General features: G+C 73.4%; 47 protein-coding genes, 1 pseudogene and 1 riboswitch (1 of these 49 only partly in view). Of the genes and pseudogenes, 15 read left to right on the plus strand and 33 right to left on the minus strand.

Annotated elements, in window-relative coordinates; genetic code table 11:
• The 3 genes in view from I8D64_RS01170 to I8D64_RS01180 are tightly spaced (at most 54 nt apart) and all read right to left on the minus strand, a layout consistent with a single transcriptional unit that may run on beyond the window.
• Positions 1-928, minus strand: the start of a protein-coding gene (locus I8D64_RS01170) for an error-prone DNA polymerase (RefSeq protein ID WP_200500684.1). The gene continues 2,729 nt to the left of window position 1, outside the view; only the first 928 of its 3,657 coding nucleotides appear in the window; the start codon lies at positions 926-928; the stop codon falls past the left edge of the window.
• A gap of 54 nt (positions 929-982) precedes the next feature.
• The gene (locus I8D64_RS01175) at positions 983-2,824 is read right to left on the minus strand and encodes a DNA polymerase Y family protein (RefSeq protein ID WP_246482628.1); all 1,842 of its coding nucleotides are present in this window, start codon (positions 2,822-2,824) and stop codon (positions 983-985) included.
• A complete protein-coding gene (locus I8D64_RS01180) occupies positions 2,821-3,831 on the minus strand; it encodes a hypothetical protein (RefSeq protein ID WP_200501286.1) in 1,011 nt (336 codons plus the stop codon). Before I8D64_RS01180 ends, I8D64_RS01175 begins: the two co-directional genes overlap by 4 nt.
• A 270-nt stretch (positions 3,832-4,101) precedes the next feature.
• On the opposite strand from I8D64_RS01180, the gene I8D64_RS01185 reads away from it, so the two are divergent.
• The 4 genes from I8D64_RS01185 to I8D64_RS01200 all read left to right on the plus strand — a co-directional run bounded on the left by I8D64_RS01185 (position 4,102) and on the right by I8D64_RS01200 (position 8,696).
• On the plus strand, positions 4,102-5,922 hold the full coding sequence (locus I8D64_RS01185; protein ID WP_200500685.1) for an HNH endonuclease: 1,821 nt from the start codon (positions 4,102-4,104) through the stop codon (positions 5,920-5,922).
• A gap of 115 nt (positions 5,923-6,037) precedes the next feature.
• A complete protein-coding gene (locus tag I8D64_RS01190) occupies positions 6,038-7,069 on the plus strand; it encodes an NAD(P)-dependent alcohol dehydrogenase (RefSeq protein WP_200500686.1) in 1,032 nt (343 codons plus the stop codon).
• 110 nt (positions 7,070-7,179) lie between these two features.
• Positions 7,180-7,845 carry a hypothetical protein gene (locus I8D64_RS01195; protein WP_200500687.1) on the plus strand — a complete coding sequence of 222 codons (666 nt, stop codon included), beginning with the start codon at positions 7,180-7,182 and terminating at the stop codon, positions 7,843-7,845.
• 68 nt (positions 7,846-7,913) lie between these two features.
• Complete coding sequence (locus tag I8D64_RS01200; protein WP_200500688.1) at positions 7,914-8,696, plus strand: class I SAM-dependent methyltransferase; 783 nt, start codon at positions 7,914-7,916, stop codon at positions 8,694-8,696.
• A gap of 24 nt (positions 8,697-8,720) precedes the next feature.
• Here I8D64_RS01200 and I8D64_RS01205 read toward each other — a convergent pair whose 3' ends face one another.
• The gene (locus I8D64_RS01205; protein ID WP_200500689.1) at positions 8,721-9,623 is read right to left on the minus strand and encodes a TrmH family RNA methyltransferase; all 903 of its coding nucleotides are present in this window, start codon (positions 9,621-9,623) and stop codon (positions 8,721-8,723) included.
• Position 9,624: 1 nt separating this feature from the next.
• On the minus strand, positions 9,625-10,416 hold the full coding sequence (locus tag I8D64_RS01210; protein WP_200500690.1) for an ABC transporter ATP-binding protein: 792 nt from the start codon (positions 10,414-10,416) through the stop codon (positions 9,625-9,627).
• 194 nt (positions 10,417-10,610) lie between these two features.
• Here I8D64_RS01210 and I8D64_RS01215 point away from each other — a divergent pair, with 194 nt between their 5' ends.
• Genes I8D64_RS01215 through I8D64_RS01225 form a run of 3 tightly spaced genes read left to right on the plus strand, consistent with a single transcriptional unit; the run spans position 10,611 to position 14,384 of the window.
• A complete protein-coding gene (locus I8D64_RS01215) occupies positions 10,611-12,005 on the plus strand; it encodes a cation:dicarboxylate symporter family transporter (protein WP_200500691.1) in 1,395 nt (464 codons plus the stop codon).
• A 43-nt stretch (positions 12,006-12,048) separates the two neighbouring features.
• The gene (locus I8D64_RS01220; protein WP_200500692.1) at positions 12,049-13,581 is read left to right on the plus strand and encodes an RNB domain-containing ribonuclease; all 1,533 of its coding nucleotides are present in this window, start codon (positions 12,049-12,051) and stop codon (positions 13,579-13,581) included.
• Complete coding sequence (locus I8D64_RS01225) at positions 13,578-14,384, plus strand: hypothetical protein (RefSeq protein ID WP_200500693.1); 807 nt, start codon at positions 13,578-13,580, stop codon at positions 14,382-14,384. The genes I8D64_RS01220 and I8D64_RS01225 overlap by 4 nt, the downstream gene beginning before the upstream one ends.
• 43 nt (positions 14,385-14,427) lie before the next feature.
• On the opposite strand, the gene glgA is transcribed toward I8D64_RS01225, so the two are convergent.
• A complete protein-coding gene (gene glgA / locus I8D64_RS01230) occupies positions 14,428-15,630 on the minus strand; it encodes a glycogen synthase (protein ID WP_200500694.1) in 1,203 nt (400 codons plus the stop codon).
• Between the two features lie 146 nt (positions 15,631-15,776).
• On the opposite strand from glgA, the gene glgC reads away from it, so the two are divergent.
• Complete coding sequence (gene glgC / locus I8D64_RS01235) at positions 15,777-17,015, plus strand: glucose-1-phosphate adenylyltransferase (RefSeq protein WP_200500695.1); 1,239 nt, start codon at positions 15,777-15,779, stop codon at positions 17,013-17,015.
• Between the two features lie 81 nt (positions 17,016-17,096).
• Positions 17,097-17,813, plus strand: a complete 717-nt coding sequence (gene serB, locus I8D64_RS01240) for a phosphoserine phosphatase SerB (protein WP_425490256.1) — start codon at positions 17,097-17,099, stop codon at positions 17,811-17,813.
• Between the two features lie 25 nt (positions 17,814-17,838).
• On the opposite strand, the gene I8D64_RS01245 is transcribed toward serB, so the two are convergent.
• On the minus strand, positions 17,839-18,360 hold the full coding sequence (locus tag I8D64_RS01245) for a SixA phosphatase family protein (RefSeq protein ID WP_200500696.1): 522 nt from the start codon (positions 18,358-18,360) through the stop codon (positions 17,839-17,841).
• Positions 18,361-18,439: 79 nt separating this feature from the next.
• The gene (locus tag I8D64_RS01250) at positions 18,440-19,165 is read right to left on the minus strand and encodes a beta-ketoacyl-ACP reductase (RefSeq protein ID WP_200500697.1); all 726 of its coding nucleotides are present in this window, start codon (positions 19,163-19,165) and stop codon (positions 18,440-18,442) included.
• Positions 19,166-19,320: 155 nt separating this feature from the next.
• Here I8D64_RS01250 and I8D64_RS01255 point away from each other — a divergent pair, with 155 nt between their 5' ends.
• The 5 genes from I8D64_RS01255 (at position 19,321) to I8D64_RS01275 (ending at position 23,677) form a co-directional block, all read left to right on the plus strand.
• Positions 19,321-20,976 (plus strand): hypothetical protein, encoded by a 1,656-nt coding sequence (locus tag I8D64_RS01255; protein WP_200500698.1) that lies wholly within the window; start codon positions 19,321-19,323, stop codon positions 20,974-20,976.
• 119 nt (positions 20,977-21,095) lie between these two features.
• Positions 21,096-21,494: a hypothetical protein gene (locus tag I8D64_RS01260; protein WP_246482629.1), complete on the plus strand. Its 399-nt coding sequence runs from the start codon at positions 21,096-21,098 to the stop codon at positions 21,492-21,494.
• Positions 21,491-22,423, plus strand: a complete 933-nt coding sequence (locus I8D64_RS01265; protein ID WP_200500700.1) for an SURF1 family cytochrome oxidase biogenesis protein — start codon at positions 21,491-21,493, stop codon at positions 22,421-22,423. Before I8D64_RS01260 ends, I8D64_RS01265 begins: the two co-directional genes overlap by 4 nt.
• Entirely contained in the window at positions 22,395-23,216 is an 822-nt protein-coding gene (locus I8D64_RS01270) for a glycerophosphodiester phosphodiesterase family protein (protein WP_200500701.1), read from the plus strand. Before I8D64_RS01265 ends, I8D64_RS01270 begins: the two co-directional genes overlap by 29 nt.
• A 110-nt stretch (positions 23,217-23,326) precedes the next feature.
• The gene (locus I8D64_RS01275) at positions 23,327-23,677 is read left to right on the plus strand and encodes an RNA polymerase-binding protein RbpA (protein WP_200500702.1); all 351 of its coding nucleotides are present in this window, start codon (positions 23,327-23,329) and stop codon (positions 23,675-23,677) included.
• Between the two features lie 117 nt (positions 23,678-23,794).
• Here the strand turns inward: I8D64_RS01275 and I8D64_RS01280 are convergent, their stop codons facing one another.
• The 9 genes from I8D64_RS01280 to I8D64_RS01320 all read right to left on the minus strand — a co-directional run bounded on the left by I8D64_RS01280 (position 23,795) and on the right by I8D64_RS01320 (position 35,214).
• Entirely contained in the window at positions 23,795-24,424 is a 630-nt protein-coding gene (locus I8D64_RS01280; RefSeq protein ID WP_200500703.1) for an FxsA family protein, read from the minus strand.
• 4 nt (positions 24,425-24,428) lie between these two features.
• A complete protein-coding gene (locus I8D64_RS01285) occupies positions 24,429-25,214 on the minus strand; it encodes a polyprenol monophosphomannose synthase (RefSeq protein ID WP_200500704.1) in 786 nt (261 codons plus the stop codon).
• Positions 25,211-26,875, minus strand: coding sequence for an apolipoprotein N-acyltransferase (gene lnt / locus I8D64_RS01290; protein WP_200500705.1), 1,665 nt, complete (start codon positions 26,873-26,875; stop codon positions 25,211-25,213). Before lnt ends, I8D64_RS01285 begins: the two co-directional genes overlap by 4 nt.
• A complete protein-coding gene (locus I8D64_RS01295) occupies positions 26,875-27,642 on the minus strand; it encodes a hypothetical protein (RefSeq protein ID WP_200500706.1) in 768 nt (255 codons plus the stop codon). The genes lnt and I8D64_RS01295 overlap by 1 nt, the downstream gene beginning before the upstream one ends.
• 49 nt (positions 27,643-27,691) lie before the next feature.
• Positions 27,692-30,655: a DEAD/DEAH box helicase gene (locus I8D64_RS01300; RefSeq protein WP_200500707.1), complete on the minus strand. Its 2,964-nt coding sequence runs from the start codon at positions 30,653-30,655 to the stop codon at positions 27,692-27,694.
• Positions 30,655-31,605 carry a diacylglycerol kinase family protein gene (locus tag I8D64_RS01305; protein WP_200500708.1) on the minus strand — a complete coding sequence of 317 codons (951 nt, stop codon included), beginning with the start codon at positions 31,603-31,605 and terminating at the stop codon, positions 30,655-30,657. The genes I8D64_RS01300 and I8D64_RS01305 overlap by 1 nt, the downstream gene beginning before the upstream one ends.
• Positions 31,602-32,543: a twin-arginine translocase subunit TatC gene (gene tatC / locus I8D64_RS01310; RefSeq protein WP_343068382.1), complete on the minus strand. Its 942-nt coding sequence runs from the start codon at positions 32,541-32,543 to the stop codon at positions 31,602-31,604. The genes I8D64_RS01305 and tatC overlap by 4 nt, the downstream gene beginning before the upstream one ends.
• Positions 32,544-32,662: 119 nt before the next feature.
• Positions 32,663-33,019 (minus strand): Sec-independent protein translocase subunit TatA, encoded by a 357-nt coding sequence (gene tatA / locus I8D64_RS01315; protein ID WP_200500709.1) that lies wholly within the window; start codon positions 33,017-33,019, stop codon positions 32,663-32,665.
• 134 nt (positions 33,020-33,153) lie between these two features.
• Entirely contained in the window at positions 33,154-35,214 is a 2,061-nt protein-coding gene (locus tag I8D64_RS01320) for a WYL domain-containing transcriptional regulator (protein WP_343068383.1), read from the minus strand.
• A 37-nt stretch (positions 35,215-35,251) separates the two neighbouring features.
• Here I8D64_RS01320 and I8D64_RS01325 point away from each other — a divergent pair, with 37 nt between their 5' ends.
• Positions 35,252-36,433, plus strand: coding sequence for a DUF3866 family protein (locus I8D64_RS01325; RefSeq protein WP_200500710.1), 1,182 nt, complete (start codon positions 35,252-35,254; stop codon positions 36,431-36,433).
• Between the two features lie 49 nt (positions 36,434-36,482).
• Here the strand turns inward: I8D64_RS01325 and I8D64_RS01330 are convergent, their stop codons facing one another.
• The 16 genes and pseudogenes from I8D64_RS01330 to I8D64_RS17090 form a co-directional block, all read right to left on the minus strand.
• Complete coding sequence (locus I8D64_RS01330; protein ID WP_200500711.1) at positions 36,483-36,941, minus strand: PH domain-containing protein; 459 nt, start codon at positions 36,939-36,941, stop codon at positions 36,483-36,485.
• Positions 36,942-36,945: 4 nt separating this feature from the next.
• Positions 36,946-37,803 carry an ATP phosphoribosyltransferase gene (gene hisG / locus I8D64_RS01335; protein ID WP_200500712.1) on the minus strand — a complete coding sequence of 286 codons (858 nt, stop codon included), beginning with the start codon at positions 37,801-37,803 and terminating at the stop codon, positions 36,946-36,948.
• Between the two features lie 71 nt (positions 37,804-37,874).
• On the minus strand, positions 37,875-38,138 hold the full coding sequence (locus tag I8D64_RS01340) for a phosphoribosyl-ATP diphosphatase (RefSeq protein ID WP_152352942.1): 264 nt from the start codon (positions 38,136-38,138) through the stop codon (positions 37,875-37,877).
• An 80-nt stretch (positions 38,139-38,218) separates the two neighbouring features.
• On the minus strand, positions 38,219-38,926 hold the full coding sequence (gene pnuC, locus I8D64_RS01345) for a nicotinamide riboside transporter PnuC (RefSeq protein WP_200500713.1): 708 nt from the start codon (positions 38,924-38,926) through the stop codon (positions 38,219-38,221).
• A 90-nt stretch (positions 38,927-39,016) separates the two neighbouring features.
• Positions 39,017-39,145, minus strand: a riboswitch (FMN riboswitch).
• 121 nt (positions 39,146-39,266) lie between these two features.
• Positions 39,267-39,944, minus strand: a complete 678-nt coding sequence (gene rpe, locus I8D64_RS01350) for a ribulose-phosphate 3-epimerase (RefSeq protein ID WP_343068384.1) — start codon at positions 39,942-39,944, stop codon at positions 39,267-39,269.
• 57 nt (positions 39,945-40,001) lie between these two features.
• Complete coding sequence (locus tag I8D64_RS01355; RefSeq protein WP_200500714.1) at positions 40,002-41,636, minus strand: RsmB/NOP family class I SAM-dependent RNA methyltransferase; 1,635 nt, start codon at positions 41,634-41,636, stop codon at positions 40,002-40,004.
• Positions 41,633-42,637, minus strand: coding sequence for a methionyl-tRNA formyltransferase (fmt, locus tag I8D64_RS01360; RefSeq protein WP_200500715.1), 1,005 nt, complete (start codon positions 42,635-42,637; stop codon positions 41,633-41,635). Before fmt ends, I8D64_RS01355 begins: the two co-directional genes overlap by 4 nt.
• Before the next feature lie 25 nt (positions 42,638-42,662).
• On the minus strand, positions 42,663-44,813 hold the full coding sequence (locus I8D64_RS01365) for a primosomal protein N' family DNA-binding protein (protein ID WP_343068385.1): 2,151 nt from the start codon (positions 44,811-44,813) through the stop codon (positions 42,663-42,665).
• A 7-nt stretch (positions 44,814-44,820) separates the two neighbouring features.
• Positions 44,821-45,201 (minus strand): FKBP-type peptidyl-prolyl cis-trans isomerase, encoded by a 381-nt coding sequence (locus I8D64_RS01370; protein WP_200500716.1) that lies wholly within the window; start codon positions 45,199-45,201, stop codon positions 44,821-44,823.
• 82 nt (positions 45,202-45,283) lie between these two features.
• Positions 45,284-46,246: an FKBP-type peptidyl-prolyl cis-trans isomerase gene (locus tag I8D64_RS01375; protein ID WP_200500717.1), complete on the minus strand. Its 963-nt coding sequence runs from the start codon at positions 46,244-46,246 to the stop codon at positions 45,284-45,286.
• 126 nt (positions 46,247-46,372) lie between these two features.
• Positions 46,373-47,758 (minus strand): Pup--protein ligase, encoded by a 1,386-nt coding sequence (gene pafA / locus I8D64_RS01380; RefSeq protein WP_200500718.1) that lies wholly within the window; start codon positions 47,756-47,758, stop codon positions 46,373-46,375.
• A 4-nt stretch (positions 47,759-47,762) separates the two neighbouring features.
• Positions 47,763-47,951 carry a ubiquitin-like protein Pup gene (locus tag I8D64_RS01385; RefSeq protein ID WP_200500719.1) on the minus strand — a complete coding sequence of 63 codons (189 nt, stop codon included), beginning with the start codon at positions 47,949-47,951 and terminating at the stop codon, positions 47,763-47,765.
• Entirely contained in the window at positions 47,948-49,696 is a 1,749-nt protein-coding gene (gene dop, locus I8D64_RS01390) for a depupylase/deamidase Dop (RefSeq protein WP_200500720.1), read from the minus strand. Before dop ends, I8D64_RS01385 begins: the two co-directional genes overlap by 4 nt.
• A complete protein-coding gene (arc, locus tag I8D64_RS01395) occupies positions 49,689-51,281 on the minus strand; it encodes a proteasome ATPase (RefSeq protein ID WP_200500721.1) in 1,593 nt (530 codons plus the stop codon). The genes dop and arc overlap by 8 nt, the downstream gene beginning before the upstream one ends.
• A gap of 2 nt (positions 51,282-51,283) precedes the next feature.
• Positions 51,284-52,390, minus strand: a complete 1,107-nt coding sequence (locus I8D64_RS17085) for a tRNA (adenine-N1)-methyltransferase (protein WP_228358424.1) — start codon at positions 52,388-52,390, stop codon at positions 51,284-51,286.
• Between the two features lie 651 nt (positions 52,391-53,041).
• Positions 53,042-53,143 (minus strand): annotated as a pseudogene (locus I8D64_RS17090) (hypothetical protein); the annotation flags it as partial.
• Positions 53,144-53,405 lie beyond the last annotated feature (262 nt).

Raw genomic sequence — 53,405 nt, forward strand, 5'->3', positions numbered from 1 at the left:
CGTGGACGTCCACGAGGCGCGTGTCCGCAGGGCGGGCGCAGTGCGCGTTCGTGGTCGCCACGAGCGGCAGGGTGAGCTCGTCCAGACCGGTCTCCTCGCGCACGAGGCGCGCCCCCTGGGCGAGGGCGTCGTGGATCTCGTCGTCGAGCTCGTCCCCGCCGACCATGAGCTCGACGGCGACGTTCCCGTGCCCGTACAGCTCGAGCAGCCGGGCGATCTCGCACTGCGCCGCGCAGGCCGCGCCCTCGCGATCTCCGTCGGCCACGAGCGGGCGCACCGCCCGCAGCACCGCCCCCTTGCGGCAGCCGGTGAGCACGAGCCAGTGCCCCTCGCGGGCGATCCGGGAGAGCTCGGCGAGGCGGTAGCGGGGCGTGGCCTTCTTCCTGCTGTCGAGGTGGGCGCGCGCGATCGCGGCCGACAGCGCGCGGTACCCCTGCTCGTCGCGCACCAGGACCAGCAGGTGCTCGCCCTCGGGGTCGGGGACGCCGGTGCGCTCGGGCGAGAGCACGGGGGTGCTGCTCGCGCGCTCGCTGCCGGGCTCGCTGCCCAGGGTCAGCTCGGCGCCGAGCACGGTCGCGAGCCCCGCCTCGCGCGCGGCGCGCGAGAAGCGGACCGCGCCGGGCAGCCCGTCGTGGTCGACGAGGGCGAGCGCGCGCAGCCCGAGCCGCGCGGCCTCGGCGACCATGTCCTCGGGGCTCGAGGCGCCGTCGAGGAAGCTGAAGTGCGAGTGCGCGTGCAGCTCGGCATAGGCGATGTCGGTGCGGGGGCCGCCATCGGTCGAGGGGGCCGATGGGCCGGGCTCCCCCTCCCCCGGCTCCCCCGCCGGCGCATGCTGCGGCGGAAGCGCGCGCTCGGACGGCACGGGGCGGTCCGAGAGCAGCGCCTCGAGGTCGTTCCAGGAGGGCGGCCCCAGGAACCAGCGGCTCATCGGGACTCCTCCGCCATCGATCCCCTCGTCATGGATCTCCTCGTCATGGATCCCCTAGTCATGGATCCCCTCCACGGTCCAGGCGCCCTCGCGGCTGAGCAACACGAGGGCGCGCCCGGGCTCGATGACGACGGCGAGGCGGGCGGCGCGTCGACCGTCGGGCCGCCACCAGCGCTCGTCGAGGACCGTGGGCGCCCCGTGGGCGAGCACGCGGTGGGCCCTGCCCGCGGCGACGCCGTGGCTCACGAGCGCCTCGATCCCGTCGGCCCCCGCGCTCCCCGCCCGCGGCACCTCGAGGACCGCGGGCGGGGCGCTCAGCAGGGCGCGGGCGGTGACCACGACCTCCGCGCCCTCCGCGTCCCGCAGCACCACGAGCGGCGGGGTGCGCAGCACGACCGACGGCAGCGGGCGCGGCAACGACCCCGGCCACGGCCCGGGCCGCGCCGTCGGCCGCTCGCTGCGCCAGGGCACCAGCGCCACCTGCTCGGCGAGCAGACGGCCCCCGACCTCGACGGGGACGAGCACCGCCTCCTCCCCCGCGAGGCCCTGGGCGCGGGCGAAGGCGCGGCCGGCCCGCTGCGCGGCCTCCCCCGCGCTCCCCCACAGCGCCGGCGCGCCCTCGCCCGCGGGGAGCAGCTGCACGGGCTGGAGGGCGAGCCGCGTGATCTGCCCGGTCTGCTCTCCGCGCAGCCGCGCCCGGGTGATCCAGCCGTCGCACTGCCAGCGGATGCGGTCCACGACGTCGGCCGGGGACAGGGCGCCGTCGTGGCGCCAGGTGCGCTCCATCTCCTCGCCCGAGGCGGTGAGCGCGAGGATCCGCAGACGCGTGCAGATCAGTCCGCGCGCGACGAGCATGCCGTGCAGCTCCTCGGCCATCGGCCGGGCCGCGAAGGCCGCCTGGTCCACGCGCACGAGCGGCGGGTCCAGGGTGCGCGCGACCTCGAGGGGCTGCGTGGGATGGTGCGCCTGGGGCGGAGTGGGCTCGCCCCCGCGCGCGAGCAGGTGCAGCTGGGCGACATCGGGCCCGAAACGTGCGGCGACCGAGGTCGCGGGAAGGTCCGCGAAGTCCCCGAGAGTGCGGATGCCCAGGCGCTCGAGCAGGTCGATGACCTCGGCGAGGTCCACGCGGCGGGTGCGGTCGGCGTCTGCCGCGGGCTGGTCGCGGTGTCCCCATCCGGGGCCGACGGGCGCGTCGCGCAGGGCGGAGATCGCGTGCGGGCCCAGGTAGTCCCGGCTGCGACCGGGGCGCACGATCCTGCCCGAGCGCGCGGCCAGGAGCGCGGCGAAGGGGCCGTCGGCGATGCCGACGACGGCGTCCCAGCCGGTGAGCTCGGCGACCGCGTCGACGATCGCCTCGGCGAGGGCATCCTCCCCGCCGCGGTGGCGGGCGGGTCCGCGTGCGGACATCAGCAGCACCCCCGGGCGCAGCACGTCCACACCCGCGGCGACGGTGTCCACGGCGGCCGCGACCAGCTCGAACAGGGCGCTCTCGTGCTCGACGTCGGCCTCGACCACGACGGCCTCGGGACACGCGGCCTGCGCGGCGCGGCGGCGCATCCCGATCCCGACGCCCACCGCGAGGGCGGCGGCATCGGCATGGGAGACCCGGTGGCGGTCCATGACCACGACGGGAGCCGACGCCTCCTCCGCCGGGGCCCCGGCCGCGGCCCCGGCCCCGCTCCCCGCCCTGGCGACCTTCTCCCGGGCGAGCTTCTCGCGCGCGGCGAGGAGCGGCCAGGCGGGGACGACGACGGCCGCGATGCGCGTCGCGGGCGGGGCGTCGGCGTGATCCTCCCCGCCGGCCTGGTCCTCCCCGTCGACCTGCTCCTTCTCGTCGACCTGAGCCTTCTCACCCGTGGGCATGACCCCGGGCAGCAGGAGCTCGTTCCCGCTCATCCCGCCCTCCGGATCACGCGCAGCGGGGCGGGAGCGGCCTGGTCGGGCACGGCGACCTCGGCGAGGAGGCCGTGCACCTCGGGCAGCACCACGTCCACGGCGCGGCCCTCGGGGATCCCGCGTCCGGCGGCGCTCACCCTCAGGGTGCGCCGGCGCAGACGGCCGGTGCCCCGTCCCAGCCCCTCCCACGACTCCGCCTCGGCGCGCAGGTGCAGGTCAGCGCGGGCGACGGGGGCGGCGGCGAGGACCAGGGTGTCGTGCGCCCGTGCGCGATCGGTCAGGCTGCGCCAGAGGGAGGCCGTCAACCGCAGTCGCGGGCCGAGCACGAGCACGCCGACCCCGTCCACGAGCGCGGACAGCAGCTGCGGCAGCTGCGGCATCTCCTCGACGGCGGTGGCCGGGGCGATCGCGAGGCGCTCGAGATCGAGCCCGGCGTCGCGCGCGGCGCGCAGGCCGAGGTCCGGCATGCCCGCGAGCGCGCACCAGCCGTCCTCCCCCGCCGCCGCGGCGGCCATCGCGAGCATCAGGGAGACCGAGCAGGAGCCGTCGACCGCGACCGTGCTCCCCGCGCGCAGGGATCCGTAGGGAGCGAGCGGGGCGAGCGGCGGGGGCAGGGGCACACGGCTGTGCTCGTCGGCTGCCCGGACCCGCGCGGTTCCCGCGCCCGCATCGGGCGCAGGTGTCCGACGGGACGGTCCCCCGGGGCCGGCGGAGCCGACGATCCCCGTCGGCCCGCCGAGGCCGACCGGAGCGTCGGGACTGGTCGGTCCGCCGAGCCGCGCGGGCTCGCCGGGACCCGTTGTCCTGACGGCGGAGAACGCGGTGCGGTCGATTCTCCCGCCATGGCGCGCGGTGGTGCGCTCGGCGGCGCCGAGCGCGGCGCGAGCGCGGGCGAGCCGCTCCTCCTGAGTGCCTCGTCCCGCCGTCCGCGGCGGCGTCCTCTCCTCGTGCGGCGCCGATGCCTTCCCCTGCGTCGGCGCCTCGTGCATCTGCAGATGCGTGCTCATGCTCCACCTCCTCCTGTTCGGCCGTCACCCGGGATCGAACACGCGTTCGAATTCTACGCCCGCCCCGATGCATCGGGGCGGGCCCGACGGTCGTGCGGACCTCGCACTGCGGGGTCGCCGAGGAGTCTTGATCACCGGACCGACATCTGAGCTGGAGCGATCTTCCTATCCAGTGATGCATATCACACTAGAACGTGCGTTCGAGCACTGGTGCTCGGGCGAGCGATGGTGTTGCATAGAGGTATGGACATTTCGGGCACGATGCGGTGCATGCCGATGAGGGACGGTGGGGACGACCCCCGCCGCATCCCTGGTCGCGCACGTCAGCTCGTGCTGCGCGATGCGCCCGCAGGAACGGAGCGCGTGTGCGAGATGGTCGCGGTCGATGCGGCACCCGGGAACGGGCTGGAGGTCCTCGACATCGCCCACGCGCTGGGAGACCTCGCGAAGGATCCGGGCGGCCCCTTCGGCGCCGCGGACGCCGATCTCACCGCCTTCGAGCTCTCCGACACCCTCGCCGCCTTCGAGCAGCTGCGCTCGGCCCTCGGCGCGCTCGAGATCCGGGTGACCACAGCCCTCGACGAGCATCTGCGCGAGGAGGACTCGGCGCAGGGCGTCCCCGAGCGCGATCACGGACGCCGCGTCGCCGGCGAGATCCGGATGGCCTCCCGGGTCTCCCCCGCCATCGCCTCGGCGCGGCTGCACTCCGGCAAGCGGCTCATGCGGGACATGCCGCGCATGTTCGAGGCCCTGGCCGACGGGCGCATCGGACTCGATGCCGCCCATGCGATCGGGCGCAGCAGCGGTCCGCTCCAGCCGGAGCAGCGGCGAGAGGTCGATCGGATCATCGCCTCGCGCGAGCCTGATCTCGACGGCGCCTCGCCCGCTCAGTGGGGCCGGGAGGTCTCGGCCCTCGCCCAACACCTCGATCCCCGCGGCGAGGACGGACGACATGTGCGGGCGCGCATGCAGCGCGGCGTGAGTGTCACGCCGGGGGCGCACGGCATGGGGCACGTCCACGCGCACCTCTCCGCGCTCGACTGCGCGGCGATCCAGCGCAAGCTGACCATCGAGGCGCAATCGCTCACGGCTCAAGGGGATGCACGCGCGCACGCGCAGATCATGGCGGACCTCTTCTCCGACACCCTGCTGGGGCGCGATGAGCAGATGGACCCCGTGCACCTGGAGGTCGGCGTCGTCATCACGGAGCGCACTCTGATCGCACCGGTCCACGGCGACCCGGCGATGATCGAGGGCTACGGAGTGGTGCCGCCGCGGGCCGTGCGCGACGAGATCGTCCAGCGACTCCCCCACCCCGAGCACGAGGCCGCGCACGACGCTCCCGCAGACAACGCTCCCGCAGAGAACGACCCCGTGCAGGACGTGCCCGTCACGGCCGGCGCGATGCCCGAAGAGGGCCGGACGCTCACCGACGACGACCTGCTCCCGCCGCAGGAGCCCGCGGAGACCACCGCGGCGGGGCCCCTCGACGAGGAGTCCCGGCTGACGCTCCGGCGTCTGTTCACCCATCCCGCTTCCGGCGAGCTGATCGCCATGGAATCGCGCGCCCGCGCGTTCCCCGCCAGGCTCGGGTACCTCGTCCGGCTCCGGGACTTCCGCTGCGCGGGGCCCTACTGCGCATCCTCGATCCGCCAGATCGACCACATCCAGCCCCACGCGCAGGGCGGCGCGACCAGCGCCGACGACGGACAGGGTCTGTGCGCCCACTGCAACAGCACCAAGGAGCTCCTCGGGACGGCCGAGCGGATCGGTGAGGAGACGGAGCCGCACCGCGTGCACTGGAGATCGAAGCTCGGACGCACCGCGACCGTGTCCCCGAGCCCCCTGGCAGGGCTCCCGCCGGGCGGCCCGCCCGTCGAGGCCGCTCCATCCGGCATGACCCCTTCGGGCACGCCACCATCGGCCAAGCCCGCGACAGCCAAGACCACACCCGCGGACGATGCGTCCGACGGGGAACCGGCCCTGCTCCCGCCGATCCACCGGATCGAGGACCTGCGCTGGGAGCGCGACCGCCGACGCGCCGCGGGGATCCGTGACGAGGAGCGGCGGCCCGGCACACGCAGTGCGTGAGCAGCCCGCGCACGAACGCGTTCCCGCAGCGCCCGGATCCATCGCGCGAACCTCCCTGTCCCCGTGCCCGCCCGCCCCGTAACCTGGCTTGAGCCATTCCGAGGAGGAGCGAGACATGCGTGCACTGGTGCTGCAGGAGAAGGGCCGGATGGGGATCGAGGACGTCCCCTCCCCCGGCGCCCCGGGGCCCGGGGAGGTCCGGATCGCGATGCACACGGTCGGGATCTGCGCCTCCGACGTCCACTACTGGACCGAAGGCCGCATCGGTCCCTTCGTCGTCGAGGCGCCGATGATCCTCGGGCACGAGGGCGCGGGCACCGTGGTCGAGATCGGCGAGGGCGTCACCGGCCTGTCCGTCGGCGATCGCGTCGCGATGGAGCCGGGCGTCCCCGATCCCGCCTCGCGGGCGACCCTCGAGGGCCGCTACAACGTCGACCCGGCCGTGCGCTTCTGGGCGACCCCGCCGATCGACGGCTGCCTCGCCGAGGAGGTCGTCCACCCCGCCGCCTTCACCTACCGCCTGCCCGACGCCCTGAGCTTCGCCGAGGGCGCGCTCATCGAGCCCTTCGCCGTCGGCATGTTCGCCGCGACGAAGGCGCAGATCAGCCCCGGGGACGTCGTCGCCGTGATCGGCAGCGGGACGATCGGCATCATGACCGCACTGGCCGCGCGCGCCGGCGGGGCGAGCCGGGTGTACATCAGCGACGTGCAGAGCGCGAAGCTCGGACTGCTCGACGGACTCACGGGCATCATCCCGGTCGACGCCACCCAGGAAGACCTCGGCGAGCGGGTGCGCGCGGAGACCTCGGGATGGGGCCCGCAGGTCGTGATCGAGGCCTCGGGCGCCGCTCCCGCGTACAAGGGGCTGTGGACGGTCCCCGCGCCGGGCGGACGCGTGGTGCTCGTCGGCATGCCCGTCGAGCCCGTGGCCTTCGACGTCGCCACGGCGCAGAGCCGCGGGATCTCCATCGAGACGATCTTCCGCTACGCCAACATCCATCAGAAGGCCATCGATCTCGCCGCGAGCGATGCCGTGGACCTGGGCCGCTTCGTCACCGAGACGTTCGCGTTCGAGGACTCGGAGAAGGCCTTCGAGCGCTTCCTCGAGGGTCGGCCGACGGACGTGAAGCTGCAGATCGCCTTCTGACCGGAATCGCTCCCTGACCGGAATCGCTCTGACCAGCGCTGATCCTTGTGGAGGAACGGCGGTGTGGATGATCGAAGAGGGCGCAGGGAGCGCGGGGCCATGCTTGCCGCATGCTCTATCGACTCGGATTCTGGCTCGGACCGACACCCTCTGATCCCATCGACGCCTGCGCCGCCCTCAACCAGCACATCTTCGCCGCGGATCATGCCTGGGGCGAGACGGGCACGGCGGTGCCGCCGGTGCCGCGGATCGCCGCCTTCGTGCAGGAGGCGCTGCGGCGATATCCCCTCGACGAGGGCGACGAGGACCCGGACGTCGACGGCGAGGACGGCGCGCAGGGCATCCCCATCTGGAAGTACACCGACGTCGAGGCGTGCGCCGCAGGTCAGGCATTCCATGCGAACCTCACCGGACTGGGCGCCGAGATCGCCCGGGACGACCTCGCGGAGCTCGCCGCATCGCTCGACATCAACGCCTTCGACCTCGTCCAGCACAGGATCCTCCCCGACCGCCGTCCCGGCGCCGCGCCCGGGGAGCAGCATCCGCATCCGGACGTGCTGCCCCCGTTCCTCGCCCGGGAGGAGCGCGACGACGTCGCGACGGGCGGACCTCTCAGGATGGGGACCGGAGGAGAGACGCGAGACTTCCTCGCCCTCGAGCGCGCCGCCTACTCCCCCGGCGCTCGTGTGTGCGACGGACCCGAGCGCGCGCAGGAGGCGCTCGGGCTGCACGGCGTCGTGATCCCCCAGCGCGCCGCGGCGCGGCCGCTGTTCTGAACCGGCAGCTCACCCGACCGTCGTCGAAACGCCTGGACAGCGCGCTCGACGAGTGCTTGCCTCGCTCCATGGACACGAGCGAACCCGCGGGCACCCACGACCTCACGGGCACCTACGAGGAGACCCGGCGCGCCTGGGACGCCGCCTCCCGCAAGCACGTGCGCGAGTACGGGAGCCTGCTCGCCGAGGCGCGCACCGCACGCCTGCTTCCGTGTGAGGAGCGTCTGCTCGCAGGACTCGTCGAGCGCGCCGAGGTGATCCACCCGCAGAGCGGGCACGGCATCGACGATCACGCGCTGCTGCGACTCGGGGCCGCCTCGGTGCTGGGCGTGGACTACTCGCCGACCGCGGTGGCGGCGGCGCAGCGCCGTGCCGACGAGTTGGGCGCCGCTGCGCAATACATTGTGGCGGAGCTCCCGGACACGGGCCTCGATCCGGCATCCGCCGACCTCGTCTACACGGGCAAGGGAGCACTGATCTGGAACGAGGACCTCGACGCCTGGGCGGCGGAGATGCACCGGCTGCTGCGGCCCGGCGGTCGCCTGTTCGTCCACGAGGCGCACCCGCTCGTGCCGCTGTGGACGTGGGACGCCGACGAGCCTCGCGTGCGGGCGGACCGCGGCTACTTCGCGTCCCGCCACGTCAACGACACCTTCCCCGCTCGCGGGGCCACCGAGCACCAGCGCACGCTCGCCGGGACCGTGATGGCGATCGTGCGGGCGGGCTTCGTCCTCGAGCAGCTCGAGGAGCATCCCGAGCCGTTCTGGCGGCCCGACGACGCGGAGCCCGCGGCGGCCTGGGACGGTCGCCTCCCCAACAGCTTCAGCCTGCTCGCGCGCCGCGGGATCTGAGAAGCGGGTGCCGACCGGACGGACTCAGCCTGCCCGCACCGCCGCCCGTCGCTGCCAGAACACCACGGCGCTCGCGGCGGCGACGTTGAGGGAGTCGACCGCGCCGCTCATGGGGATGACCACGTGCTCGTCGACCGCCTTCAGGGTGGACGGCTCGAGGCCGTGGCCCTCGGCGCCGAGGACCAGCGCGACCTTGCGGCCGGCCCCCAGGTCCACCTCGTCGAGCGCCGTGGCCTGCTCGGTGAGGGCCAGGGCGAGCACGTCGAAGCCGGCGTCGTGCAGCAGGTCCACGCCGTCGTGCGCGGTGTCCTCGCCCGGAGGATGCGGCGCGTGCGGCCAGGCGCCGAGCCGCGTCCACGGCACCTGGAAGACGGTGCCCATCGAGACGCGGAGGGAGCGGCGGTACAGCGGGTCAGCGCAGCGCGGGGTGACGAGCACGGCGTCGACGTCGAGCGCGGCGGCCGAGCGGAACATGGCGCCCACGTTCGTGTGGTCCACGATGTTCTCGAGCACCGCGACCGTGCGCGCCGTGCGCAGCAGGTCGGCGGCGGAGGGCAGGACGGGCCGCTGCATGGCCGCGAGCGCTCCCCGGTGCAGATGGAATCCCGTGAGCGACTCGAGCAGGGACTCCTCGCCCACGAACACGGGCACCTCGGGGAAGCGCGTGAACAGCGGTGCGAACTGCTCCACCCAGCGGGAGGACATGAGGAAGGAGCGCGGGACGCAGCCGGCGTCCATCGCCCGCTCGATCACATGGAAGCTCTCCGCCATGAACAGCCCGCGCTCGACCTCCATGCTCGCGCGCAGCCGCACGTCGGTCATGCGCAGGTAGTCGTCGAGCCGCGGGTCCTCGAGCGTCGTGATCGGGACGATCTGCGGGCCGGGGGCCTCGATGGTCCCGGGGCCCTCCGGTGCCGGTGCTCCCATCTCAGTCCAGCTGCACGGAACGGGCGCTGAAGCGCTCGCCGTGGCGCTCGACCACCAGCGGCAGCCCGAAGGTGCGCGTGAGGTTCTGCGAGGTGAGGGTCTCGTCGATCGGCCCGGCGGCGACGGCCTTCCCGTCGCGCAGCAGCAGGGCGTGCGTGTACCCCGGCGGGATCTCCTCGACGTGGTGGGTGACCAGCACGGTCACCGGCGTCGCAGGATCCTTCGCGAGGCGCGCGAGGTTCCGCACGAGCTCCTCGCGGCCGCCCAGGTCCAGCCCCGAGGCGGGCTCGTCCAGGAGCAGCAGCTCGGGGTCGGTCATGAGGGCGCGCGCGGAGAGCACGCGCTTGCGCTCCCCGGTGGAGAGGGTGCCGAAGGCGCGGCCCTCGAGATCCAGGACGCCGAAGGCGTCGAGCAGGGTGCGCGCGCGGTCGAGGTCGAGGTCCTCGTACTCCTCGCGCCAGCGGCCGACGACCCCGTAGCCGGCGGTCACCACCACGTCGAGCACCTTCTCGTGCCCGGGGACGGTGTCGGCGAGCTCCTGGCTCGCGAGGCCGATGAGGGGGCGCAGCTCGAAGACGTCGATCCGGCCCAGGCGCTCGGCGAGCAGCTCGACCGTGCCGGACGTGGGGTGCATGCGGGAGGCGAGCAGGCGGATCATCGTCGACTTGCCGGCACCGTTGGGGCCCAGCACCACCCAGCGCTCGCCCTCCCCGATGCTGACGGTGAGCCCGTCCAGCAGGTTCCTCCCGCCACGGCGGACGACGACATCGGTGAGTGCAGCAGCCTCGGACATGGCTCAGAGCCTATCGGCTCCGGCACCGTCTCCCGTGCAGCGACCCGACCCTGCCGTCGGCCCGATCGCCTTCCCGATCTCCGGGGAAGCCGCTCGCCCCGGCGAGGGGGACGGTAGGGTGCCCGGGGTCGCGGACGCCGTGCGCGGCGCCGATCCCCTCGACCCCTCTCCCCTCGACGCGAAGGAGCGCCACCATGGCACATCCCGACCCGGCCGCCGACCCGTCGGCCCCGATGCCCCGCCAGGAGTCGTCGACGCCGAAGCGCCGACGGGTCAGCCCGCACTTCCTCTACATCGCCGTGATCGTCGCGGTGCTCGCGGGCATCGCCTTCGGCCTCATCGCGCCGGACACGGCCGCCTCGTTCAAGATCCTCGGCGACCTCTTCGTCTCCCTCATCAAGATGATGATCGCGCCGATCATCTTCTGCACGATCGTGCTCGGGATCGGCTCGGTGCGCAGTGCGGCGACGGTCGGCCGCATCGGCGTCCTCGCCCTCGTCTACTTCCTCGTCATGTCCACGTTCGCCCTTGCGATCGGACTGGTCGTGGGCAATATCCTGCAGCCGGGCCAGGGACTCACGATCCCCACCGACGGCGACGTCAGCAAGTATGTGAAGGACGCCGAGGAGGCCGGCGGGCTCGCCGACTTCGTCGCCTCGATCATCCCCGAGACCCTCGCGAGCTCCCTCACCGACGGCTCCGTGCTGCAGGCGCTGCTCGTGGCCCTGCTCGTGGGCTTCGGCATCCAGGGCGTGGGCGGACGCACCGCCGAGGTCGCGCTCAAGGCCGTCGAGATCGCGCGCCGGGTCATCTTCCGCGTGCTGATGATGATCCTCTGGCTCGCCCCGATCGGCGCGTTCGGTGCGATGTCGGCCGTGGTGGGCTCCTCGGGCGTGGGCGCCGTGTGGGAGCTCGTGAAGCTCATGATCGGCTTCTACATCACGTGCATCATCTTCGTGGTCGGCATCCTCGGCCTGGTGCTGTTCGCCGTGGCGCGCGTGAACGTGTTCTTGCTGCTGAAGTACCTGGTCCAGGAGTTCATCCTCATCGTCGCCACGAGCTCCTCTGAGTCCGCGCTGCCCACGCTGATGGCGAAGATGGAGCACATGGGCGTGAAGAAGTCGACCGTCGGCATCGTGGTGCCCACCGGCTACTCCTTCAACCTCGACGGCACCGCGATCTACCTGACCATGGCGTCGATCTTCGTGGCCGACGCCATGAAGATGCCGATGACGATCCCCCAGCAGATAGGCCTGCTGGTGTTCATGATCATCGCCTCGAAGGGCGCCGCGGGCGTCTCGGGTGCGGGCCTCGCGACGCTCGCGGGAGGCCTCGCGGCGCACCGGGCGGACCTGGTGCCGGGCGTCGCGGTGATCGTGGGCATCGACCGCTTCATGTCCGAGGCGCGCGCGATCACGAACTTCGCGGGCAACGCGATCGCGACCGTCGTGATCGGCACGCTCACCCGGACGATCGACCGCGAGCGCGTCACCGAGGTGCTCTCGGGTCGGATCCCCTTCATCTCGGCCGACGAGACCGAGCCGGAGGACGCCCAGCACGTCGTCGCCGACGAGGGCGGGCGCTCGTAGACTGACCGGGCCCGATCCCGGCCCTGCGAAACAGGAGGCCGCCGTGCCCCACCGTCCCGTGTCCCTGCGCGCCCCGAAGGGCTCCGTCGCCGCCTCGGAGATCGCGGCCGCGATCGACGCGCTGCTCGCCGAGGCCGCGGCCGACGGCGCGCCGAGCGTCGAGTTCCCCGCCGAGGTGCTCGCGGCCGCCGAGGCGGCAGCCGGCGCCTGGCGCGAGGGCGCCGACGCCCACGAGGACGCGACCGACGTCCCGTTCGTGACGCTCGACCCGGCGTCCTCGACCGATCTCGACCAGGCCATGCACCTCGAGCGCACGGCGGACGGCTATCGGGTGCGGTACGCGATCGCCGACGTGCCCCTGTTCGTCGCCCTGGACTCGGTGCTCGACGCCGAGGCCCGCCGTCGCGGCGAGACCGTCTACCTCCCCGACCGCAGGATCCCTCTGCATCCGACGACGATCTCCGAGGGCGCCGCCTCGCTGCTGCCCGACCAGGCGGCCCCCGCGTTCGTATGGGACCTGCGCCTGGACGGCAGCGGCACGGTCACGGGGACGTCGCTGGGCCGGGCGGTCGTCCGCTCGCGCGAGAAGCTCGCCTACGACGCCGTGCAGGACGGGATCGACGCCGGGGACGGCCATCCGATGATGCTCCTGCTGCAGGAGATCGGCGCCCTGCGCACCCGGAAGGAGGCCGAGCGCGGCGGCGCGAGCCTGAACATCCCCGAGCAGGACGTCGAGGCCGACGGGGACCGCGTGCGCCTCGCCTGGCGCAGCATCCTGCCCATCGAGGACGCGAACGCGCAGATCTCGCTGATGACCGGCATGGCCGCGGCCGATCTCATGATCCGCGGGGGCGCGGGCATCCTGCGCACGATGCCGCCCGCCCCCGAGGAGAACGTCGGGCGCTTCCGCCGGCAGGCCGCGGCGCTCGGGGTGCCCTGGTCCGAGGACCTCGACTACGGCGCCTTCCTGCGCACCCTCGACTGGCACGATCCCCGCCATCTCGCCCTGCTCAACCAGGCCGCATCGCTGTTCCGCGGCGCCGCCTACGCGGCCTTCACCCACGCCGGCGAGCTCCCGGAGGACACCGAGCAGGCGGCGCTCGGCGCGCCCTATGCCCACGCGACCGCACCCCTGCGCCGGCTCGTCGACCGCTTCGTGCTGCTGACCTGCCTGCACCATGCGCGCGGCGAGGAGGTGCCGCCCGCGCTCGCGGCGGCGCTCCCCCTGCTCCCCGAGATCATGCAGACCACGGGGTCGGTCGCGGGAAGCCTCGAGCGCCGCGCCCTGGACCTCGTCGAGCGCACGGCGCTCGCCGGGCTCGTCGGCGAGACCTTCGAGGGGACGATCATCGACCGCCGCGGGGGCGAGAAGACGGACGACGCGAAGAAGGACGACGAGAAGAAGGGCGGCGGGACGTCCCCGGTCCGCGTCGAGGTGCAGCTGCTGGATCCGCCCGTCACGGCCTGGGTCGAGGCCGACGGCGAGCTCGGCGGTTCTCTGCGCGTCCGGCTCGAGTCGGTCGACGTGGCGGGAGCCGGCGCGCGGTTCGTGCCCGTCGAGGAGTCCGCGTCATGAGCTCCCTGCCCGAGCACGACGAGACCGGCGCGCGCCCCGATCCCGACGCCCTCGCCCTGCCGCGCGCCGCGGCGCTCGTGCTGTGGAGCGCCGCCTACCTGCGCGGGGACATCGGCCCCGACGACGCCGCGGTGCTCTCCCAGGGCAGCGGGCACCGGCAGACCACCGGGGGCGGCGAGGACCTCTTCGACTGGATGACGTCTCTGCGCCGCCTGCCGCTCGCCCAGGTCCACCTCGTGCTCCCGGTGGCCGGGCGGATCGCGGGGCTCGTCGGCCCGCCCGAGGCCGTCGCCTCCGCCCTCGAGGCGGAGCAGGCGATCGTGGTGAGCGCGGCCGGGATGGCCGACCACACGCTCGTGCCGCTCACCGATGCGCTCGGACCGGACGGCACGCGCGGGACCCTCGTCTCCTGGCGGCGGATCCCCGCGCGCGGGGGCGCCCCGGCACCGGTGCCGAGCGCCGGTGGCGCGCGCGACCAGTTCCTGCGGTCCCTGCAGCGCGCGGCCTCGGGCACGGTCGAGCTCGACCTGGTGCCCGAGGAGGCGATCGCGCTGCAGGCGCTGCCGGCGACCTGGACCTCCGTGCCCCTGCCGCGGCACGTCGGGCCCGCGGCCGAGCATCTGCTGACGCTCGCCGCGCGCACCCTGCTGCTGGCCGATCAGGAGCTCGAGACCGGTTCCGTGCTCGCCCGCGGCCTCGGCGAGGAGTCCGAGCGCCGCGAGGTGCTGCGCGATCTGCGAGACGGGGCGCGCGAGGCGCTCACGGAGACCGTCGGCCTCGTGATCGCCGACGAGCTCGGCTGAGCCGCCGCCCCACGGAGACGACGGGCACGGCCGGGACGGCGGATCAGCTCCGCGCCGCGTGCTCCCGCAGCACCGTCTCGTAGACCTCGAGGGTGCGCTCGGCGATCGCCGTCCAGGAGAAGTGCTCCGCCGCGCGGCGGCGCGAGGCCGCACCCATCTCACGGGCGCGCTCGGGGTCACTGATCATGCGGGTGAGGGTGGCCGCGAGGTCGGCGACGAAGCGCTCGGGGTCGAGCGGCGTGCCGGTGCCGTCCTGCACCTGCTCGAGGGGCACCAGGTACCCGGTCTCCCCGTCGACCACGACCTCGGGGATGCCGCCCGTCGCGCTCGCGACCACCGGGATCCCGCAGGCCATCGCCTCGAGGTTCACGATGCCCAGCGGCTCGTAGATGCTCGGGCACACGAAGGTCGTCGCGTGGCTGAGGATCTGGGTGAGCTCACCGCGCGGGAGCATCTCGGAGATCAGGTGCACGCCCTCGCGGGTGGACTGCAGCTCGGAGACCAGGGAGTCGACCTCGGCGGCGATCTCCGGGGTGTCCGGAGCCCCCGCGCACAGCACGACCTGGGCCTCCGGCGGCAGCTCGCGCACCGCGCGCAGGAAGTACGGCAGACCCTTCTGGCGGGTGATCCGGCCCACGAACACGATCGTCGGCGCCTCGGGGTCGATCCCCCGGGAGGTCAGGGCGTCCGTCGAGGGATTCGGCTGCCAGGTGTCGATGTCGATCCCGTTGTGCACGACGTGGACCTTCGCGGGATCGACGCCGGGGTAGGAGCGGAGGATGTCCGCGCGCATGCCGGCGGAGACCGCGATGATGCCGGCGGCCCCCTCGTAGGCCGTGCGCTCGACGAAGGAGCTCAGCGCGTAGCCGCCGCCCAGCTGCTCGGCCTTCCACGGACGCAGCGGCTCGAGCGAGTGAGCGCTCAGCACGTGGGGCACCCCGTGGAGCAGGGAGGCGAGGTGGCCCGCGAAGTTCGCGTACCAGGTGTGGGAGTGCACGAGGTCCGTGCCCGCGCAGTCCGAGGCCATCGGCAGGTCCGTGCCCATCGTGCGCAGCGCCGAGTTCGCGCCCTCGAGGTCCGCGGGCGCCTCGTAGGCGGTGGTGTCCGCCTCCTCGCGCGGCGCGCCGAAGCAGCGCACCTGGACCTCGACGTGCTCGCGCAGCACCCGGGTGAGCTCGGCGACGTGCACGCCCGCTCCCCCGTAGATCTCCGGCGGGTACTCCTTGGTCAACAGGTCGACGCGCATGGGCTCCTCCTGGTCTGCGGGGCGATGGTCTGCGGGGCGGGTCGGTCGGTGGGACGCGGTGGTCCGTGGGACGTCCCGACCGGGGGCGACGGGACGATCGGCGGTCCGGTGTGTGAGTGCCCCCACATGGGCATTATGCTCGGTTCATGTCTACCGTGCTCGCCATCGTTCTTGCCGGGGGCGAGGGCAAGCGGCTGATGCCGCTGACCCTCGATCGTGCGAAGCCGGCCGTCCCGTTCGGGGGCATCTACCGGCTCATCGATTTCGCCCTGTCCAACATCGTCAACTCCGGGTACCTGCGCATCGTCGTGCTCACCCAGTACAAGTCGCACTCGCTCGACAAGCACATCGCCTCGACCTGGCGGATGAGCTCCCTGCTGGGGAACTACGTGGCGCCGGTGCCGGCCCAGCAGCGCATGGGCAAGCACTGGTACCGCGGCAGCGCCGACGCGATCTACCAGTCCCTGAACCTCATCGAGGAGGAGAAGCCGGACTACGTGGTGGTGGTCGGTGCGGACCACGTGTACCGCATGGACTTCTCGCAGATGGTCGATGCCCACATCGCCTCCGGGAAGGCCTGCACCGTCGCCGCGATCCGCCAGCCCCTCGAGGAGTCGGACCAGTTCGGCGTGATCGAGACCGATCCGGCCTCGCCCGAGGTCATCTCCCGCTTCGTCGAGAAGCCGAAGGAGACCGCCGGGCTCGCCGACGACCCCAGCCAGATCCTGGCCTCCATGGGCAACTACGTCTTCACGGCCGATGCGCTCGTGGAGGCCGTGACCAAGGACTCGGAGAACCCCGATTCGGCCCATGACATGGGCGGGGACATCGTCCCCTACTTCGTCGACCAGGGCGAGGCGGGCGTCTACGACTTCATCCGCAACGACGTGCCCGGCTCGACCGACCGCGACCGCGACTACTGGCGCGACGTCGGCACGCTCGACGCCTTCTACGAGGCCCACATGGACCTCATCTCGATCCACCCGGTCTTCAACCTCTACAACGAGAAGTGGGCGACCTTCGCGGGCACGCGCAACGTGCCGCCGGCCAAGTTCGTGCACGCCGGGCCGGGCCGCGTGGGCTCGGCCGTCGACTCGATCGTCTCGCCCGGGGTGGTCGTCTCCGGCGCCCAGGTCTCGAACTCGGTGCTCTCCCCCGGGGTGCGCCTGCACTCGTGGTCGAGCGTCTCCGACTCGGTGCTCATGGACGGCGTCTCGGTGGGCAGGCACTGCCAGGTCCACCGGGCGATCATCGACAAGAATGTGGTGATCCCGCCCCGCACGCAGATCGGGTTGGACGCCGAGAAGGACCGCGCCCGCGGCTTCCACGTCACCGAGTCCGGTCTCACCGTGATCGGCAAGGGAGTCGTCATCACCCCGTCGTGATCCTGACGGTCCGCGCCGAGCGCCGGCCGGGGTCGCGTGGAGCGGCCGACGGGACCGAGCCCGACGAGACCGAGGAGAGCGTTGAACGAGTCCCCCGAGAACCCCGCGACCCCGTCGGCCCCCGCTGACCAGGGCTCTGACCAGCTCCCGCCCGCGCGGGCGCTGCTGGTCAGCGACGTCGACTCGACCTTCCTCACCCAGGAGGTCATCGAGCTCGTGGCCGAGCACGCCGGCACCCGCGCGCAGGTCGAGGAGGTCACCACGCGCGCGATGCGCGGCGAGATGGACTTCACCCAGTCCCTGCACGCGCGCGTCGCGACTCTCGCCGGGCTTCCCGTGAGCGTGCTCGCCGAGGTCCGCGCCGCGCTCGTGCCCACCCCCGGCGCGCTCGAGCTGGTGGAGCGCTGCCGCGCGGCGGGCGTGGTGACGGCGCTCGTCTCCGGTGGATTCCACGAGGCGGTCGACGAGCTCGCCGCCTCGGCCGGGATCGACCACGTGCTCGCGAACCGCTTCGAGATCCGCGACGGCCGCCTCACCGGAGGCGTGAGCGGGCCGATCGTCGACGCGCAGACCAAGCGCCGCACCCTCGAGGAGCTCGCGGCCCGCCACGGCGTCCCGATCGAGCGGACGGTCGCCGTCGGCGACGGTGCGAACGACGCGCTCATGGTGCGCGCCGCCGGCATCGGGATCGCCTTCCGGGGCAAGCCCGCTCTCGTCGAGGTCTCCGACGTGCACCTGGAGGGTGAGAGCCTGCTCGACGTGTGGCCGCATCTCGAGAGGGTCCTCGAGCGGGCCTGAACGGCCCCGTGCGGCTCCCGGCTCCTCAGCTGCGGACGACGGTGTGCAGTGTGAGGGACTCCTCCCCCAGGTCGGACCAGTGCGGGACGCTGCCCGAGAGCACGCAGAGCGCGCCGGTCGGAAGGCCGATCCTCGTCTGGGCGACGGATCCTGGGTCGGAGTCCTCCGCGGCCAGGCCGTGCGTGAGCGAGGCCATGGTCGGCTCGTGGCCGATGACCATCACCACGTGCTCGGCGTCGTCGGTGGCGCGGACGAGGTCCAGCACCTCCGCGGGCCCGCCCTCGTAGATCTCCGGGAGGAAGTCCACGGTGCCGTCGAAGCCGGGCATCGAGGCGAGCACGCACTCCCAGGTCTCCCGCGTGCGGACCGCGTCGGAGACGAGCACTCGCGTGGGCCGCACGCCCTGCGACTCGAGGTACTCGCCGGTCATCCGGGCCTGCGTGCGGCCGCGGTCTGTCAGCTCCCGCTCGTGATCCGGATCCTGCGCGCTGTCCGCTTTGCCGTGGCGCATGAGCAGGAGCAGGCGACTGTCGGGGTCGGAGGGCATCGGGTCGAGTCACGCCTTCTGTCTGGGGTGTCCGGTGGCAGGGGTCGCAGGGGCGCCGGACGCACGGTCGCTGCGGGACTCAGTGTCCCATGCCCAGGCCGCCGTCGACAGGCACGACGGCGCCGGAGATGTAGGACGCGTCGTCGCTCGCGAGGAAGGCGGTCACGCGGGCGACCTCGGCGGGCTCGGCGAAGCGCCCGGCGGGGATCTGCGAGAGGTAGTTCTTCTGCAGGTCCTCGGGAAGCGCGTCGGTCATGTCGGTCGCGATGTACCCGGGGGCGACGACGTTCGCCGTGATCCCGCGCGAACCGAGCTCGCGCGTGATCGAGCGGGCGATGCCCAGCAGGCCGGCCTTGGACGCCGCGTAGTTCACCTGTCCCGGCGAGCCGAGCTGGGCGACCACGGAGCTGATGAGGACGATGCGGCCCTTCTTCCTGCGCATCATCGACTTGATGACCCGCTTCACGGTGCGGAAGGAGCCCGTGAGGTTCGTGTCGATGACCTTCTCGAAGGACTCGTCGCTCATGCGCAGCAGCAGCTGGTCGTCGGTCATGCCGGCGTTCGCCACGAGCACCTCGATGGGGCCGTGCTCGGCCTCGGCCTGCTTCACGGCGGTGTCGAGCGAGTCGCCGTCGGTGATGTCCGCGGCAACGGTGAGCGTGCCCTCGGGGCCCTCCTGGCCCGAGCGCGAGGTGATCGCCACGCGGTCTCCGCGGCGCACGAACTCCTCGGCGATCGCGCGGCCGATGCCGCGGTTCCCGCCGGTGATGAGGACGCTGCGGGGTTCCGTGCTCTCGAGGGACATGCGTGGTGCTCCTTGCTGTGCTGGGATGCTCTGCGGATGCGCGGGGCGGCCGAGGACGGCCGGTGCTCTAGCATACGTAGGGACCAGTGCACGGGGATCCGCCACACGCGGTCCCGGCAGGACGTACAGCATCCCTTCCGGAAGGTTCCTCCCTGATGGCTTACCGCTTCAACCCCCCGCCGAACTGGCCGATCGACGAGGAGGGCTGGACGCCGCCGCCGGGATGGCAGCCCGACCCCGCCTGGGGGCCGGCTCCCGAGGGCTGGAACTTCTGGGTCGCCGACGATGCGCCGCAGACCCCGACCGGTGAGGACGCCCCGGAGCAGTCCGCGCTCGACGACGACGCGACGCGGGTCTCGGGCACTTCGTCCGCGTCGGACCTCTCGTCGGAGCGGGGCGCGGATCCGGAGCAGGGTGCCGTGCCGGAGCAGGATGCTGCCCCGGAGCAGGGCGACGACAGGACTGCGGGCACGGAGCCCGAGGCCGCGTCGTCCCCCGAGACCGCCGTGTACACGGGTCCGAGCGAGGAGGAGACCTCGGCAGCGCTCGCCAGCTCGGCGCCGTACGAGAGCGCCGAGCGCGAGAACGACGCGGCCGATCTGGCCCCGGCGGACGCCGGAGGGCCCTCCGCGCCCTCTGCGCCCGGGACTCAGGCCCCCGCCACCGAGCAGCCGGGATCCGCGGACGGCCAGCAGCCGCCGGCCGCCCCCGCGTACGGGGAGGCCGCCCAGGACGGCCAGAGCTCCCCGGCGGCGCAGGCCTATGGCGCCCAGGACCCGGCGGATCAGGGGTACGGCCAGGGATCTCCTGCGCAGGGCTACGGTCAGGACCCGCAGGGGTACGGCCAGGCGTCGCCCGCACAGGGCTACGGTGCCCAGGACCAGCAGGCTCAGGGCTATGGCTCGCAGGGCTACGGCGCTCAGGGAAATGGCGCTCAGGGTCAGCAGGGCCAGGGATACGCGGCCCAGGGATACGAGGCCCAGGGGTACGGCGAGCAGGGGTACGGCTCCCAGGCCGCGCCGGCGTACGACCAGGGAGGCGGGGCTCAGGGCCAGGGGTCGTCGGCCTACGGGCCCTCGTCGGCCGGGGCCTACGGATCGCCGGATCCGGGCCCCGCGAGCGATCCGCAGGCCCAGTGGTCCACGGTGCCGAGCGCCGCGGAGCCCGCGAAGAAGGGCGTCATCGCGCGCTTCTGGTGGATCGGCTGCATCGTGCTGGTCGTGCTCGCGATCGTGGTCGTGCTCGGCGGCATCTTCGCGGTCCGCGCGCTCGGCGGCTCGGACGACCCGAGCCCCTCGGCCGGCGCGACCACCAGCCAGGACGCGACCTCCGAGGATCCCTCGCAGTCCGAGTCCGCGAGCGAGGACGCCGAGCCCACCGTCACCCCGTCCGTGCTGCCCACCGTCGACCCGTCGGCGAAGGAGATCGACGTCGTCGGCCCCGAGGGCAAGGGCAAGGTCCAGGTGTCCATGGAGTGGAAGAACGCCGAGGACCTGGACGCGAAGTATGAGATCGATGACGCGAAGTACGGCCCGTACCTCGTGGTGACCACACATCTGGAGGTCACCGAGGGCACCATGGACTGGGCGAACTGGGACTACTCCGTGGAGACCCCGTACGGCGGGAAGGTCCAGTCCGACTCGAACACCTACTCACTCAAGAACTCCGGGATCGAGGGCAACAGCCCGTACGAGTTCTCCGAAGGGGACGAGTACTCCATGACGATGCTCTTCGCGGTGAAGCGCGCGGGCGGCAACAAGCTCGTCATGGACTCCGGAAGCGACACCTACAGCTGGGACATCAAGAAGTGACCTCGTCCTTCAATCCGCCACCCCACTGGCCGGAGCCGCCCGAGGACGGCTGGCTCCCGCCGGAGGGGTGGCGCCCCGACCCCCGCTGGGGCCGGGTCCCCGCCGGCTGGCGGGTCTGGATGGACCGGACGCGGGCCGGTGGCGCCGAGGACGGCCCTCTGCTCCTGTCCGAGGACGTCCCCGCGAGCGGCGCCCGCGTGCGTCGCCGCATCCCCAGCTACCCCGTGACCGTCATGAACCCCGGGATCTGGTCGGAGAACCAGCTCGAGCACGAGGACTACGGCTTCCCGGAGCCGGCCGAGCGCCGCGCACGGCCCCGCCTGCGCCTGGGGATGACGATCGTGGCGACCGTGGTCGGACTGCTGATCGCCGCGGGCACCGCGGTGCTCTTCGTGCAGCTCATGCAGTACGCGACCGATTCCCTGCCCGCGACGTCCCTGCCTGCGTCGTCCCTGTCCGCCGCGCCGGCCGCCCCCACGGCCCCGACGTCCCTCGCCGAGGTCACGACCGCCGCATGAGAATGGCCCTGAAGATCCTGCATCGCCTCTGCACCCGCGACGCCCTGGGCGCTGTGCTCGGCGTCGTCCTCGCCGCCGCCGTCTGCATCGGCCTCGGCTTCTGGCAGTGGCACCGCTTCGAGGGCAAGCGCGAGAACGCCGATGTCATCGAGACCAACTACAGCGCCTCGCCCGTGGGACTGGACCAGGTCCTCCCCTCCCCCGGCACGCCGCTGGCCTCTTCCGACCGCTGGAAGCAGGTCGAGCTGACCGGCACGTACTGCACCGAGCCCGACTGCCTGCTGTGGGTGCGCAACCGCCCGCTCTCGGACTCCGTGGGCTTCTGGCAGCTCGTCCCCTTCACCACCGACCAGGGCACGCTGCTCGTCGTGCGCGGATGGGTGGACGGGGCCGAGACCTCATCCACGCCCGCGAGCCAACCCCCCGTGCCCGAGGGCCGCACCACCATCGTGGTGCGCATGCGCGTGGTCGAGCCGACCCTGGCGAACCGGCGGAATCCCCCGGGCCAGGTCCAGACCGTCACCCCCAGCGCGATCGCTCCCGAGCTCCCCGATCTCGGCGGCAGCGTCTACACGGGGGCCTTCGGCGAGCTGGTCTCGGAGGACCCGTCGGTCAGCCCGATGCCGCACGTCCTCGAGGAGCCCGATACGAGCCTCGGCCCGCATCTGTCCTACGCCGTGCAGTGGTGGCTGTTCGCGGCCTTCTTCCCCATCGCACTCGTGGTGCGCACGCGCCGCCAGATCCTCGACGAGGACGGCGGGGAGGCCGACGACGACGTGACGGACGCTGCCCGGAGCGATCGGACGGAGACATCACGGGAGGCAGCGCCCGTCGCCCCGCGCGCCGCCTCCGCCGAGCTGCGCAGGGCGCGCCCGCGCACGCAGGACGAGGAGGAAGAGGATGAGCTCCTGGACCACGGACGCCGCTGAGCACGGACGGTTCCTGCCGGGGCCGTGGCCGCGGCGGATCGCCCACCGCGGGCTCGCGCTCGACGGCGCGGAGAACACCCTGCGCGCGTTCTCCGACGCGCTCGACGCCGGCGCCGACATGCTCGAGACCGACACCCGGGCCACGGCCGACGGGCTCGCCCTCGCCGTGCACGACCCCGACCTCACGCGCATCGCGGGCGACCCCCGGAGCATCGATGCCCTGCACGAGAGCGACCTCGAGGGCATCCGGGTGGCCGGGGAGGAGCCGCTCGCCCGCCTCGAGGACGTGCTCGGGAGCTTCCCGGACGTCCCGGTGAACATCGACGTCAAGGACGAGGCGGCCGTCGGCCCCGCGGTCGAGGCGATCGCCCGCACCGGCGCCGCGGGACGCGTGTGCGTGACGAGCTTCCGCGGCTCCGTCGCCTCGCACGCCGTGCGCGCGGTGCGGAGCGCGACCGGGGTGACTCCCGTGCGCAGCCCGTCGCGCGAGGTGATCGCGGGCTTCGTCCTCGCCCGGGCGCTCGAGCTGCCCGATCCCGCGCTGCGTGCCCTGCTGCGCCCCTATGGCGCCCTGCAGGTGCCCGTCTCCCAGTCGGTGCTGCGCATCGTCACCCCCGCGAACGTCGCCGCCGCCCACCGCGCCGGCTGCGAGGTGCAGGTGTGGACGATCGACGGGACCGCCCGGATGCGGGAGCTGCTCGCGATCGGCGTCGACGGCATCATCACCAATCGCGTCGATCGCCTGAGCGCCCTGCTCGACGGGACGGAGCCGCCGGCCGGCGACGTGATGTGACCCACGCCGCGGCTCGGGAATGTTCCGTGCGCACGGGACGTTCTGGTCACTGTCGCGCCGCAGTGCGCGCGCGACCGCCGCCCCCGGAACCGTCAGGAAGGCACCATCGGATGAACAGCCGCAGCCTGCGAGGAACCCGCCTCGGATCCTTCAGCATGGAGACCGACGAGAACGTCCTCGCCGCCCCGCGCCAGGAGGCCGTCTACGACTGCCCCAATGGCCACACGATCATCCTCCCCTTCTCCGTCGAGGCCGACGTCCCGGCGATCTGGGAGTGCCGCTGCGGCAACACCGCCGTCCTGCGCGACCACGAGAAGCCCGAGGAGAAGCCGGGCAAGCCCCAGCGCACCCACTGGGACATGCTCCTCGAGCGCCGCAGCGAGGAGGACCTGCAGGTGCTCCTCGACCAGCGCCTCGATCTCCTGCACGCCGGCAAGCTGCATCAGCGCCGGAACCTCTGACCCACGGGCCTTCGCGCCCGGCGGCTGCGACCGCACCGACACGCCGCATGGGAAGGGCCCCGCGACCGTCGACGACGGCTGCGGGGCCCTTCTCATGCGGTGCGGCGCTGCGGCGCCTCAGTCCTGGGTGATCAGCGGCGGGCCGTCCGGTGACTCGCCGGACGAGCGGCCGCCGGAGGGCTTCTGGGGCGTCACCACGATCTCGCCGTCGATCACCCCTCCCGAGCTGCGCCGGAAGAGGACGCGATGCGCGGCGTCGCCGCCGCCGGAGAGGCCCAGTCCCTCGACCGTGCGGCGCTGGACGGGCGTCAGCAGCAGGATGATCCCGACGATGTCCGTGAGAATGCCCGGGAAGAAGAAGCAGGCGGCGGCCAGCACCGTGAACGCCGGGCGGCTGAGGTGCTTCTGCACGTCCCCCGTGCCGCGCAGGGCCCGCCACAGCGAGCGCGCGCGGGAGAAGGACTGCTGGCCCGCCGCGATCAGCAGGGCGACGCCCACGATCCAGCCGACGACGATGATGAGCAGCGACCACCACAGCGAGGACCTCACGCCGATGAGGATCAGCAGCGCGATCTCCACGATGCCCAGCGCGAGCGCCGCGTAGGGTAGCAGCGGGGCGAGCCGGGAGCGCCGGCCCGACGGCGGACGGCCCTGCGATGCGCCGGTCGACGAGCCGGCGGACGACGAGCCGCTGGACGAGCGGCCGCTGGACGAGGAACTGCTGGGAGACGAGAAGGTGGAGCTCATGGGATCACCTGCCGGACGGGAGCGAACTCTCACGTGATGTGTGGCGACCAGGGTATCGGAGCAGGGTGAGGAGCTGCTGGGAGCGTCGCTGCACTCCCCACCACGTGACCCGCACGAGCGCCTCGCGCACGATCGCCGAGCTCATCTTGCTCGCGCCCTCGGTGCGCTCGTCGAAGTCGATCGGGACCTCGCGGACGACGGCCCCGCGCGCGGCGGAGCGCCGCGTCATGTCGACCTGGAAGCAGTAGCCCTGGGACGCCGGCCCGGCGTCGACGAGCACCCGCGCGAGCGGGGCGCGATACGCGCGGAATCCCGCGGTGGCGTCGTGCACCCGCAGCCCCAGGGCGAGGCGGGCGTAGACGTTCGCGGCGCGCGAGAGCAGCAGGCGGCGCAGCGGCCAGTCGTGGACGCGTCCGCCCGGCACCCACCGCGAGCCGATCGCGAGGTCCGCCCCGCCTTCGACCGCGTCGAGGAGGCGCGGGAGCTGCTCGGGACGGTGGGAGGCGTCGGCGTCCATCTCCACGAGCACCTCGGTGCCGCGCTCGAGCCCCCAGCGGAACCCCGCGAGGTAGGCGGGGCCGAGGCCCTCCTTGCCCGCGCGGTGGAGGACGTCGACCTGCGGATCGTCCTGCGCGAGGGACTCGGCGAGTTCGCCGGTGCCGTCCGGGGAGGCGTCGTCGACCACGAGCACGTGCGCGTCCGGGACGGCCGCGCGCAGGCGCGCGAGGGTCGAGGGGAGCGTCTCGCGCTCGTCGTAGGTCGGGATCACGACGAGGACGCGGGGGGTCATCGGGAGCCTCCGCCGCGGGCGGCGACGCGGTCTCGCCGACGGACCGCGGGGGCGACGGCCCGGCGTCCGCCGGCACCCGCGAACAGGAGCCCGGCGACCGCGAGGGCGGAGAGCACGATCTCGGGCCAGCGGCCGGCCGCGACGGCGGGCGTGATCCCGGTGCGCAGCGGCACCTCGCCGATCACCGATCCCTGCGTCCAGTGGTCCTGGTAGTCCAGGGTGCGGCCCTCGGGGGTGAAGATCGCGCTCTGGCCGACGGTCGAGACGTGCACGACGCTGCGGCCGCTGACGACCGCGAACACCTTCGCCTCGGCGACCTGCTGGATCGCCTCGTCGGAGTCGCCGAACAGGGCGTTGTTGGACTGCACGACGATCATCTGGGCGCCGTCGTCCACGACGTCGTCCACGAGGTTCTGGTAGGCGATCTCGAAGCAGATGAGCACGCCCACGCCGTGGCCGTCGACGTCGAAGACGCCCGGCTGCGTGCCCGCCTTCATGTCCGAGGAGACGAGGTCGACCTTGTCGCTCAGGGTGCGGAAGAACGAGCGGTAGGGGATGTACTCGCCGAAGGGCACCGGGTGGCGCTTGGCGTAGACGCCGGCGACGGTGCCGTCCGTGGTCCACAGCAGGGAGTTGTTGTACCGGCCGCCGTCGTCCGTGGGGGTCTGGGTGCCGACGATGATCGGCGCCTGGGCGTCCTGCGCGGCGGCGGTGATCGCCTGGCCGCGGGAGGCGTCCGCGCGCGGGTCCCAGCCGGTGGAGTCCTCGGGCCAGACCACGAGGTCCAGCTGCCCGCCGTCCTCGCGCACCTGCTGGACGGCGTCGGCCGTCGCCGTGAGCTGGTTCGGGAAGATCTCGGAGGGCATGGCGAGGCTCTCCGGGTCGATGGGCGGCACATTGCCCTGGACGCCCGCGACGGTCATCGAGCCGTCGTCCGACGGGGCGGGGTTCTTGGGCAGCGGGACCACCATGGTGCCGATGACGACGCCGACGACGGTCGCCATCGGCCACACCCCGCTGAGCCCTCGCACGCCGCGATGGCGCCGTCCCAGCAGGGCGAGCGCTCCCCCGCACAGGAACTGCCCGAGCAGGGCGACCACGAAGGACAGGCCCGCGGTGCCGATCCACGGGCCGAGGTTCAGCAGCGGCGAGTCGCTGAGGGCGAAGGCGACCGAGCCCCAGGACAGTCCGCCCCAGGGGAAGGTCGAGCGCAGGGTCTCGACGGCCACCCAGAGTGCGGCCAGCACGATCCCGGAGCCGAGGCCGATGCCGCGGCGCACGAGCACGGCGCGCGCGGCGAGCCCGTAGACGACGATGTAGAGGGCCTCGAAGGCGCCGAGGGCGAGCCACGGGGCGGAGCCGGCGTAGGTCTTCGCCCAGATGGTGAGGGGGAAGAAGAAGGCCAGGCCCCAGAGCAGGGAGGCCAGGGCCGCGACGTGCCAGCGCCGCGTGAGCACGCACGCGTTCAGGGCCGCGATCGCGAAGGGCAGCAGCATCCACAGGTCGTGGGGCGGGAAGGCGGCGAGGGCGCCGACGCCGCCCAGCACCCCCAGCACGAGCGCTGCGAGCACGGGCGTGGGCGCCACCTGGTCGCGCGGGGTGCGCACTCCGCGCCGCACCGCCGGCTGGGCGCCGCGGGCCCCGCTCGTGGTCCGTGTCATCAGCCGAGGGCCCCCGGGACGTCGTGGACGATCTCGCCGCGCACGAGCGTGCGCAGCGCCCGCGGTGCGCCCTCGGTGAGGTCGGGGAGCATGGGCGTGCGCGAGCGGGGGTCGACGGACCAGGCGTTGGTGCGGATGTCCGAGGAATGGACGGTGAAGTCCCAGGGCTCCCACACCACGAGCGTCGCCTCGACCCCGAGGTTCAGGGCACCCGGATGGGGCACGTCCAGCAGCCGCAGGCCGGCGCGCGTGGAGGCGAGGAACGCCGCCCGGTCGCTGATGCGCTGGGCAGGATCCCCGCCGTGGGCGGCGGCGCGCACCCAGCTCCACGGGTCCAGGGCGTCCTCGGCCCCGAGCGAGCCGAAGGCGAGCGGGACGCCCTGCGCACTGAGGTCCTTGAGGGGCAGCGGCTCGGCGACGGGGCTCAGCACGCGCATGCCCTCGCGGATGCCCGCGCTCCCGGGAACCGCTCCGGTGATGCCGCGGGAGGCCGCGGACGCACGCCAGGCATCGTCGACGGCGGCGCCGTCGGCGGTGGGCAGGCAGTCGACGAACCCGGGCGTGAGCAGGCAGCCAGTCGCGTCGATGCGGCGCGCACCGGGGTGGAGGCCCTCGGCGGTCTCCGTCGGCCCGATCCAGGCCACCATCCCCCCGGAGACGAGGACGGCGGAGGCCTCCGGATCCTGCGTGGAGTAGACGACGACGCCGGTGAAGAGCACATCGTCCTGAGCGGAGGTCGACGGGGCATCGGTGCCGGGCGCGGTCATGACCGGGGTCCTCCTTGCGGACGAGGTGAGAGGGGGCTGCTCGCGGCGGTCATCGCTCCATCTCCTGGGCGACGAGTCCGCGGCGCACGCCGACTATGGCATCCCTGGCTGAGAGGGAGACGTGCGGCGAGTCGGTGAGCTGCTCGAGCAGATCCACCACCTGGCGGCAGTGGCGGACGAAGTCCCCCGGGGTGAGATCCGCGTCCTGGAGGGCGGCGGCGAGATGCTCGCCGCTCGCCCAGCGGTGCATGATCGCGCTGACCGCGGGATCCGGGGGCGCCGTCGGGTCGACGCCGTGGCGCTCCTCGGCGGAGCGCAGGTCCTTCGCCACGCGCTCGGTCGCGGCCAGGGCCGCATCGAAGCGGGCGCCGGGAGGCAGCTCGGGCGCCTGCGGGGAGTCGCGCCGTGCCTCGTAGGTGCAGGCGGAGACCATCGCCGCGAGCTCCGCCGGGCGCAGGTCGTCCCAGGCGCCGCGCTCGAGGCACTCGGCGACCAGGAGGTCGCGGTCGGAGAACAGTCGGCGCAGGCGCAGACCGCGCTCCGTCGGCCGCAGGGCGCCGTCGGGATCCTCGGCGAGGTGCCCGAGCTCGGTGAGCAGGGCGATCAGCCGATCGAACTGGCGGGCCAGCGACGAGGTGCGGCCCTCGATGCGCCGCTGCACGGAGGCGAGGTCCTTCTCGGCGCGGCCGAGGCGCTGCAGCCACCGCTCGTGGGCCTCGAGCTCGGGGCAGGTGTGGCAGGGGTGGGCGCGCATGCGCTCGCGCAGCTCGATGAGCTCGGGATCCTCGGCGGCGGTCGACGGGGTGCGCCCGGCGAGACGACGGACCTCTGCGCGCGCGTCGTGATCGTGCCCGGCCAGGCGCTCGCGCAGGGCGGCGGCGGTGTCCTTGCGGACCTTCGCCGAGCCCATGCGGTCGGGCCGCGGCAGGCGCAGGGTGTCGATCACGGCAGGAGGGCTGGGCACGTCCCCGGGACGGAGGCTGCGGGCGCGGCCCTCCGTCGTGAGCACGTCGACCTGCGGACCGCCCAGGACCTCGCGGTCCACGTCGAGCACGACCGCGTACCCCTGGCGCCGGCCGCCCGGGAGGGCGATCACCTCTCCGCGCCGCAGCGCGCGCAGCGCCTTCAGGGTGCGATCGCGGTCGACCGCGGAGCGGCGCTGGGACAGGGTCTTCTCGCGCTCGGTGATGCGGCGCCGGATCTCCGCGTACTCGTCCAGGTCGCCGCGCTCGCAGACCGCCGCCTCGCGGTAGGAGGAGACGGTGTCCTCGAGCTCGCGGGCTCGGCGGGCGAGGCCCACGACGCTGCGGTCGCTCTGGAACTGGGCGAAGCTCATCTCGAGGGTCTCGCGGGCCTGCTCGAGATCGAAGCGGCTCAGCAGGTTCACGGCCATGTTCGCCGTCGGGTGGAAGGCCGAGCGCAGCGGGAAGGTGCGCCGGGAGGCGAGGGAGGCCACCGCGGAGGCGTCGAACCCGGGGCCGGCGACGACGATCGCGTGGCCCTCGACGTCGATGCCGCGGCGGCCCGCCCGCCCGGTGAGCTGCGTGAACTCCCCCGGCGTGAGATCGGCGTGCTCGACGCCGTTGAACTTCGTGAGCTTGTCCAGGACGACGGAGCGCGCGGGCATGTTGATGCCGAGCGCGAGGGTCTCGGTGGCGAAGACGACCTTGATCAGGGCCTCCTCGAAGAGGTCCTCGACGCACGCCTTGAGCAGCGGGAGCATGCCGGCGTGGTGGGCGGCGAAGCCGTTCTCGGCGGCGCGGCGGAACTGGGCCAGGTGCAGGACCTGCTCGTCCTCGGCGCCGATCACGGACAGGCGCTCGTCGAGGAACGCGCGGATGCGCGCCCGCTCGGTGTCGGTGGTCAGGCGCACGCGCGACTGGTCGAGTCGGCGCACGGAGGCGTCGCAGCCGGCGCGCGAGAAGATGAAGAAGATCGCCGGCAGCAGGCCCTCGTCGTCCAGGATCGCGATGATCTCCGACTGCCGGGGCGGCCGCGGCAGGTGCGGGGCGTGGCCAGTCTCGCCGCGGCTGCTGCCGCGGTGCCTGTCCCCGCCATGACGGCCGTCCCCGCCGTGCCGCCCGTCGCCGCTGTGCCGGTCGTGGCCGCGCGGGCGGTGGCGTCCGCGGGTGCCGCGGCGGTCGCTGCGCCCGCGGCCTCCGTGGCCCCTGCCGCCGCGTGCTCCCTGGCCGCCGGCGCCGCCGGGGCCGCCGCGCGCTCCCCCACGCCGACCGTCGATCGGGGCCGAGAGCGAGGAGACCTGCTCGAGGTCGGGGTTGATCTCGCTGCGGCCGAGTGCTCCCGGGCCGTGGGAGACCACCCTCTCGCCGTCCTCGTCGACGAAGAGGTCCATGAGCTCGGTCCCCACGAGCACGTGCTGCCACAGCGGCACGGGGCGGGTCTCCGAGACGATGATCGCCGTGCTCCCGCGCACCTCCTGCAGCCAGGTCCCGAACTCCTCGGCGTTCGAGACGGTGGCCGAGAGGGCGACGAGCTGCACGGAGCGGTCGAGGTGGATGATGACCTCCTCCCAGACCGGTCCGCGCAGCCGGTCCGCGAGGTAATGGACCTCGTCCATCACGACGACGCCGAGGCCGTCGAGCAGCGGCGAGCCCGCGTAGAGCATGTTGCGCAGCACCTCGGTGGTCATGACGACCACGTCGGCCTCGGGGTGCAGGCTCACGTCCCCGGTGAGCAGGCCGACCCTCTCGTGGCCGAGCCACGCGCGCAGCTCGTCGTGCTTCTGGTTCGACAGCGCCTTGATCGGCGTCGTGTAGAACACCTTGCGCCCCTGGGAGAGGGCGAGATGGATCGCGAACTCGCCGACGATGGTCTTGCCGGCGCCCGTGGGCGCCGCCACGAGGACGGACTCGCCGTGCTCGAGGGCCTCGCAGCCGTCGACCTGGAAGGGGTCGAGGGCGAAGTCGAAGCGCTCGCGGAAGACGGCGAGCTCGGTCCCCTGGCGCCGCTGCTCCGCGCGGAACCGGGCGTAGGCCTCCGAGGGCGAGGTCATCATTCCCTCCCGTCCGCGTGGGAGAGGTCGGCGAGGATGCGCACCGCCCCCGGGAGGACCCGGGCGCGCACGGGGAGCTGGCTGCGCGGCTCGCCGTCCGCGAAGGCGCGCAGGAGCATCGGCTCCCGCAGACCCAGCCGGATCTCGCGGACCTGCCGTACCGAGAAGACGGAGAGGTCCGTGTGGGTGCCGCGGAAGACCCGCGGGAAGAAGCGCACGAGCCCGCCGCGGCCGAGGCCGGAGACGATCGCGAGATCGAGCAGGCCGTCGTCGACGCGGGCGTCGGGCACCAGGCGCATCCCGCCGCCGAAGATCCCCGTGCTGCACAGGGTCACCAGGCTCGCGTCGATCTCCTCCCGGGGGCCTCCGTCGACCTCGATCCAGTACGGGTAGGGCCGGAACGAGGCCAGCTCGCGCATGACGGCGCCCGTGTAGCGCAGCCGGGGCGAGAGCCGCGAGGAGTTCGCGCGCGCGTTGACGAGCGCGTCGAAGCCGAGCGACACGTTGCCCACGGCGATCGACGGGGCGCCGGCCGGATGGCCGTCCTCGACGTCGGCCCGCAGCTCGATGGCGTCGATCGTCACCACGGGCCGCGAGAGCGCGTGCAGGAGGTTGCGCACGGACGCCTCGACGTCGGTCTCATCGAGACCCAGGGCGCGTGCGAAGTCGTTGCCGCTCCCCGCGGGGACGACGCCGAGGCGCACCGCCGTGTTCGCGACGATCTGGGCGCCGAGCGCGACCGTGCCGTCCCCGCCCACGACCACGAGCGCCGTGAGGGTCTCGCGGATCTCCATGGCGCGGGCGCGGGCGACGGCCGCGCTGGACGCGGTGAGCTCGACGACGGAGATGCCGGCGATCCGCAGGAGGTGGGCGACCTGGCGCCCCGTGCGCTGGGCGGCGCCGTGGGCGGCGGACGGATTCGTCAGCAATCCGATCCGCAGGCGGCTCACCGGTCGTCGTCCTCGTCGAGGGACGACGGCCCGTCGATCGCCTCGGGGGCGTCGTCGATGCTGCTCGCCTGCTCGTCGTCGAGCTCGGCGCCCTCGGCCTTCCGGCGGCGTCTGTCGTTCCAGAAGCTGACGGCGACAGCGGCGAAGTAGAGGGCCACCATCGGCAGGGTCATCCCGATCATCGTGAACGGATCGGGCGTGGGCACCATGACCGCCGTGAAGGCGAAGCACAGGAAGACCACCCAGCGCCAGGCCTTGAGCATGCTGCGGCCCGAGAGGATCCCGAGGAAGTTCAGGAGCACGAGCACCACGGGCAGGTCGAAGGCGACTCCGAAGGCCAGCATCGTCTTGATGAACAGCTTGAGGTAGTCGCCGAAGTTCAGGTTGGCGGTGACGGCCTCGCTGTTCGGGGCGAAGCTCAGGAGGATCGGGATCGCCTTGTCCATGATCCAGTAGCCGGCCACGCAGCCGATGAAGAACAGCGGGATCGCGGAGCCGAAGAAGCCGATCGCGTAGCGGCGCTCCGTCTTGTGCAGACCCGGAACCAGGAACATCCAGATCTCGTAGATCACCACGGGAGCGGAGAGGATCAGGCCGATGTACGCCGAGATCTGGAGCTTCGTGCTCAGGAAGTCGCCGGCCTTCGTGTAGCTGATCCGCGCGTCGAGGTTCGGGTTCAGCACTTTGGCGGCGTCGAACGGTCGCTGCAGGAAGGAGTAGACGTACGGGAAGACGAACCAGCCGACGACGGCGAGCAGGAGGATCGCGACGGCGCAGACCACGAGCCGGTTGCGCAGCTCGATGAGGTGCTCGTTGAGGGCCATGCGGCCCTCGGGGTCACGACGACGCCTCTTCTTCGTCGACGACTTCGACGAGCCGCGGCCCCGGCGAGCCCTCGCGGGCTCGGCGGCCTCGTCGGAGGTCTGGTTCTGCGCCACGGGCGATTCGTCCTTCCGGCATCGAGGGTCCGGGCGCCTGGGACGCCCGGACCCGTCAGATCATGCGGGCTCGCGCACTGGGGACGGGAGCCGCGGGAGACAGCGAGGAGAGCAGGAGCTCAGTCGCGACGGTAATCGTCCTCGGGCCGGTCCTGCGCGCGCACGGTGTCGCGATCGCGCTCGTCGCGCGGATCGTAGGCACGGTCATCGCGGCCGGAGCGCTCGTCCCGCCCGTCGCGGGTGTCGCGAGCATCCCGCTCGTCCCGACGATCGCGGCTCGAGCGGTCGCGGCGGTCGCGGGGCTCCTCGTCCTGCTCCTCGTCGGACTCGTCCCCGCGCAGCTCGTCGACCTCGCTCTTGAAGATGCGCATCGACTTGCCCACGTTGCGGGCCAGGCTCGGGAGCTTGCCCGCACCGAACAGAAGCAGCACCACCAGGACGAGGATGATGATGTGCCAGGGCTTGATCGCACCCATGGTCTTTCCTTTCGTCGGGGCCGCGGCGGGAGGCGGCCTCAGTATCGTCCCACAGCGGGACTGTATGGAGTCCGTGGAGCGGGGACGCGCAGTCCGCGGCGACGCCGCCGGGGGTGCTGCGCACGCTCGAGGGATCAGCCTACCGACTGCCCGTCGGCGTGACGCTCAGCACCGCCCCAGGAAATGGTCACGATCTCATCTCTCACCTCGCGCGGCGAGAGCACCTCGGCGGCGCCGGCCGCCTCGATGACCGCGTCCACGAGGGCCGCCCGCACGGGGTGACCGAGCCGGGCGTAGACGCTGCCCCCGTCGAGGTCCCGGATCTCGTCGGCCTCGAAGGCCTCCGCGATCCAGAGGCCGCCGGCCTCCACGCGCAGCCAGACGCCTCCGTCGACCCGGCCGGCACCGGGGGTGGGATGGGAGGGAGAGACCGACGAGGCCGACGAGTCCGACGAGGCCGGGTCCTGGGCCGTGCTCGCGGTCCGGGGCGCGGAGAGGGGCGCGTCCTCCTCGTCGAGGATCTCCACGATCCGATCGAGGCGGAATCGGCGCTCCTGTCCCGCGAGCTCGCAGTGAGCGCGCACGTAGGTGCGGGAGCCGACGGTGAGCAGCTCGAGGGGATGGATGCGGCGCACGGTCGTGCCGGGCGCGGCGGGAGGCGAGTAGCGGATGACCAGGGACTCCTGCACGCCGATCGCGTCCTGCACGGCATCGAGCACCGCGGTGCGACGGTCGGCCCCGGGGGCGGAGGGATCCTGCGGCGGGCCGGGGGCGGCGGGCACGCCGGAGGCGTCGGGTCCGACAGGGGCGTCGTCCGTGGTCCCGTCGCCCTCCCCCAGGTGGGCCGAGAGCTTGCGGCGGGCGGACTCGACGAGCGCCGCCTCCGAACCGGCGGCGGGATCGAGGGTCGCCAGGCCCGCGAGCAGGGCGGTGGTCTCGGGGACGCTCAGCTGCAGCGGCCGGCGCAGGGCGTCGGCATTGCGCACGCGGACGACTCCGGAGTCCCATTCGGCCTCGATGAGGTCCTCCCAGCCGGTGCCGAGGTCCCCGCACACGAACAGCACCTGGAGGTCCTCGATGATCTGCTCGGTCGAGACGGCGAACTCCTCGGCGACCTGCTCGAGCTCGACCTCGCCGCGGCTGAGCACGTAGGAGGCCTCCCCGATGAGCCGCGAGAGGTGGTCGGTGCCGCTCGCGCTCACGCGGATGCGCGGTCCGGTGCGCACCTTCGCGCGCTCCAGGGCGTCCAGATCGGGCGCTCCCTCGTGGCTGCGGGCGATCTGCGTGAAGATCCCTGCGAGCTCGCGGCGCCACGGCGCGGGCTCCCTCAGTGCGATCCAGCGGGACTCGGCGAGGACGAGGCGCCGCACCTGGGTGCGGGCGGCCTCGGGCAGCACGAGCTCGGGCGCGTCGAGCGGTGCGCCGAGGCGGTCGCGCAGCGCGAGGGCCTTGAAGGGCTCGACCGCCAGGCGGGACGCGGACTGCTCGCTCGCGGAGTCGGAGCGGTGCAGGGCCTCCTCGATCGAGGTGTGGGCGGGCCGCTCTGCGCTCGCCCGGCCCTTCACCCGGGGATAGGTCTCGATGCGGGAGGCGCGGAACAGGCGCGGGGCGTCGCGGTCCGTGTCGTGGCCCCACAGGTACCAGCGGCCCTCGTGGACGGCGACGACCCACGGCTCCACCGTGCGCTCGGCCAGGCGCCCGTCGGCCGTGCGGTAGGAGAAGACGACCCGTCGGCGCTGGGTGACGGCCTCGAGCAGCGGCGTGAGCACGGGCAGCGACTCGAGCGCTCCGCGGGGCGTGCGGCGCAGCAGGTCGGGATCGGCCTCGATGCCCAGGCTCAGCAGCTTCGCACGCACGCGGCGCGCCGCTCCCCCGGCGGCGGCGTCGTCCCAGGCGCGGCTCGCGGCCAGGAGCACCGTGTACTCCTCCGGCGTCACGTCCAGGGAGCCGCCCTCGCCGCCGGCGATCCGGTAGAGCACGCGGGACTCGTCCCACGGGTCCCGCTCCGAGACCAGGGGCAGCCCGAGCTCGAGGATCGCGGCCTTGTCGCGCTCGAACATCTTCTCCGCCGCGTCCGCGCTCTCGGCGTTCGCGTAGTCGGGGATGACGTCGAACAGCTGGGCACGGTCGATCCGCGACCGTGACCCGATGGTCATGATGACGTTGAGCAGTCGTTCCACACCTCGCGCAGCCACCGCACCACCGTATCCGCACACTCGCTACGCTGGCCGCATGCTGCAGTGGGAGCGAGGGCGTGTCCTCGAAGTGAGCGCGCCCTGGCGGGGCGTCCAGATGCTCCGGGTCGCCCGGACCGATGGGCCGGAGGGACCGGAGGGACGCGAGGGAGGGACGTCGACGGACGGGCCGAGCACCGTGCGGGCGCTGTCCTATCCCGAGCTCGTGGGAGAGATCGCCGAGGGCGAGGACGTGCTGCTGAACGCCAACGCACTGCGGCGCGGGCTCGGCACCGGCGGGCAGGCCCTCGTGGTCGCCCGCGCCGGCGAGCTCCCGCAGGCGCAGCAGCCGACGGGCCACATGGTCAAGGCCCGCTACACCCCGATGCAGACCCTCGTCGATGCGCTCGACGATCCCGGCTCCCCGCACCGCGCGGCCCTCGAGGGCACGGACGACCTGGGCGGCATGCCCGTGGTGCTCGCGGACCTCCACTCCGCCCTGCCCGCGGTCGTCGCCGGTGTGCGCGCGGAGGCGCCGGAGGCCCGGATCGTCTACGTGATGAGCGACGGCGCGGCGCTCCCCGCAGCCTATTCGCGCACGGTCGCACGCCTGCGCGAGACCGGGGACCTCGTCGCCTGCATCAGCGCCGGCCAGGCCTTCGGCGGAGACCTCGAGGCCGTGACCGTGCACACCGCCCTGCTCGGAGCGAAGGCCGTCTGCGAGGCCGACGTGGTGGTGCTCGCGCAGGGGCCGGGGAACCTCGGGACCGGCACCGCCTGGGGCTTCTCCGGGATCCAGGCCGCCGAAGGGCTCCATGCCGCCTCGGTGCTGGGGGGTCGGCCCGTCGCCGCGCTCCGGGTCTCCGGGGCCGACGCCCGCTCCCGCCACCACGGAGTCTCCCACCACAGCCTCACCCTGCTGGGACGGGCCGCGCTGGCCGCGGCCGACGTCCCCGTGCTCGCCGCGGAAGCCGACCCTGAACCCGATCGCGAGAACAGTGCTTTCACGCAGTACGTGAGTCAACAGCTGGAAAGCGGTGTGACCGAGCCCGCTCTCACGCGAGGGGTGGGGCACCGTATCGTCGACGTCCCGCGAGCGGGCCTGCGCGAGGCGCTCGGCGTCTCCCCCGTCGGCCTCCGGACGATGGGACGCGGGATGGAGGAGGACCCGTGGCCCTTCCTCTTCGCGGCCGCCGCCGGCCGCCACGCGGCCCGGCTCGCGTCGTCCGCGGGCCGCTGAGCGGAGGCCGCCGCGGCGCCGGAGCGCGCGGTCGGGCGCCCCGGGAGGGTCAGGCGTTCGCGGAGCCCTCGGCCCCCGAGCGCTCGGCGATCATGCCGGCCAGACGGCGCGCCGCCGTCATGCCCCTCTCGCCGTCGGTGCGCTGCACGGCCATCACCGAGAGGGTGTCGCCGTCTGCCAGATCGAGCTTCGCCCAGGGGTCCCCGGGAGGGAAGACCACGCCGATGATCTCCGCCCACTCGAGCTCGCGGGTGGCCATGAGGTTCCGGACCACGAGGCGATCGGCGTGCGCGGTCGCGCGCACGGAGCCCTCCCGGTGGCAGAACCACAGCACGGCCAGGCCGAAGGCGAGGAAGCCCACGGTGTCCGCGAAGCCGAAGTGGGTGAGCAGGGAGAGGGCGATCGCGGCGAGCATCACCACGGAGCCGATCACGTAGGCGACGACGCGCGTCACCCGCGGCCGCAGGACCACCGTGCCGCCGGGCCCGTCGGGCGCGCTGATGCTCATGCGCTCACATCCGGCAGGCCTGGATCGCGGTGACGAGGATCGCGCGAGCGCCCGCCTCGTACAGCGCGTCCATGACCTGGTTGGTCTCGGAGACCGCGACCATCGAGCGCACGGCGGACCATCCGCTGCGGTGCAGCTCGGACACCGTGGGCGCCTCGAAGCCCGGGGTGACCGCGACCGCGCCCTCGAGCTTCTCGGTGGGGATGTCGTAGTCGATGAGCACGTACTCCCGCGCGACGAGGACGCCGCGGACCCGGCGCACGAGCACCTCGAGGGTGTGCGCGGCGTCGTCGTCCAGGGTGAGCTCGGGCCGGGAGAAGAGCACGGCCTGGCTGGTCATGATGGGGTCGCCGAAGACGGAGAGCCCGGCCTGGCGCAGGGTGGTGCCGGTCTCGACAACGTCCGCGATGACGTCGGCGACGCCCAGGCGGATCGAGCTCTCCACGGCGCCGTCGAGGTGGACGACCGTGGCCTCCACGCCGTGCTCGGCGAGGTGGTCCTCGACGAGGTTCTCGTACGAGGTCGCGATGCGAGCGCCCGCGAGTCCCCCGAGGTCGCGCTCCTCGCCCGCCTGCGCGGCGAAGCGGAAGGTGGAGTGCGCGAAGCCCAGGGGCAGGATGACCTCGGCCGCGGTGCGGGAGTCGGCGAGCATGTCCTGCCCGGTGATGCCGACGTCCACCGTCCCCGATCCGACGTACACCGCGATGTCGCGGGGGCGCAGGAAGAATAGCTCGACGTTGTTGGGCTCGTCGACCAGGACGAGCTCCTTGGCGGTGCCGCGACGGCGGTAGCCCGCCTCGGAGAGCAGGGCGGCGGCGGGTTCGGACAGGGCGCCCTTGTTGGGCACGGCGATGCGGAGCACGGGATTCCCTTCGGCGGAGGGGCGGCGGGAGGACGGGACGGTCTGCGGGACGGATCTGCGGGGGCAGACCCTCACAGATGTCGGTAGACGTCCTCGAGCGTGATGTCCTTGGCGATCATCATCACCTGGAGGTGGTAGAGGAGCTGGGAGATCTCCTCGGCGGCGGCCTCGTGCGACTCGTGCTCGCAGGCCATCCAGACCTCGGCGGCCTCCTCGACGATCTTCTTGCCGATGGCATGCACGCCGGCGTCCAGCTCGGCGACCGTGCCGGACCCCTCGGGGCGATCGGCGGCCTTCTGGGTCAGCTCGGCGTGCAGCGACTCGAAATCCTTCACGGCACCAGGGTATCGGTCGATGGCGGTGCCAGGGCGCGCCATCTCAGCGGGGGCGGCGGGGTGCGGCCTCGGGTGCGCGGTCACGGACGGGGACGTCGGCCGACGGTCGGATCCAGGTGCGCGGTCTCGACGGTCACGGCGCGGTCCTCCCGGGTCCGCACGCGCCACCAGACGAAGAACCCGGTGAGCGTGAACAGTCCGTAGAAGACGTACATGAGCCCGCTCGCGTAGTAGCCGGCGGAGAACAGCAGGGGCACGCCCACGACGTCGACCGCGACCCAGATCAGCCAGAACTCGACCCAGCCCTTGGCCATGCCGAAGGTCGCCAGGAGACTGCCCATGAAGATCCAGGCGTCGGCCCAGACGGGCTCGTAGGACCCGAGCGCGCGGAACAGCGGGGTGAGGGCGGCGGTGCCGCCGACGAGGACCACGACGAGCAGGGCGCGGGTGCCCCATCCGGCCCAGCAGGGCTCGACGGCGGTGCCCCCGCCGGTGCGCGCGGAGTGCCAGCGCCACCAGCCGTAGATGCTGGTGACGATGAACATCACCTGTCTGCCGGCCTGGCCCAGGAGGTCGACGGGGTTCGGGGTGCCGAACACGGTGCCGAGGAACACGGTGAGCAGCAGCAGGTTGCCGATGATGCCGATGGGCCACGCCCAGACCTTGCGGCGCATACCGCCGAGGGCGCTGAGGAGGCCGAACACGTTGCCCACGACCTCGCGCCAGAGCAGGAACTGCCCTCCGGCGAATTCGATCTTCGCGTTGAAGAGCCACTCGATGACTCCCATGACCACTGCCTTCCGCTCGGGGCGACGAGCGCGGGGGGCGGAGTCCGGCAGGCGGGCGCGCACCCGGATGCGCCGGGCCGCGGCATGCAGGACGTGCGCCTCTCATCCAGGCTGTGACTGTCGGTGCCGGAGTTCCACCGGCTCCACCGTCCTGCGCGGGCAGGACGGGTCGCGGACTATGACCGCCGGCTCGGATTTCCACCGACCCCGGAGCACGTCACCGTGGTGACGAGGAGACTCTAGCCCGTTCGCAGGTCACGACGGGTTCCGGTGTGGCCCGGAGGACATCCGCGTTCATGCGTCGGCGTCGGATCTCCGGGTGCGCAGCGGCGTGCGGAGCTCAGTGGGTGTGGCCGCTCGCCAGCGTGCGCAGCGCGTCGATCTCGGCGGCCGCGTCCTGGGCGCGGTAGATGGCGGAGCCGGCGACGAAGACGTTGGCCCCTGCCTCCGCGCAGCGCTCGATCGTCTCGCGGTTCACTCCCCCGTCGACCTGGATCGAGACCTCCAGGTGCGCGTCGCTGATCGCCTTCCTGGCACGGCGGATCTTCGCGAGCATGGTCTCCAGGAAGCTCTGGCCGCCGAAGCCGGGCTCGACGGTCATCAGCAGGAGCATGTCGAACTCGCCGATGATGTCCAGCAGCGGCTCGACGGGCGTGGCCGGGCGCAGGGCGACCCCGGCGCGGGCGTTCTTCGCCCGCAGCTCGCGGGCCAGGCGGATGGGGGCGCTCGCGGCCTCGAGGTGGAAGGTCACCGAATCGGCTCCGGCCTCGGCGTAGGCGGGGGCTTCACGGTCGGCGTCCTCGATCATGAGGTGGGCGTCCACCGGGATCGGGCCGTGGCGGACGATCTGGGAGACCATGTCCACGCCGAAGGTGATGTTGGGGACGAAGTGGCCGTCCATGATGTCGACGTGCACGCTGTCGGCGCTCGCGATGCGGTCGAGCTCCTCGCCGATGCGCATGAAGTCGGCGTTGAGGATGCTGGGGTGGATGAAGGCGGAATCGGTCGAGTAGGTCACGGGTGCGTCCTCTCCTCGGGGGTGACGGCGGGCTCAGGGGTCAGGCGGGCTCAGGGGTCAGGCGGGCTCAGGGCTCTGGGCCGACTCAGAGGTCTCGGGCAGGCGGCGCAGGAGGGCGAGGAACATCGCGTCGGTGCCGTGCACGTGCGGCCACAGCTGCACGCTCGGGCCCTCGCCGAGCTCCGTCCCCTCGAGCGCCTCGGGCAACAGCCCCGCGCGGACGGCGGGGCGGGCGTCGAGCTGCTCGACGTCGTCGCGGCGGCGCAGCACGTCCTTGACCACGAGCAGGGTCTCGGCGACGTGCGGGGAGCAGGTCACGTAGGCGATCACTCCCCCGGGCCCGGCCGCGTCCAGGGCGCTGGACAGCAGGTCCCGCTGCGTCCGGCCCATCGCGCCGACGTCCCCGGGACTGCGGCGCCAGCGGGACTCCGGCCGACGGCGGAGCGCTCCCATGCCGGTGCACGGCACGTCGGCCAGCACGCGCGAGAAGCGACCGGGCATCTCGGCGCCGATCCTCGTGCCGTCGCCCTCGCGGACCTCGGTCTCGGCGCCGGCCTCGACGAGCGTCGCGATCGCGCGGCGCACGAGGTCGACGCGGTGGGGCTGCAGCTCGATGGCGAGGAGGTCGGCGTCGCGCTCGAGGGCGAGCCCCGCGAGCAGGGCGGTCTTGCCGCCAGGTCCCGAGCAGAGATCGAGCCAGTGGTGGTCGGGCCCCTCCACGAGGTCGTCGGCGCCGAGTCCGAGGGCGAGGGCCATCAGCTGGGAGCCCTCGTCCTGCACGGCGGCGCGCCCTTCGGCGACCGGCTCGGCCCCGCCCGGGTCGCCGCCCGGCCAGGAGGCGGCGAAGACGCTGAGGCGGCCGGGCTCGGCGCCCGCGGCGGCGAGCTCCTCGGGGTCGGTGAGGCCCGGGCGCATGACCAGGGAGACCGAGGGGGCGGCGTTCTGCGCGGCGAGCAGGTCGTCGATCTCCGAGCGGTCGCGACCGTGGGCGGCCAGGGCGTCGGAGAGGGCGCGCACCATCCATGCGGGATGCGAATGGGCGACGGCCAGGTGCCCGATCTCGTCCTGCTCACGGTCAGGGGCGGCCTCGGCGACCCAGGTCGGCAGGTCCTTCTCCCCCACCCGGCGCAGCACGGCGTTGACGAAGCTCGCGGCGCCAGCGCCCACCCGGGAGCGGGCGAGGGCCACGGTCTCGGAGGTCGCGGCGTGCGGGGCGACGCCCATGTCCAGCAGCTGGTACGCGCCGAGCCGCAGCACATCGCGCACCGCCTCCTCGACGTCGTCGAGGGGACGGTCGATGCACAGCGCGAGGATCGCGTCCAGGCGGCCCTGGGCGCGCAGGGTGCCGTAGAACAGCTCGGTCGTGAACGCGGCGTCGCGGCCGTGCAGGCGGGCGCGGCGCAGCTGGTGCGGGAGGGTGAGGTTCGCGTAGGCGTCGTCCTCGTGGACGGCGCGCAGGGCGTCGTAGGCGACGGTGCGCGAGCTCGTGGTGCTGCGACGGCGCTCGGACGGGCGCTCCTGGGACCACCCGCGGCGCGGGCCTCCCCGACCGCGGGACCCGGAGCGCTCGCGGCCCTTGGCGTCGCGGCCGGCGCCGTGTCGACCCTCGCGCCGGTCATCCCTGCGATCGCCGTGGTCACGCCGGTCGCGATGGTCGGGCCGGCCCCGTCCCTGGTCCTGGTGCGCGTTCATCGTGTGGTCTCCTGCTCGTCGGCGGGACGGTCTGCGGGGCTGTCGGCGGGATCGTCGACGCAGCGGTCGGCGGCGCCGAAGGAAGAGTCCTCGGTGAGGCCCGCGCCGCGGGCCCAGTCGGCCGCGCGCATAGGGCGCCGGCCGGCGGGCGCGATCCGGTCGAGGGCGAGGGGTTCGCTGCCGGTGCCGATCAGCAGCTGCGTGCGCGTGGCGTGCAGGCGGCCGGGGGCCAGGGGCGGGGCCTCGGAGCGCACGGGCTCGACGCCCAGCACCTTCATCCGCTGCCCCTCCCAGGTGGTCCACGCGCCGGGGTGCGGGCTCATCCCGCGGATGCGGGCGGAGACCTCGGGAGCGGGCAGGCCGAGGTCGAGCTCCGCCTCGGCGGGCGTGAGCTTCGCCGCCCGGGTCGCGCCCTCGTCGTCCTGCGGGACCGGGCGGGCGGTGCCGTCGGCGAGGGCGTCGAGGGTCTCCACCAGGAGCGGAGCGCCGTCGACCGCCATCCGGTCCAGGAGGGATCCAGCGGTCTCGAAGGGGTCGATGGCGACGTCCCGGGTCGCGAGCACGGGGCCGGTGTCCATGCCCTTCTCGAGCAGGAAGGTGGTCATGCCGGTGCTCTCCTGCCCGGCGAGCACCGCGCGCTGGGCGGGGGCCGCTCCGCGCCAGGCGGGGAGGAGCGAGAAGTGCAGGTTCACCCAGCCGTGCGGAGGGATCGCGAGCGCGGCAGCCGGGACCAGGTTCCCGTAGGCGACGACGGCCGCCGCCTCGACGTCCAGGGCGCGCAGCTGCGAGAGGACGTCCTCCCCGCGCAGCGAGTCCGGGGTGAGGACGGGGACGCCCTCCTCCTCGGCGAGGACGCGGACGGGGCTCGGCCGCAGGGTCCGGCCGCGTCCCGAGCGGGCGTCGGGGCGCGTGAGCACGGCGACGACCTCGTGGGGTGAGTCGAGGAGCGCGCGGAGCGAGGGGACGGCGACCTCAGGGGTGCCGGCGAAGAGGATGCGCATGATCAGCCATTCTACGGGCGGGGGCTCAGAACACGTCGGGCGGATCGAGGCGCACGCGCAGGGAGCCGGGGTCCTTGTGCGCGCTGCGGGCAGCGATGCCGGCGCGGAGGGCGTCGGCGAGCTCGCGCGAGCGCTCGACCGGGAGGCGCAGCACCGCGCGCGAGCGGATGCGGTCGTCCTCCTCGGGGACGTCGACGGGTCCGAAGACGTCCGTGGCGTCGGGCAGTGTGGCCTGGCCCAGGAAGGAGCGCACGGCGGGCCGGTCGCCGACGACCTCGGCGACCTTCGAGATCGGCGGGAGGTCCAGGGCGCGGCGGTCCTCCATGACCCGGTCGAGGAAGACGCGCGAGCGGTGGGCGACGAGATCGCGGATCGCGGGCAGGGTCGCGGTGCCGACGATCAGCACGCGTCCTCCCTCCGCCTGGGGTCGCACGAGGGCGATCGCGTTGGACCAGCGGCGCACGGCCTCGACGTCGGCGTCGTAGGCGGCGCGGGCGAGCATCGCGTCGGCGTCGAGCAGGAGGGCGGCCGCGAATCCCCCGCTCGGTGCGGGCTCGGCGCCGGGGGTCGCGACGACGATCGCCCCGTCGGGCACGTCGTCGTCGGGGACCGGGCCCTGGGCCCCGCCGGCGACGCGGAAGGGAGCGTCGGGGAAGGCGCTCCGCAGCTCCTCGGCGGTGCGGGCCGAGCCGACGACGAGGGCCTTCACCTGCGTGCGCGAGCACTCCGGGCAGCGGTAGGCGTCCTCGCGTCGACCGCACACGGTGCACTGGAGGCCGCCGGCGCGCCCGCGCAGCACGAGCGGCGCGGAGCACTGGGGGCAGCGGCAGCGGGTGCCGCAGAACGTGCAGGCGACCGCGGGGACGTAGCCGGAGCGGGGCACCTGCACGAGCACGGGACCGCGAGCCATCCCCTCGCGCAGCACCCGCATGGCCTGCTGGGGCATGCGGGAGCGGCCGCTGGGGCCCTCCCTCTCGCGCAGGTACTCGTCCATGGCCTCGATGTGCGGGCGCACTGCGGTGAGCGGCGCGGGCACGGGCGGCAGCAGGTGCAGGTAGCCGCTCTCCGCCAGGAACAGGGTCTGCGGGTCCAGGGAGCGGCTGACCAGGAGCAGGGCGCAGTGCTCCTGGGCGGATCGGGACTGCAGGATCGTGCGCAGGTGCGGGTACGGCGCACGCGGCTCGACGAGCAGGTCGTCGGCCGGATCGAGGCAGATCGCCAGGGCGAGGTCCGCGACGGGGGCGAAGGCGGCCGAGCGGTTCCCGATCACCACCCGCGAGGCGCCGCGCAGGATCCGGCGGAAGGCGCGGTAGCGCTTCTCGGGCCCGTCGGCGCTCGTGAGCACCTCATGGGGGATCCCATGCGCCTCGAGGCAGCGATGCAGACGCTGCACATCGCGCTGATCGGGCGCGATGGCGAGCGCTCCGGCCCCGTCCGGGAGCGCCCCGATCGCCTGGGCCGTCAGCTCGTCCCAGGAGTGCGCGGGCTCCAGGACGACGGCGGCGCGCGGCACGGGGCCCTGCGGGGCGCCGGCGCGGGAGAGCAGTGCGGGGAGTCCCGCGTAGGCGGTGAGCAGGCCATCGGCGGGAGCGGCCGACGCCTCGTCCTCCGCGGCGGATCCGTCGCCGGCCTCGGACTCCCCCGCAGGCGCGGACTCCCCCGCCGACTCGGGCTCCTCTGCAGGCTCGGGCTGCTCCGTGCGCTCCTTCTCCTCGGCCGCGCGGTCGGCCTTCTCGGCGCGGGCGTGGCGCGGGGGGATCGCCAGACGCAGCACGTCCCCGACGCTCCCGGCGCACCGCTCGGCGACCTCCCCGCACACGCGCAGCATGTCCGGGGAGATCACCACGTCCTCGGAGACGAGGCGGGCCAGGGGCGCGAGGGGGCGGTCCGTGCTCGCCCGCGCGCTGCGTGCGAGCACGATGCCGTCGTGCTCGCGTGCCGAGAAGCGGACCTTCACGCGCATGCCCGGGCCCGCCGCGTCCAGGGTCGCCGGCACCGCGTAGTCGAAGGGACGGTCCAGATGGGGCAGGACGCCGATCAGCCGGACCGAGGCGACGGGATCGTGCGCGGCGACCTCGAACCCTGCCGTGGTGCGCGGGCGCGACGACGAGGCCGGGGCGGGTCCGGGGGCGGGTGCGGGCGCCTCGAACAGGCCCTCCTGGGCGTCACGGGTCACGAGGGCGTCAGCGCGAGTGGACGGCCACCAGGTCGCACACGAAGATCAGCGACTCCCCGGGCGCGATCACGGGCGGCGCGCCGCGGTCGCCGTAGGCGAGCGAGGCGGGGATCTCGAGGCGGCGACGGCCGCCCACGCGCATCCCCTGCACGCCCTGGTCCCAGCCGCTGATGACCTGGCCCACCCCGAGCTGGAAGCGCAGCGGCTCGCCGCGGTTCCAGGAGGCGTCGAACTCGTCGCCGGTTCCGTGGGAGACGCCCACGTAGTGCACGTCGACGACGTCGCCGGCCTTGGCCTCGGGGCCCTCGCCCTCGATCTCGTCGACGATCACCAGCTCGGTGGGCGCCTCGGTGCCGGGGAACTCGATCTCGGGCTTGCTGCGGTCCATGGTGTCCTCCTGGTCGGTGGGAACGGCGGGGTGGGGATGTGCTCGTCGGTGTCGGGAGAGCGGCGCGATGCGGAGCGTGCGCTCAGGAGTTCTTCTGCGTGGGCGCCGCGTCGAGGATGTCGATGACGAACACGAGTGTCTTGCCGGCGAGCTCGCCGCCGGACTTCTCGTCGGTGCCGTAGGCGTCCTTGGGCGGGATCACGAGCATCGCCTGGCTGCCGATGGGCAGTCCGGTGAGGTGCTCGTCCCAGCCGGTGATGACGTCGCCCTGGCCCTGGGTGAAGCCGAACGGCACCTTCCGCTCCCACGAGGAGTCGAACTGCTTGCCGTCGTCCCAGGTCCACCCGGTGTACTGCATCACCAGGTGGTCGCCCTTCTGCGTCTTGTCCCCCTCGCCCTCGATGAGCACCTCGCGGGTGGTCTTCGACGGCGGATCGCCCTCGGGCTTGCCCTCGAGCGACGGGGCGCCGTCCTTGCCGAGCTTGACGGCGGGCAGGTCGCCCGAGGTCTTCTGGACCTTGCCCTTCGCGCGCAGCGGGGAGACGACGCGGTCGATGTCGGCCACCTGGATCAGCGAGATCATCGAGCCGCTCGCGTCCTGCTGCCAGCCGGCGAGGGCGACGCGCGAGCCCACGGTCGCCGTGACCAGGAAGTCCGCGGCCTTCTCGCCGATCTGGTCGGTGGTGACAGTGACGCTGCCGGCGGGGCCGCCCTCCCACCAGGACTGCTTGGTCTTGCCGCTGCTCGCGTCCACGTAGAGGGGGCGCCAGATGACCGTGTCGCCCTCGGCGATCTGCGCGCCCTTGCCGGCGACGACCGTGCGGGCATCCGGCTGATCGATGCTCAGCGGCGCCTTGAACTCGACCTCCGGCGCCTTCTTCAGGTCCTTGCTGATGGTGACTCCGTCGAGCGCGGGGGTCGCGCTGTCGGACGCGCCGCCGCCGTCCGAGGAGCCCGAGCCGTCCTGGTCGTCGGAGCAGGCGGCGAGGCCGATCGCGGCGGACGCCGCGAGGGCGGAGCTGAGCAGGGAGCGGCGAGAGATCACCAGGGGGCCTTTCGTGTCGGGGAGGCCGCGGCGGCGGCCGATGCCCTCAGAGTACGGGGTCGAGGTGGGGCCGGGCTGGAAGGCGACCGGGCCGACGGGCCCGGCGGGAGGCGCCCACGGAAGGGCTCAGGCGGGAGGTGCCCCGTCCGCGGAGCCGAGCGCCCGCACCTGGGCGATGAGCGAGTCCACCTGCTCCGACTCCGTCTGGAAGGGGTCCATGATGCTCACGGGCATGGCGCCCTGGCGCACGAGCCGCATCGTCGTCCAGTCGGCGACGTGGTCCACGTGCGCCTCCTCGGACGCGGTGACGAAGCGGCCGCGCAGGTGGGCGCGGGTCGTCGTGGGCGCCGTCGCGCACGCGGATCCGATCGCGGTCTCGGACAGCACGGCGGGCGCCTGTCCTCGCCGGCGCAGCGAGCTCGCGAGGCCCTTCTCCGGGTCGATGTCGTGGTAGGCGAGGTCGAGGCGCTCGATGCGCGGATCCCCCAGGTCCAGACCGTGGCGGGCGGCGACCTGGGTGAACAGTCTCTCCTTGATCGCCCAGTCCAGCGTGCGCGAGGCCCAGGACCGGTCGCCGGTGAGGACCGCGTCCAGGGCGCGCTGCCAGGTCTCCAGGACGTCGTGCTCGTCCTCGCGGGCGAGAGGCGCGACGAGGTCGAGATAGCGCTGCTGGATCTGCAGGGCGCTCGAGGTGCGACCGCTCGCGAGCGGCAGCGGCTCGGTGCCGGGGAGGTCGCGGGCGACGACGCGGATCGCGGAGATCGTGTCCTCGAGCTCGGGGACGTCGACCGCGCGGCCGGACTCGATGAGGCGCAGCACGAGATCGGTGGTCGCGAAGCGCAGCCACGTCGAGACCTCGGACATGGTCGAATCGCCCACGATCACGTGCAGGCGGCGGAAGCGCGAGGGGTCCCCGTGGGGCTCGTCGCGCGTGTTGATCAGCGGCCGGGTGCGCGTGGTCGCCGAGGACACGGCCTCCCACATGTGGTCGCTGCGCCGGGAGAAGACGAAGCGGGAGCCGCCGTCCTCCTCGGTGACCACGCCGCCCGCACCGGTGACGATCTGGCGGGTGGCGAGGAAGGGCAGCAGGATCCGGGGCAGGCGGGTGAACTCGCCGCGACGGTCCACGAGGTAGTTCTCGTGGCTGCCGAAGGAGTTGCCCTCGTGGTCCACGTTGTTCTTGAACAGGTGGATGCGGGCGTCCTCTCCGCGCTCGGCGAGGGCCGCGTTCGCGCGCGCCATGAGGTCGGCGAGGATCCGCTCCCCCGCCTTGTCCTGCGCGACGAGCTCCCACCAGTCGTCGCACTCGGCCGTCGCGTACTCGGGGTGCGAGCCGACGTCGAGGTACAGCCGGGCAGCATTGCGCAGGAACACGTTCGAGGAGCGGCCCTGGGCGACGACGGGCCGGAACAGCTCGCGCGCGGCCGCCTCGGGCTCGAGGGCGCGCGTGCCGTCGGACCGCACGCACACGAGCCCGAACTCGGTCTCCAGTCCCCCGATGCGGCGCTCCATCAGCTCACTGACCGCCCTTCTGGACGAAGGAGCGCACGAACTCCTCGGAGTTCGACTCGAGAACGGAGTCGATCTCGTCCAGGAGGTCGTCCGCGCCCTGCGCGGAGGCGAAGACCTGGCCGCCGGCCAGGGTCTCGTCGTCGTTCTGCTCGTCGTCCGACGGGCCGGAACCGCTGAGGCTCTGCTGTGTCATCTCGTCTCCTCCGTGGGGGTGGGTGCTGGGGTCGGGTCCGACGGTGCGTCGGCCGCGCGCGCGAGGGCCTCGAGCACCTCGGGCAGCGGCGCGGCGGGATCGAGATCGCGCGCCTCGCACCAGGCCCGGGATCCGGCGCGGGGATCGGCGAGCCGCACGCGCGAGGTCGTCGAGGCGCCGGAGCCGGACGCCTCGCCCGCGAGCGTGATCACGTCCCATCCCGCCGACGGCACCTGCGCCTGGTGGTGGCGCACGAGGCCGCCGCGCAGATGGGCGCGCGTGGAGGCGGGCGGGGCGAGGACGGCGTCCAGCACCTCCTGCTCGCCGACGAGGGTGCGCACGCGGCCGGCCGCGCGCAGCTTCGCGAAGAGGCCGCGCTCCGGGCGCAGATCGGTGAACTGGAGGTCGATCGCGCGCAGGCGCGCGTCGTCCCAGGCGAGCCCCCCGCGGGCGCGGTAGCTCTCGAGCAGCTGGTGCTTGGCCACCCACTCGATGCGGTCCGCGGCGCGCGCGGGGTCTGTCTCCAGGGCGTCCAGGAGGTCGCGCCATAGGTCCAGGACCTCGGCGGTCTCGCGGTCGGCGCGGTCGGCCCGCTCCGAGATCGCCTCGAGGTACGCGCGCTGGATCTGCAGCGCCGTGACCTCGTCGCCCTCGGCCGTCATCACCGTGGTGCGCAGGGAGGGGTCGTGGCTGATCGAGCGCAGCGCCTGCACCGGGTCCGCGAGCGCGATCTCGGGCAGGATCCTCTCGCCGCTCGCGTGCTCGGCCTCGAGGGCCGCGAGCACGAGGCTCGTCATGCCCATCTTCAGGAAGGTGGAGACCTCGAGCATGTTCGCGTCGCCGATGATCACGTGCAGCCGGCGATGCCGCGAGGCGTCCGCATGGGGCTCGTCGCGCGTGTTGACGATCGGGCGGTCCAGCGTGGTCTCGAGGCCGACCTCCTCCTCGAAGAAGTCGGCGCGCGAGGAGATCTGGAAGCCGGGCTCGCCGCCGCGGGTGCCCAGTCCCACGCGTCCGGCGCCGACGAGGATCTGACGGGTGGCGAAGAACGGCAGCAGCGCCTCGACCACGCGGTCGAAGGGCACGGCCCGCTCCAGCAGGAAGTTCTCGTGGGTGCCGTAGGAGGCGCCCTTGCCGTCGGTGTTGTTCTTGTACAGGGCGACGTCCGGGACGCCCTCGGCGGCGCGCAGCACGTCCATGGCGCGCTGGGCGACGATCTCCCCGGCGCGGTCCCAGACCACGGCCTCGCGCGCCGTGGTCACCTCGGGCGACGAGTACTCGGGGTGGGCGTGGTCGACGTAGAGGCGGGCGGCGTTGACGAGCACGCTGTTGCCGATCGAGCGGCGCCCCGCCCAGGCGAGGACATCCGCGTCCGATCCCTCGGGCGCGACCTCGGGCGCGGGCAGCGGCATGTCGAGGTCGATGCTGGGCAGGTGCGCGTCGTGGACCTGGTCGGTGAGCTGGCTGGGATGCGCGGCGGCGCGGCGAATCTCGAAGCCGCGCGCATCCTGCAGGGGCGACTCGTCGCCGTAGTCCCAGCGCACGCGCCGGCCCCGTGCGCCCTGGTCGGGGTGCAGGAGGGCGTACGCGCCGACCACGAGATGGCTGAGCGCGATCGAGCTCGAGGCCTCGCCGCTGCGCTCGCCCAGGTCCGCGTGCAGGATGCCGAACTCGGTCTCGATGCCCATCACGCGCTCGGTGACGAGGGGGCGGGCGGCTCCGCTGGGGTCGGTGGCCTCATGCATCGCGGGGCTCCTCTCCCGTCGGCGCGTCGGCCCCGTCCTGCGCGGCCGGTGCCCCGCCCGCGCGCAACGGCACCACGTGCTCCACGCGGCGGCCGCGGCGACCGGAGATGCGGGCCCAGTCATCGGGGTGCGCACCGGAGGGCAGGTCCTCGTTCTCCGCGAACTCCTGGGCGACGGCGGAGCTGAGATGCGCGGTGCCGATCCCGGGCACGCCCGTCTCCAGGTAGTCCTTGACGGCGTACTTCTTCGCGCGGTCCACGATGTTGCGCAGGGTCGCCCCGGAGACGAAGTCCCGGAAGTGGAGGGTCTCGGCGCTGCCGTCGGAGTACTCCAGGCGCACGAAGGCGGTGTGCTCACCCTCGGCGTAGATCTCGGAGACCGTGAGGTCCAGCAGCGCGTCGCGGTCCTCGCGCAGCGGCACGCCCGCGTCGAGGTACAGGCCGAGGATCTCGCGGGCCGCGTCCGCGTCGGGACGGCGGATGCGGATCTTCACGTCCAGGCGGCCCGGGCGGAGGATCGCCGGGTCGATCATGTCCTCGCGGTTCGAGGCGCCGATGACGATGACGTTCTCGAGGGACTCGACGCCGTCGATCTCGGCGAGCAGCTGGGGGACGATCGTGGTCTCGACGTCGCTCGAGAGCCCCGTGCCGCGGGTGCGGAACAGGGACTCCATCTCGTCGAAGAACACGACCACGGGATGACCGGACTCGGCGTGCTCGCGAGCGCGCTCGAAGACCAGGCGGATCGAGCGCTCGGTCTCCCCCACGTACTTGTTCAGCAGCTCGGGGCCCTTGACGTTGAGGAAGAAGGAGCGCTGAAGCGCCTCCTGGACGCTCACCCCGCGGGCCTCGGCCGAGCGCACGGCGAGCTCGTGGGCGACGGCCTTGGCGATCATCGTCTTGCCGCAGCCGGGAGGGCCGTACAGCAGCACGCCCTTGGGCGGGCGCAGACCGTACTCGCGGTAGAGGTCCTGCTGGAGGAAGGGCAGCTCGACGGCGTCGCGGATCGCCTCGATCTGCTCGCCGAGGCCGCCGATGCGCGAGAAGGAGGTGTCAGGCACCTGCTCGAGGACGAGGTCGGTGATCTCCGCGCGGTCGATGCGCTCGAGGACGAGCTGGGCGCGCAGGTCCGCGAGCACGTGGTCGCCCGCGTCCAGGGTGGTCTCCGCGACGGCGCCCGAGCGCCGGAAGGCACGCAGGTCGTCGGGTCCGACCTGCACGAGCACGCGGCCGTCGGCGAGAGCCTCCTCGACGACGATCACGCTGCCGGTCTCCTGGGCGTCGACCACCTCGACCACCGCGAGGCCTTCGTTCAGCCGCAGCTCGGCGCCGGGACGGAGCGCCACGAGGTCGATGTCCGCGCTGGTCGCCACGCGCAGGCGGCGGCCGTTGTGGAGGACGTCCACGGTGGTGCCCTCGGCACGGCGCAGGAAGGTCGCGTACGAGTTCGGCGGATCGCCCACGCGCTCCAGGTCGCTCTTGAGGTCGACGATCTGGGCGCGCGCGGAGCGCAGGCTCGTCACCAGACGATCGTTCTGGGCCGCGAAGCGCTCGAGCTCCTCGGTCATCTCCTGGTAGGTCTTCATCCTCACCGGTCCCTGCCCTGGCGGATGTCCCGCAGGGCTCGCTTGATCTTGCGGGGTGCGATGCCGCGCTCCCCCAGGTCCTCGCCGCTCCACTCGGTGGTGGAGCCGCCGAAGCCCTCGTTGTCCGGATGGTTCAGCTCGGCCTCGTCCTGCGAGCCCGGCGCGGGCCGACGCGTGCGCCGCAGGGCCTGGGTGCCGTGCGCCGTGCGGCGGGCCGTGAGCAGGAAGCCCGTGTGGGCGTTCATGCGGTGCTCGGGGCGCACGGCGAGGCCCTCGAGGTGCCACGGCCGCACGAAGCTCTCCCACGCGGAGGGCTCGGTGAACTCGCCGTGGTCGCGCAGCGCCTCGGCGGTGCGCGAGAGCTGGGTGACGGTCGCGACGTACGCGAGGTACACGCCGCCGGAGACGAGCACCTCGGCGGCGGCGTCCACGCACTCCCAGGGCGCGAGCATGTCCAGGACCACGCGGTCCGCGCTCTCCCCCTCGCGGGCCATCTGCGCGGCGACGTCCTGGAAGTCCCCGATCTGCAGGTCCCAGGTCGAGGGCGCGCCGCCGAAGAAGGTCTCGACGTTCTCGCGGGCGACCTGTGCGAACTCCTCGCGGCGCTCGATCGAGCGCAGGCTCCCGTGCTCGCCGATCGCGCGCAGCAGCGCCGTGGTGAGCCCGCCCGATCCGACACCGGCCTCGAGCACGCGGGCACCGGGGAAGATGTCTCCCCACATGAGGATCTGGGCGGAGTCCTTGGGGTAGATGATCGCGGCGCCGCGCGGCATCGAGAGCATGTAGTCGGAGTACAGCGGACGCAGGGCCTGGAACGGATTGCCCTGGGAGTCCTCGACGACCACGCCGTCCTCGGCGCCGATCAGATCGGCGTGGCGCAGCACCCCGCGATGGGTGTGGAACTCGCCGCCCTCGCGCAGGGTGATCGTGTGCAGACGGTTCTTCGCATCGGCGAGCTGCACCTTGTCGCCGAGGACGAAGGGCCCCGTGCGGTCCAGTCCTGGGCGCTCCGCCCGGGGGGCGGGCTGCGGGGACTGCGGCTGCGGGGAGCTCTGCGCAGTCTCCTGCGGGGCCCCGTGCAGGGGGGTCTCATCGGCGGCTGAGGTCATGCACACCAGTCTAGGCGTCAGCCCTGCTGGAGGGCGCGATCGATCATCGCCGTGGTGACGACGCCGACGATCTCCCCGCCCTCCTCCGTCACCAGGTGCACGGCCCGGCGCTGGGTCTGCACCGCCTCCACGAGATCCTCCCCCGCGAGGTCCTCGGCGAGGCGTCCGGGGGCGCCGAGCCAGGTGGTCACCGCCCCCACAGGGACGGCGGGGCGCTGCGTCCCGGGCACGGAGGAGGGCTTCCTCGTCGAGGACGCCGACGCCGTGCGACGGGTCCAGCACGAGCAGGCGCGGGACTCCGCGGTCTTCGGGCCGTGCGGTGTCCGCGGCTCCCGGAGCGCGCTGGGCTCCGGGAGCGTCCTCGGTTCCGGAGGGCAGCGTGGTCAGCGGCGCGTCGGCCCGCACGAGGGGGATGCGGACCATGAGGTCCCCGGCGCGCAGGGCGAGCACGCGCTCGCGCAGGCCCGCCTCGCGCAGGGCGTCGCCGGCTCCGCGCCAGAGCATCATCCCGATCATCACGCCCCACAGCACGAGGATCACGCTCGTGCTGCCGGGGAACCGGAGCGCTGCGAGCAGCGGTCCCGCGACGACCACGATCGCGATGACCCGCCCGATCCAGGCGGTGATGCGGGTGGCCGTGCGGGGGCTGCGCAGGAGCGCGCCGAGCAGGGACTCGAGCGCCCGGCCGCCGTCCATCGGCAGCCCGGGCAGCACGTTGAACACCGCGAGCGCCCAGTTCAGGCTCGAGATCATCGTGAGCAGGTGGGAGCTGCCGGCACCGGGGGCCGCGTGCTCGGCCAGCGCCGCCGCGACCGCGATGACGAGGTTCACGGCGGGACCGGCGAGGGAGATGAGCACCGAGGGCAGAGCGCCCACCCGTCGGGCCCGGTAGGTGGTGTGCCCTCCCCACAGGGTGAGCGCGATGTGGTCGACGTGGGCGCCGGCGGGGCGCGCCCCCCTCGCCTGGCCCCGCACGGGGAGGGGCCCCGCGACCCCGAGGGGGTCGCCCACGGCG

The sequence above is a fragment of the Brachybacterium halotolerans genome, assembly GCF_016623465.1.
Classification (GTDB): domain Bacteria; phylum Actinomycetota; class Actinomycetes; order Actinomycetales; family Dermabacteraceae; genus Brachybacterium; species Brachybacterium halotolerans.

Excerpts from the sequence above, each read along its gene's own strand:
- I8D64_RS01175 (WP_246482628.1), bottom strand. The coding sequence starts at position 2,824 with ATGAGCGGGAACGAGCTCCTGCTGCCCGGGGTCATGCCCACGGGTGAG.
- I8D64_RS01180 (WP_200501286.1), bottom strand. The coding sequence starts at position 3,831 with ATGAGCACGCATCTGCAGATGCACGAGGCGCCGACGCAGGGGAAGGCA.
- I8D64_RS01185 (WP_200500685.1), top strand. The coding sequence starts at position 4,102 with ATGCCGATGAGGGACGGTGGGGACGACCCCCGCCGCATCCCTGGTCGC.
- I8D64_RS01190 (WP_200500686.1), top strand. The coding sequence starts at position 6,038 with ATGCGTGCACTGGTGCTGCAGGAGAAGGGCCGGATGGGGATCGAGGAC.
- I8D64_RS01195 (WP_200500687.1), top strand. The coding sequence starts at position 7,180 with ATGCTCTATCGACTCGGATTCTGGCTCGGACCGACACCCTCTGATCCC.
- I8D64_RS01200 (WP_200500688.1), top strand. The coding sequence starts at position 7,914 with ATGGACACGAGCGAACCCGCGGGCACCCACGACCTCACGGGCACCTAC.
- I8D64_RS01205 (WP_200500689.1), bottom strand. The coding sequence starts at position 9,623 with ATGGGAGCACCGGCACCGGAGGGCCCCGGGACCATCGAGGCCCCCGGC.
- I8D64_RS01210 (WP_200500690.1), bottom strand. The coding sequence starts at position 10,416 with ATGTCCGAGGCTGCTGCACTCACCGATGTCGTCGTCCGCCGTGGCGGG.
- I8D64_RS01215 (WP_200500691.1), top strand. The coding sequence starts at position 10,611 with ATGGCACATCCCGACCCGGCCGCCGACCCGTCGGCCCCGATGCCCCGC.
- I8D64_RS01225 (WP_200500693.1), top strand. The coding sequence starts at position 13,578 with ATGAGCTCCCTGCCCGAGCACGACGAGACCGGCGCGCGCCCCGATCCC.
- glgA (WP_200500694.1), bottom strand. The coding sequence starts at position 15,630 with ATGCGCGTCGACCTGTTGACCAAGGAGTACCCGCCGGAGATCTACGGG.
- glgC (WP_200500695.1), top strand. The coding sequence starts at position 15,777 with ATGTCTACCGTGCTCGCCATCGTTCTTGCCGGGGGCGAGGGCAAGCGG.
- I8D64_RS01245 (WP_200500696.1), bottom strand. The coding sequence starts at position 18,360 with ATGCCCTCCGACCCCGACAGTCGCCTGCTCCTGCTCATGCGCCACGGC.
- I8D64_RS01250 (WP_200500697.1), bottom strand. The coding sequence starts at position 19,165 with ATGTCCCTCGAGAGCACGGAACCCCGCAGCGTCCTCATCACCGGCGGG.
- I8D64_RS01255 (WP_200500698.1), top strand. The coding sequence starts at position 19,321 with ATGGCTTACCGCTTCAACCCCCCGCCGAACTGGCCGATCGACGAGGAG.
- I8D64_RS01260 (WP_246482629.1), top strand. The coding sequence starts at position 21,096 with ATGGACCGGACGCGGGCCGGTGGCGCCGAGGACGGCCCTCTGCTCCTG.
- I8D64_RS01265 (WP_200500700.1), top strand. The coding sequence starts at position 21,491 with ATGAGAATGGCCCTGAAGATCCTGCATCGCCTCTGCACCCGCGACGCC.
- I8D64_RS01270 (WP_200500701.1), top strand. The coding sequence starts at position 22,395 with ATGAGCTCCTGGACCACGGACGCCGCTGAGCACGGACGGTTCCTGCCG.
- I8D64_RS01275 (WP_200500702.1), top strand. The coding sequence starts at position 23,327 with ATGAACAGCCGCAGCCTGCGAGGAACCCGCCTCGGATCCTTCAGCATG.
- I8D64_RS01280 (WP_200500703.1), bottom strand. The coding sequence starts at position 24,424 with ATGAGCTCCACCTTCTCGTCTCCCAGCAGTTCCTCGTCCAGCGGCCGC.
- I8D64_RS01285 (WP_200500704.1), bottom strand. The coding sequence starts at position 25,214 with ATGACCCCCCGCGTCCTCGTCGTGATCCCGACCTACGACGAGCGCGAG.
- lnt (WP_200500705.1), bottom strand. The coding sequence starts at position 26,875 with ATGACACGGACCACGAGCGGGGCCCGCGGCGCCCAGCCGGCGGTGCGG.
- I8D64_RS01295 (WP_200500706.1), bottom strand. The coding sequence starts at position 27,642 with ATGACCGCGCCCGGCACCGATGCCCCGTCGACCTCCGCTCAGGACGAT.
- I8D64_RS01300 (WP_200500707.1), bottom strand. The coding sequence starts at position 30,655 with ATGACCTCGCCCTCGGAGGCCTACGCCCGGTTCCGCGCGGAGCAGCGG.
- tatA (WP_200500709.1), bottom strand. The coding sequence starts at position 33,019 with ATGGGTGCGATCAAGCCCTGGCACATCATCATCCTCGTCCTGGTGGTG.
- I8D64_RS01325 (WP_200500710.1), top strand. The coding sequence starts at position 35,252 with ATGCTGCAGTGGGAGCGAGGGCGTGTCCTCGAAGTGAGCGCGCCCTGG.
- I8D64_RS01330 (WP_200500711.1), bottom strand. The coding sequence starts at position 36,941 with ATGAGCATCAGCGCGCCCGACGGGCCCGGCGGCACGGTGGTCCTGCGG.
- pnuC (WP_200500713.1), bottom strand. The coding sequence starts at position 38,926 with ATGGGAGTCATCGAGTGGCTCTTCAACGCGAAGATCGAATTCGCCGGA.
- I8D64_RS01355 (WP_200500714.1), bottom strand. The coding sequence starts at position 41,636 with ATGAACGCGCACCAGGACCAGGGACGGGGCCGGCCCGACCATCGCGAC.
- fmt (WP_200500715.1), bottom strand. The coding sequence starts at position 42,637 with ATGCGCATCCTCTTCGCCGGCACCCCTGAGGTCGCCGTCCCCTCGCTC.
- I8D64_RS01370 (WP_200500716.1), bottom strand. The coding sequence starts at position 45,201 with ATGGACCGCAGCAAGCCCGAGATCGAGTTCCCCGGCACCGAGGCGCCC.
- pafA (WP_200500718.1), bottom strand. The coding sequence starts at position 47,758 with ATGGAGCGCCGCATCGGGGGACTGGAGACCGAGTTCGGGCTCGTGTGC.
- I8D64_RS01385 (WP_200500719.1), bottom strand. The coding sequence starts at position 47,951 with ATGACACAGCAGAGCCTCAGCGGTTCCGGCCCGTCGGACGACGAGCAG.
- dop (WP_200500720.1), bottom strand. The coding sequence starts at position 49,696 with ATGCATGAGGCCACCGACCCCAGCGGAGCCGCCCGCCCCCTCGTCACC.
- arc (WP_200500721.1), bottom strand. The coding sequence starts at position 51,281 with ATGAAGACCTACCAGGAGATGACCGAGGAGCTCGAGCGCTTCGCGGCC.
- I8D64_RS17085 (WP_228358424.1), bottom strand. The coding sequence starts at position 52,390 with ATGACCTCAGCCGCCGATGAGACCCCCCTGCACGGGGCCCCGCAGGAG.